The sequence below is a fragment of the Kitasatospora sp. NPDC050463 genome (assembly GCF_040655255.1).
Taxonomy (GTDB): domain Bacteria; phylum Actinomycetota; class Actinomycetes; order Streptomycetales; family Streptomycetaceae; genus Kitasatospora.
The window spans coordinates 1-57,671 of sequence record NZ_JBFAJO010000059.1 but is presented as its reverse complement, the minus strand read 5'-3'; the positions used below and the strand labels follow the sequence as shown (position 1 = coordinate 57,671).

38 protein-coding genes, 4 pseudogenes and 1 CRISPR repeat array (1 of these 43 running past the window's edge) are annotated in these 57,671 nt (G+C 74.0%); of the genes and pseudogenes, 26 read left to right on the top strand and 16 right to left on the bottom strand.

The annotated features are described in order from the left end of the window. A pseudogene (locus AB0J08_RS30185) lies at positions 1-166 on the bottom strand (AMP-binding protein); its annotated part reaches 116 nt to the left of the window's first position; the annotation flags it as partial. 135 nt (positions 167-301) lie between these two features. After that, positions 302-592: pseudogene (locus tag AB0J08_RS30180) on the bottom strand (hypothetical protein); the annotation flags it as partial. Positions 593-732: 140 nt separating this feature from the next. Here AB0J08_RS30180 and AB0J08_RS30175 point away from each other — a divergent pair. The 4 genes from AB0J08_RS30175 (at position 733) to AB0J08_RS30160 (ending at position 5,554) form a co-directional block, all read left to right on the top strand. Then, the gene (locus AB0J08_RS30175) at positions 733-1,428 is read left to right on the top strand and encodes a TetR/AcrR family transcriptional regulator (RefSeq protein ID WP_360641023.1); all 696 of its coding nucleotides are present in this window, start codon (positions 733-735) and stop codon (positions 1,426-1,428) included. 171 nt (positions 1,429-1,599) lie between these two features. After that, positions 1,600-2,739 (top strand): NAD(P)/FAD-dependent oxidoreductase, encoded by a 1,140-nt coding sequence (locus AB0J08_RS30170; RefSeq protein WP_360641022.1) that lies wholly within the window; start codon positions 1,600-1,602, stop codon positions 2,737-2,739. A 570-nt stretch (positions 2,740-3,309) separates the two neighbouring features. Further along, on the top strand, positions 3,310-4,488 hold the full coding sequence (locus AB0J08_RS30165; RefSeq protein WP_360641021.1) for a hypothetical protein: 1,179 nt from the start codon (positions 3,310-3,312) through the stop codon (positions 4,486-4,488). Positions 4,489-4,612: 124 nt separating this feature from the next. Beyond that, positions 4,613-5,554: a helicase-related protein gene (locus tag AB0J08_RS30160; protein ID WP_360641020.1), complete on the top strand. Its 942-nt coding sequence runs from the start codon at positions 4,613-4,615 to the stop codon at positions 5,552-5,554. A gap of 479 nt (positions 5,555-6,033) precedes the next feature. Here the strand turns inward: AB0J08_RS30160 and AB0J08_RS30155 are convergent. Continuing rightward, a pseudogene (locus AB0J08_RS30155) lies at positions 6,034-6,138 on the bottom strand (transposase); the annotation flags it as partial. Between the two features lie 200 nt (positions 6,139-6,338). Between AB0J08_RS30155 and AB0J08_RS30150 the strand changes: the two are divergent. The 13 genes from AB0J08_RS30150 to AB0J08_RS30090 all read left to right on the top strand — a co-directional run bounded on the left by AB0J08_RS30150 (position 6,339) and on the right by AB0J08_RS30090 (position 31,875). After that, positions 6,339-6,974: a hypothetical protein gene (locus AB0J08_RS30150; protein WP_360641019.1), complete on the top strand. Its 636-nt coding sequence runs from the start codon at positions 6,339-6,341 to the stop codon at positions 6,972-6,974. Next, positions 6,971-7,258: a LysM domain-containing protein gene (locus AB0J08_RS30145; RefSeq protein ID WP_360641018.1), complete on the top strand. Its 288-nt coding sequence runs from the start codon at positions 6,971-6,973 to the stop codon at positions 7,256-7,258. The genes AB0J08_RS30150 and AB0J08_RS30145 overlap by 4 nt, the downstream gene beginning before the upstream one ends. A 5-nt stretch (positions 7,259-7,263) precedes the next feature. Further along, positions 7,264-8,466, top strand: coding sequence for a hypothetical protein (locus AB0J08_RS30140; RefSeq protein ID WP_360641017.1), 1,203 nt, complete (start codon positions 7,264-7,266; stop codon positions 8,464-8,466). A 6-nt stretch (positions 8,467-8,472) separates the two neighbouring features. Continuing rightward, positions 8,473-9,180: a phage baseplate assembly protein V gene (locus tag AB0J08_RS30135; protein WP_360641016.1), complete on the top strand. Its 708-nt coding sequence runs from the start codon at positions 8,473-8,475 to the stop codon at positions 9,178-9,180. Then, entirely contained in the window at positions 9,181-9,594 is a 414-nt protein-coding gene (locus AB0J08_RS30130; RefSeq protein ID WP_360641015.1) for a GPW/gp25 family protein, read from the top strand. It begins immediately after the preceding gene. Further along, complete coding sequence (locus tag AB0J08_RS30125) at positions 9,591-12,278, top strand: hypothetical protein (RefSeq protein ID WP_360641014.1); 2,688 nt, start codon at positions 9,591-9,593, stop codon at positions 12,276-12,278. Before AB0J08_RS30130 ends, AB0J08_RS30125 begins: the two co-directional genes overlap by 4 nt. Beyond that, positions 12,278-15,028 carry a hypothetical protein gene (locus AB0J08_RS30120; RefSeq protein WP_360641013.1) on the top strand — a complete coding sequence of 917 codons (2,751 nt, stop codon included), beginning with the start codon at positions 12,278-12,280 and terminating at the stop codon, positions 15,026-15,028. The genes AB0J08_RS30125 and AB0J08_RS30120 overlap by 1 nt, the downstream gene beginning before the upstream one ends. After that, a complete protein-coding gene (locus AB0J08_RS30115) occupies positions 15,025-18,555 on the top strand; it encodes a hypothetical protein (protein ID WP_360641012.1) in 3,531 nt (1,176 codons plus the stop codon). Before AB0J08_RS30120 ends, AB0J08_RS30115 begins: the two co-directional genes overlap by 4 nt. A gap of 13 nt (positions 18,556-18,568) precedes the next feature. Next, entirely contained in the window at positions 18,569-22,873 is a 4,305-nt protein-coding gene (locus AB0J08_RS30110; RefSeq protein WP_360641011.1) for a kelch repeat-containing protein, read from the top strand. Positions 22,874-22,878: 5 nt separating this feature from the next. Next, positions 22,879-23,697 carry an aminoglycoside adenylyltransferase domain-containing protein gene (locus AB0J08_RS30105; RefSeq protein WP_360641010.1) on the top strand — a complete coding sequence of 273 codons (819 nt, stop codon included), beginning with the start codon at positions 22,879-22,881 and terminating at the stop codon, positions 23,695-23,697. Continuing rightward, a complete protein-coding gene (locus tag AB0J08_RS30100) occupies positions 23,691-25,466 on the top strand; it encodes a glycosyltransferase family 2 protein (protein WP_360641009.1) in 1,776 nt (591 codons plus the stop codon). The genes AB0J08_RS30105 and AB0J08_RS30100 overlap by 7 nt, the downstream gene beginning before the upstream one ends. Further along, positions 25,456-26,280 (top strand): glycosyltransferase family 2 protein, encoded by an 825-nt coding sequence (locus tag AB0J08_RS30095; protein WP_360641008.1) that lies wholly within the window; start codon positions 25,456-25,458, stop codon positions 26,278-26,280. Before AB0J08_RS30100 ends, AB0J08_RS30095 begins: the two co-directional genes overlap by 11 nt. Before the next feature lie 261 nt (positions 26,281-26,541). Next, positions 26,542-31,875, top strand: coding sequence for a DUF4157 domain-containing protein (locus tag AB0J08_RS30090; protein WP_360641007.1), 5,334 nt, complete (start codon positions 26,542-26,544; stop codon positions 31,873-31,875). A gap of 57 nt (positions 31,876-31,932) precedes the next feature. Here the strand turns inward: AB0J08_RS30090 and AB0J08_RS30085 are convergent, their stop codons facing one another. The 7 genes from AB0J08_RS30085 to AB0J08_RS30055 form a co-directional block, all read right to left on the bottom strand. Beyond that, entirely contained in the window at positions 31,933-32,214 is a 282-nt protein-coding gene (locus tag AB0J08_RS30085; protein ID WP_360641006.1) for a hypothetical protein, read from the bottom strand. Then, entirely contained in the window at positions 32,211-34,451 is a 2,241-nt protein-coding gene (locus AB0J08_RS30080) for an ATP-binding protein (RefSeq protein ID WP_360641005.1), read from the bottom strand. The genes AB0J08_RS30085 and AB0J08_RS30080 overlap by 4 nt, the downstream gene beginning before the upstream one ends. Further along, positions 34,448-35,893: a DUF4255 domain-containing protein gene (locus tag AB0J08_RS30075; RefSeq protein WP_360641004.1), complete on the bottom strand. Its 1,446-nt coding sequence runs from the start codon at positions 35,891-35,893 to the stop codon at positions 34,448-34,450. Before AB0J08_RS30075 ends, AB0J08_RS30080 begins: the two co-directional genes overlap by 4 nt. Before the next feature lies 1 nt (position 35,894). Then, complete coding sequence (locus AB0J08_RS30070) at positions 35,895-36,434, bottom strand: hypothetical protein (protein ID WP_360641003.1); 540 nt, start codon at positions 36,432-36,434, stop codon at positions 35,895-35,897. A gap of 734 nt (positions 36,435-37,168) precedes the next feature. Continuing rightward, entirely contained in the window at positions 37,169-38,029 is an 861-nt protein-coding gene (locus AB0J08_RS30065; RefSeq protein WP_360641002.1) for a hypothetical protein, read from the bottom strand. Positions 38,030-38,129: 100 nt separating this feature from the next. Beyond that, a complete protein-coding gene (locus tag AB0J08_RS30060) occupies positions 38,130-38,639 on the bottom strand; it encodes a phage tail protein (protein WP_360641001.1) in 510 nt (169 codons plus the stop codon). Positions 38,640-38,676: 37 nt separating this feature from the next. Beyond that, positions 38,677-40,650, bottom strand: coding sequence for a phage tail sheath C-terminal domain-containing protein (locus AB0J08_RS30055; protein WP_360641000.1), 1,974 nt, complete (start codon positions 40,648-40,650; stop codon positions 38,677-38,679). A gap of 400 nt (positions 40,651-41,050) precedes the next feature. Between AB0J08_RS30055 and AB0J08_RS30050 the strand changes: the two genes are divergently transcribed. Then, positions 41,051-41,584: a hypothetical protein gene (locus AB0J08_RS30050; RefSeq protein ID WP_360640999.1), complete on the top strand. Its 534-nt coding sequence runs from the start codon at positions 41,051-41,053 to the stop codon at positions 41,582-41,584. 256 nt (positions 41,585-41,840) lie between these two features. Here AB0J08_RS30050 and AB0J08_RS30045 read toward each other — a convergent pair whose 3' ends face one another. Together AB0J08_RS30045 and AB0J08_RS30040 are read right to left on the bottom strand one after the other, a co-directional pair. Continuing rightward, positions 41,841-42,218 (bottom strand): hypothetical protein, encoded by a 378-nt coding sequence (locus AB0J08_RS30045; protein WP_360640998.1) that lies wholly within the window; start codon positions 42,216-42,218, stop codon positions 41,841-41,843. A gap of 37 nt (positions 42,219-42,255) precedes the next feature. Beyond that, on the bottom strand, positions 42,256-43,866 hold the full coding sequence (locus AB0J08_RS30040) for a restriction endonuclease fold toxin-2 domain-containing protein (protein WP_360640997.1): 1,611 nt from the start codon (positions 43,864-43,866) through the stop codon (positions 42,256-42,258). A 1,131-nt stretch (positions 43,867-44,997) separates the two neighbouring features. Here AB0J08_RS30040 and AB0J08_RS30035 point away from each other — a divergent pair. The 3 genes from AB0J08_RS30035 (at position 44,998) to AB0J08_RS30025 (ending at position 46,645) form a co-directional block, all read left to right on the top strand. Next, positions 44,998-45,228, top strand: coding sequence for a hypothetical protein (locus AB0J08_RS30035; protein WP_360640996.1), 231 nt, complete (start codon positions 44,998-45,000; stop codon positions 45,226-45,228). 169 nt (positions 45,229-45,397) lie between these two features. Next, positions 45,398-45,688, top strand: a complete 291-nt coding sequence (locus AB0J08_RS30030; RefSeq protein ID WP_360640995.1) for a hypothetical protein — start codon at positions 45,398-45,400, stop codon at positions 45,686-45,688. A gap of 140 nt (positions 45,689-45,828) precedes the next feature. Further along, positions 45,829-46,229: direct repeats of the CRISPR family, unit length 26 nt; unit sequence CCCCCGGGGCGACCGAGGATCGCAAC. 152 nt (positions 46,230-46,381) lie between these two features. Then, entirely contained in the window at positions 46,382-46,645 is a 264-nt protein-coding gene (locus AB0J08_RS30025) for a MarR family winged helix-turn-helix transcriptional regulator (protein ID WP_360640994.1), read from the top strand. Between the two features lie 16 nt (positions 46,646-46,661). On the opposite strand, the gene AB0J08_RS30020 is transcribed toward AB0J08_RS30025, so the two are convergent. Further along, positions 46,662-48,542 carry an NAD-binding protein gene (locus AB0J08_RS30020; protein WP_360640993.1) on the bottom strand — a complete coding sequence of 627 codons (1,881 nt, stop codon included), beginning with the start codon at positions 48,540-48,542 and terminating at the stop codon, positions 46,662-46,664. A 169-nt stretch (positions 48,543-48,711) separates the two neighbouring features. Next, positions 48,712-48,987 carry a hypothetical protein gene (locus AB0J08_RS30015; protein ID WP_360640992.1) on the bottom strand — a complete coding sequence of 92 codons (276 nt, stop codon included), beginning with the start codon at positions 48,985-48,987 and terminating at the stop codon, positions 48,712-48,714. A 147-nt stretch (positions 48,988-49,134) separates the two neighbouring features. On the opposite strand from AB0J08_RS30015, the gene AB0J08_RS30010 reads away from it, so the two are divergent. Further along, complete coding sequence (locus AB0J08_RS30010) at positions 49,135-50,520, top strand: amino acid permease (RefSeq protein ID WP_360640991.1); 1,386 nt, start codon at positions 49,135-49,137, stop codon at positions 50,518-50,520. Between the two features lie 784 nt (positions 50,521-51,304). On the opposite strand, the gene AB0J08_RS30005 is transcribed toward AB0J08_RS30010, so the two are convergent. Next, positions 51,305-51,595 carry a hypothetical protein gene (locus tag AB0J08_RS30005; protein ID WP_360640990.1) on the bottom strand — a complete coding sequence of 97 codons (291 nt, stop codon included), beginning with the start codon at positions 51,593-51,595 and terminating at the stop codon, positions 51,305-51,307. A 306-nt stretch (positions 51,596-51,901) separates the two neighbouring features. Next, positions 51,902-54,637, bottom strand: a complete 2,736-nt coding sequence (locus AB0J08_RS30000) for a SpoIIE family protein phosphatase (RefSeq protein ID WP_360640989.1) — start codon at positions 54,635-54,637, stop codon at positions 51,902-51,904. Between the two features lie 257 nt (positions 54,638-54,894). Between AB0J08_RS30000 and AB0J08_RS29995 the strand changes: the two are divergent. The 4 genes and pseudogenes from AB0J08_RS29995 to AB0J08_RS29980 all read left to right on the top strand — a co-directional run. Then, positions 54,895-55,017, top strand: a pseudogene (locus tag AB0J08_RS29995) (family 1 glycosylhydrolase); the annotation flags it as partial. Between the two features lie 322 nt (positions 55,018-55,339). Then, positions 55,340-56,416 (top strand): PP2C family protein-serine/threonine phosphatase, encoded by a 1,077-nt coding sequence (locus tag AB0J08_RS29990; protein ID WP_360640988.1) that lies wholly within the window; start codon positions 55,340-55,342, stop codon positions 56,414-56,416. Between the two features lie 270 nt (positions 56,417-56,686). Then, positions 56,687-57,031, top strand: a complete 345-nt coding sequence (locus AB0J08_RS29985) for a hypothetical protein (RefSeq protein WP_360640987.1) — start codon at positions 56,687-56,689, stop codon at positions 57,029-57,031. 317 nt (positions 57,032-57,348) lie between these two features. After that, complete coding sequence (locus tag AB0J08_RS29980; protein ID WP_360640986.1) at positions 57,349-57,477, top strand: universal stress protein; 129 nt, start codon at positions 57,349-57,351, stop codon at positions 57,475-57,477. The last annotated feature ends 194 nt before the right edge of the window (positions 57,478-57,671 follow it).

Here is a 57,671-nt window from a genome sequence, read left to right as displayed (position 1 = left end):
AGAGCGCGAACTCCACCACCAGCAGCTCGCCGCGGTTCCACGCCAGGCTCGCCACCGCGTCGCCGGGACGCAGCCCCCGCGCCACCAAGGCCGAGGCGAGCCGGTTGGCGTGCTGCTCCAACTCCCGGAAGGTCCAAGCCTGTTCGCCGCAGACCAGAGCGCGTTCGTCGGGCCACCTTTAGAGCTGCCTGAGAACGCGGGCAGCCGACCGGCCCGCCGCAGTAGCGCCACCCCGGCATCCCGCTGGCCGCCACACCGGGATTCACAGGAAGCTCTTCAGCTCTCCCCTCATCCGAGGTTTTCAGGGCGGGGTCGGTGGAGTGAGCGACCGCACGGTGCCAGTGAGGCATCCGTCGAGGAGGGCGGACCGGAGTTGGAGGTGTCGCGGCCTCGGCGAAGGGTGTAGGTGAGGTGGTCGGGGTCGGTGAAGGCGGTGTTCGCCATCGGGCCGCGTCGCAGAAGTGAGCCGCGTCGCAGAAGTGACCAAAGGCGTTCGGCCGGGTCGAGGTCGGGTGCGTACGAGGGCAAGGACGATCGGGCCGCCGAGCTGGATGTGTGCGAGGACGGCGAGGTCGCGGTAGTCGGTCCAGGTGGCGCCGATTGGGGGATCTTGGTCAGCGGGCGTACCGGCCCGGCGCCCCGTGAACACGGGCCTGCGGGGCCTGGCGGGTGTTTGGAGGTGAACGGTACTTCCGCGCAACCCCGTGCGAACATGTTCGTTACGATCGGGGTGTGACTGCGAAGCGAGAACCGATCAGCCGGCGTGATCGACCTGCGAAGCCCGCCCTGACCCGGCACGGGATCGTCGATGCGGCGGTGCGGGTCATGCGCTCCGAGGGGCTGGAGAAGGTGACCATGAGGCGCCTGGCCCAGGAGCTGGATACCGGTCCGGCGTCGCTGTACGTCTACGTGGCCAACACCGCCGAGCTGCACGCGGCGGTCCTGGACGCGCTCCTGGGCGAGGTGGACCTGCCTGTCGGCGGAGCCGGCGCCGCCTGGCGTGAGGAGCTCGTCGCGGTGCTGACCTCCTACACCCGCCTGCTCTTCGAGCACCCGCAGCTGGCCCGCTCCGCGCTGGTCGCCCGCCCCAGCGGCGCCAATTACCTCAACCTGGTCGAATGCCTGCTGCTGCTGCTCTCGCGCAGCGGCGCCCCGCGCGAGCAGGTCGCCTGGGGCGTGGACAACCTCCTGCAGTACGCGACCGCGACCGCGGCGGAGCACGGCACCCAGGAGCGCGACCCGATGAGCCAAGACGACTGGGACGAGCTCGCCCGCGCCGCCCACGGCGTGGACGAGGCTGAGCATCCGATGATCAAGGCGCATCTGCCGGCGCTGCTGTCCGGCACCCAGGACGCCCGGCTGTCCTGGGGCTTCGACCTAGTGATCAACGGAATCCTCCACACCCCCGTCCCGGACGCCACCGGCTGAGCCCCGGAAAGCCCTGAGGGCCTCGGACTCCCGCCCCCGGACCGCGCGAGGGAGCGGACGGGGCGCAGTGCATCCATCGGCGAACTTGTTCGCTACGAACATGTTCGTTAGGTTGGAGGGGTGGCCCCGGCGAGGAGGGCCGCGGTGCCATCCCCACCCCCCGGAGACCCTATGAACACGCACCACCCCATCGCGATCATCGGCGCTGGCCTTGGCGGCCTCACCGCCGCACGCGTCCTGCACGTCAACGGCATCGAGGCGGCCGTCTTCGAACTGGAGGCGTCACGCGAGGCCCGCACCCAGGGCGGCATGCTCGACATCCACGAGGAGAACGGCCAGAAGGCCCTGCAGGCCGCCCACCTCCACGACGGCTTCCTCAAGATCATCCACGAGGGCGGCCAGGCCATGCGCCTGCTCGGTCCCGACGGCACCGTCCACGTCGCGAAAGAGGACGACGGCACCGGTGGCCGGCCCGAGGTCGACCGCGGCGACCTGCGCGACCTGATCCTCGACTCGCTCCCCAACGGCACGGTCCGCTGGGACAGGAAGGTCACCGGCGTGCGCGCCCTGGACGGCGGACGCCACGAGGTGACCTTCGCCGACGGCTCCACCCTCACCACCGACCTGCTGATCGGCGCCGACGGCGCCTGGTCGCACGTGCGACCCCTGGTCTCGGACGCCAAGCCTGTCTACACCGGCATCTCCTTCGTGGAGACCGACCTGCTGGACGCGGGCACCAGGCACCCGCGCAGCGCGGCCGTGGTCGGCGGCGGGTTCTTCATCTGCCTCGGCCACGAGCGGGGCTTCCTCGCGCACCGGGAGACCGATGGCAGCCTCCACGTCTACATCGCTCTCAAGTCGGACGAGGGCTGGCTGGAGACGGTCGACTTCACCGACCTGCCGGCGGCGAAGGCAGCCGTGCTCGCCCACTTCGAGGGATGGGACGAGGCCCTGCGCGTTCTGATCGCCGACGCCGACACCATGACCCCGCGCCGCATCCACGCCCTGCCGGTGGGCCACCGCTGGAACCGCGTGCCGGGCGTGACACTGCTCGGCGACGCCGCCCACGTGATGTCCCCCTTCGCCGGCGAAGGGGCGAACCTCGCGATGTTCGATGGCGCCGAACTCGCCTCGGCCATCGCCGCCCACCCCGGCGACGCCGAGGCAGCCCTGAACGCCTACGAGGAAGCCCTCTTCCCGCGCAGTGAAGCCTCCGCCGCCGACTCCGCCCAGAGCCTGGACGCGATGTTCGGCCCGCAGGGCCTGGAGCAGATGACGGCCTTCTTCACCACCGGCCCGGCAGCCCCATAACCCCGGACGCTCGCCGCGATCCCGCCGGGTGTCAGCGAGCCGTTGCGTTCCGGGTGCCAGGTCGGCACCAGGCCGGGGTGGGCCTCGGCGAGCGAACGGGCGAACGGGCGGCCCACCTTGGTCGCCGAGCCGTGGGAGGCCGGGCTGGTGGAAGCTGTGGGAGTTCTCATGGCCCTACCTTCTGGAAGGCCTCCGACACCGTGGCCGCCGTCCGAGCGACATAGCGATGGCACGCCGAGCGGACTTGACCCGGACAGAGCAGCTCGCCACCACCCGCAAGGCGACCGGATCCGGATTGTGGTCCGGGGGCGAGCTCAGCAGCGTTGCCGGTGGGGGCGGCGGGCGAGGTGGGCGCGGGCGTCGGTGCGGGGGACTGTGCGGCAAAACTGCCCGGTCTGAGCGTGGCAATGGGGGCAGGGGCCCCGCCGAGGTTCCTTAGGCGGGCGACGTGGGCGACGCTGGACGTCCCGCAGATCCCGGCCCCGGCCGGGCCGAAGCTGGGCGACTGGTTCGCTTGGCTGGGCACCGGGCTGCCGCTGCGCGTCGAACGGGCTCACCCCTCGGGGCGGCATGGTGTGCCTGACCGCCGCCGCACTCAAGCAGCTCGGCCTGCCCGCCGCCCTGCCGACGACCGAGAAGGCCCTGACCGCGCTTCACACCAAGCTGGCGAAGGCCGCCGCCACGGTGGGCATGGAGATCAGCGACCACATCGGCCCCTCCTTCCACGCCTTCCGCCGCACTGGATCGGCCGGCGGCCCGAAGACCTCGGTCCGGGTCACCATCGCGCCGTGGCTGGGCCAGGGCGACGGCCGCCAGCAGGCCACCAGCGCCCTCGTCGCCCCGCTGGCCACCGCCCTCGACGGCACCAAGGACGGGCTCACCCTGACCCGCCGCTACCGCGCCTTCACCACCGACCTCGGCGTCGCCCCCGGCGCGACCACCGCCTCCACCGCGATGCTGCTCCTGGACGCGGTGCGCCCGCGCGTGGAGTGGACCAAGGACCAGACAACGGGAGAGTGGTCCTCCCACCTGCGCGAGGGCGCCCTGCCCAGCGGCGACCTGTGCGTGCCGCCGGCGGCCGGGGCCCGCCACCCGCTCACCCGCGAACTCCTCAGCAAGGGCGAGGCGGTGTGCGAGGAGGAGGACTACAAGTGGTGGGCCCGCGAGCTCACCGAGCAGGAGGCCGTCCGCCCGTGGGCGGTCGCGGTCGACGTCTGCGCCTCCTACCTCTCGGTCACCGACTCCCCGCGCCTGCCCGTTGGTCCGCTGGAGTACGTGGAGAATCCGGCGTGGGACGGCGGCAAGACCGCCGGACTGTGGTGGGCGGATTTCACCGGCATCGCGGTGGACGAGCTGCTGCCGCACCCGGCCACCTTCCACGGCCGCCCGCCGACCGGCCCGGGCTGGTACGCCACCCCGACCGTCGCCTACATGGCCACCACCTACGGCTTCGACCCGGCGACCATCACCGCCGCCTACCTGGCCGCCCACACCGCGCCGCTGCTCAAGGAGTGGACCGGCCGGATCCGCTCGGGCTACAAGCGCGCCTACGCCGACCTGGGCCTGGTGGACGGCCAGGCCCCGGAGGAGTTCCTGGCCGCTTACGCCGTGCACAAGGACGTCGGCACCGACCCCATCCGCGCGGACGCGCTGGTCCTGGCCGGGCTGTACAAGGGCATTTACAAGGGCGGCATCGGCAAGTGGGCCGACTCCGCCCGCCACCTCGACGACCAGACGTGGCTGGAATAGATCGTCGCCTCCTGGTCCTACCGCCCCGAGATCCGCCTCCACATCGTCGCCACCGCCCGCATCGCCGCCCATCGCCGCCTGCGCAAGACCCGGCTGCTCACCGGTGTCCGCCGCGTGGGAGTTCGTGAGCATCCTGCTGGACGCTTCGGAGCTGCTCGAGGACGCGGAGCGCCCGGAGCGGATCTGGGCGAAGGTCGTGGCCGGCACCGACCGTCTCAAGGACCGTCGGGCCGCCTTCGCCGAGTTCAAGGCCCACACGGGGGAGGACGGCGAGGAGTGCGGCATCCTCTGCAACTCCTGGCTCCTGTCGGAGGGCATCGACGTGGCCGCCGTGGACGCGATCTGCTTCGCGGACCCCAAGAGCTCGGTCATCGACATCGTCCAGGCCGTCGGCCGCGCGCTGCGCCGGTCCTACCGGCAGGGCAAGGTGTCCTGGGTCATCATCCCGGTCTACCTGCCGACGTCGGAGGTCGGCGACGACACCGCAACCGCGTACCCGGCCGAGGTCCACGACGCCGGCGAGGCCGTGAAGGCCGAGGCCGACGCCGAGATCGAAGCGTCCTCGTTCCGCACGATTTGGCGGGTCCTGCGCGCGCTCGCGGCGCACGACGCCCGGGTGGTCGGCCGGATCACCGAGCTGCGCGCCAGCCGCTCGCAGGGCACCGCGCACACCACTACGGCCAAGCCGGCCGAGGCCGCCGAGGGCGAGCAGCAGCCAGCGCCGGTCGAGTCGCCGATCGAGTGGCTGCGGATCAACGCGAAGCAGCACGCGGCACGGATTCTCCTGACCGACAAACTTCGCGCGTTCAACCCGCGCGCGGTCGAGTGGCAGCGGGTACACGCGGTCGCGGCGGTCTTCCACCTCCAGCGCGCCACCTCGCGATCCCGGCCGCCGCGAAGCTGGACGCCCTGGACGAGCTGTGGCGGCTGGAGCCGGACTGGAACCGCTCCTACCGACGCCTGCTCGCCTACCTCGCCACCGGCGCAACCCTGGACAGCCCGGCGAAGCGGATCCGGCATTCCGGCCCGGCGCCTGGCCGCGCAAGCAGGACAAGGCCCGCACTGACAGGAAGCTGACTGACCATCAGACCGCGCCGCTCCTGGACGCCCTCCACCGACACCCCGAGACCGTCACCGGCTGATGCGGCGGCCGGTGCGGCGGCCGCCGTGGTGGGTGCGAGGCCGGTTGGCAGCAGTGCGAGCGCCGAGGCGCCGGCGAGCAGCCCGCGGCCCAGGCGTTGAGTGAGTATCACCGAGTAGTCGTTCCCCGGTCGTCGAGTCGGCGGCGCGGGCACGCGTCGCCGAAGGGAGAGCGGACACAGCGGTGTCGTACCAGCTCAGCGACCTTCCCCCGGGCCGGATCATAGAGGGTGGATACGAACGGTCGCGCCGAGCCGGCCAACGCCGCCCGGAGCGCCGGTCGGGGCCGGTCCCAGGTGCCGGCACAGGATGCGCCCGGCGAGGACCCGGGGGCGTGGTGGTGGTCGCCGCCGTACCCGGGTGCGTACCGGGCGTCCTCGGAGGTGGCCTCCACCTTCCCCGGGACAACCGTCGTTGGCGCTTGCGGACCAGCTGTGGCTCGAACGAGCCCTCCCGGTCACGCGGCACCTCGATCTCGACCGGGCCGACCCCGGCTCGCACCACTGCTTCGTGACCGCCGCTCGACCGCCGAGCCGCGGGCCCGACGACGCCACGTCAACCGAAACGAGCGATTTGCGCCTTTCGCGTGCACCTCGGCGCGGTTCGTTGCAGCGGGCAGTTCGGGTACGTCAAGCTGACGCCCACTCAGCGACCCAGGCGGCGAACCGGCCGGCGGGCCGACCGCATCGTATCGAGACAGGGGCTGCGTGGTGCCGGCACTCAAGGGGGCCTTCGTCAAGTTCGACGCGGGGCTGCTCGGAGGGCTGCCGAACATCGTGCTGTTCCAGTTCAATCCGGAGACGGTGAGCCGGACCCCGGGTCTGGCCTTCCCACCCGATCCCCCCGACGGTTCCGGCCCCGCCCCCGTGAACCAGCCGGGCGAGCCCGACGAGGCCATCTCGTTCACACTGCGCCTCGACGCCACCGACCAGCTGGCCGGCGGCAACCCGATCGCCCTGGTGAGCGGGGTACTGCCCGCACTGTCGGCGCTCGAACTGCTGATGTACCCGCAGGAGTCGTTGGCGACCTCGCTGTTCGGCGGCGGACCGCAGCCGTACCGCAGCCCACCGGCGCAGCTGCCGACCGTGCTGTTCTTCTGGGGCCCGTACCGGCTCATCCCGGTCACCGTCACCAACCTCTACGTCACCGAGCGCGAGTACGACCGGATGCTCAACCCGATCCGGGTCGAGGTGAACGTCTCCCTGCGGGTGCTCACCCCGGTCCGGCTCCCCGCGGACGCCAAACTCGCCATCGGCGCGTACAAGTACACCCAGTCCGCGCGCGAGGTGATGGCCGCCCTCAACCTGGCCAACGTCGCCGGAGACCTGCTGGGGGCCCTTCAGTGACCGATCCCGGCAGCCGGTACGCCGAGGCCGCCCGGCGTAGCCGCCTCGTCACCACGCAGGACGGCCGGGTGCACGCGGTGCTGCCGACCCGCTTCGTCCCGCCCACCACCGGCTGGTACCACCACACCGTCGTCGAGGGCGACCGGCTCGACCTCCTCGCGGCGCGCTACTACGGGCGTGCCGACCGGTTCTGGCTGATCGCGGACGCCAACCCGGGCGTCGATCCCGAGGACCTGCTGACGCCCGGGGCCCGGATCACCGTCCCGCCGGACCGGGCGGGGTGACGGCCGTGCCGGAAAAGGCCTTCCAACTACGCTGCGGCGGTGCCCCGGCCGCCGACCTCCACCCCGACGTCGAGTTCGTCGAGGTGGACGAGAGCGTCGACGGCAGCCTCTTCACCGTCCGGCTGCGGCTCACCGCCGGGCCCGACGGCGAGTGGAGCCACCTGTCGGACGAGCGGTTCACGCCGTTCGCGCCGTTCGGGGTGGACCTCGGTTTCACCGGCGGCGGTGGTCCCGCAGGAGCCGTCGGCGGCCTGCTCGGCGGCGGTGCCCCCGGACCGGAGCCCATGGCCGAGGGCTACGTGGTCGGCGCCACCGTGCGGCTGACGGGCCGTGACGCCCACCTCGACGTGTTCGGGCAGGACCCGTGGGCCGTCCTCGGCCAGGAGGAAAAGACCGTGGCCTGGCCGGACCTAGCGGACTCCGACATCGCCAAGCAGATCCTTGCGGCGGCCGGCTTCGAGGCCGACATCACCCCGACCGCCCCGCTGCGCGAGGCGGCCGGGACGACCGTGGTCCAGCGTGGCACCGACGCCGCCCTCCTGCGGGCGATCGCCCGCCGCAACGGCTTCGAGGTGCGGTTCGTCGTCGGGAAGGGCTCGGCCCGCTGCCGGTTCGGACCGCCCGCCCTCGGCGGCTCGCCGCAGCCGGACCTCGCGGTCCGGTTCGGCGCGGCCGGCAACCTTCGCTCCTTCGAGGCCACGCTCGACGGACGCCTGCCGCTCGCGGTCCGCGCCGAGCAGGTGGCCCCGGAGACCAGGGGGACGTCCGTCGCCGAGGCGACCCTCCCCACCCAGCGCCTCACCGGCCGGACCACCCTGGCCGACCTGGCCGGAAGCGCCCTGGCCCGGGCGGCCCGGCCGCTGCGCGCTCCCGGCACCCTGCTGCTGACCGCCACACCGACCGCCGACCCGTCCGAGCTGAGCCGACAGGCCCAGGCGGCCCGGGACGAGGCGGCCTGGCTGGTCGACGCGGTCGGCGAGATCAACAGCGACGCGTACGGGCACGTGCTGCGGGCCGGCCGGACCGTGCTCGTCAAGGGCGTCGGGTCCCTGCACAGCGGCCTGTACTACGTGACCCGCGTCGTCCACCGGATGCGGCCGACCGGCGAGTACCTGCAGCATTTCGAGGCCCGCCGCAACGCGGTCGGGCTGGACGGCACCGAGGCGTTCGGCGGCGGGGCCCCGGGCCTGCCACTGCCGGGACTGTGAGGCGCGGTGGAACCCCTGGAACACGTGGTCGCCCGGCTGGTCGAGCGGGTCGAGGGACGGTACTTCGGCAAGTACCGGGGCATCGTCAGCGACGTCGACGACCCGCGGGCGCTGGGCAGGGTCCGGGTGCGGGTGCCGCACCTGACCGGGGACGTCGAACTGGGCTGGGCCCTGCCGTGCCTGCCCTACGGTGGGTTGCCAGGCGAGGGGCTGTTCACCGTCCCCGGCAAGGGCGCGGGGGTCTGGGTGGAGTTCGAGGGCGGCAACCTCGCCTACCCGGTGTGGACCGGCAGCTGGTGGGCCACCGGCGAGGTGCCGCAGGACGCGGGACCGGCGCAGAAGGTGCTGCGCAGCGCCAAGGGGCACGTCGTCGTGCTCGACGACGAGGAGGAGACCCTCACCGTCACCGACGCCAACGGCAACAGCGTCACCATGGACTCCGCCGGAGTCGCTATCGAGGACGTCGGCGGCAACACGGTCACCATGGACGCGGGCGGCATCACCATCGGCGGCTCCACCGTGGCCATCGGGGAGCAGGCCACCGACCACCTGGTCGGGCACGCGGCCCTGAACACCGCGCTGCAGGCGCTGGTACAGGCTCTCGCCACGCACACCCACACCGTCAACGGGCCCACCGGACTGACCAGTCCGCCGGTCGTCCCGATCGTCCTGGGCCTGGACGCGGCCAAGTCCCGACACGAGGTGGAGCTCTAGATGGCCGCCTCCCCGGAGCGCCACCTCGCTGTCCCGTTCGATCTCGCCCCCGGCGGCGGCCTGCGCACCTGCGGCCCCGAGCAGCACCTGCGCGACCTCGTCCTGCAGGTCCTGCTCACCGAGCCGGGCGAGCGCATCAACCGGCCTGACTTCGGCTGCGGCGTGAGGTGCCTGGTCTTCGCCGGCGGCGACGAGATCCAGCGCGCCACCACCCGGTTCCTCATCACCCAGAACCTCGACCGCTGGCTCGGCGACCGGCTGCGGGTGGAGCAGGTCGACGTCCGGGCCGATCTGGGGGCCGAGGAGGTGCTGCGCGTCACGATCGTGTACGTCGTGAAGCAGACCGGCACCCGGCAGGCGCTCTCCGTGGCCGCCGGCGCCGGCGGCCTCGTCGCGACGGAGGCCGGGCTGTGAGCGGCCGGCCCGCGAGGCTGGGCGGCGCGATGGTCCCGGCGCCCCCGTTGGCGGGAGCCCGTCCGCTCCTGCGCGCAGGCATGGTGGGGATCGCCCGGGTAGACGTCGTGGACGCCGACCCGGCCGCCGGTACGCCGCCGCTGCTGGTCGTCCGCCTCCAGCCCGCCGACGCCACCGACCGGGCGCCCTGGCTGCTCGACCGCACCGGGTACGCCCTGTCCGGTGGTGCCCGGTTGCACCCGCGCATCGCCGACGTCACCCCCACACCCGGCCGGCGGGACGAGGTGACCCTGCGGCTCGACGCCGAGGGCGACCGCGACGGCTACACCCTGGCCCTGGTGGGGGCGAACGCCGACCCGTTCCACGGCACCGCCGGCCTGCGGTTCCGGCTGGACTGCGCCGGTACCGACTGTGCCGCGGCACCCGCGACGGTCGCTCCGCCTGCGCCCGCCACCGTGCGGATCGACTACCTGGCACGGGACTTCGAGGGGTTTCGCCGTGCCCTCCAGGACTTCGTACCGACCCGGGCCCCCGGCTGGACGGAGACCAACGAGGCCGATGCCGGCGTCATGCTGCTGGAGCTGTTCGCGGCCACCGCCGACGGCTTCAGCTACGTCCTCGACAGAGTGGCCAACGAGGCCTTCCTGGACACCGCGACCGAGCGGCGCTCGGTGGCCGGACACCTCGCCCTGATCGGGTGCTCGCTGGACGAGGGCGCCTCGGCCGAGACCGTGCTCCGGTTCCGGGTCAGCCGCTCCCACCTGCTGGTGTCGGGCTTCGCCGTCCGGCAGCAGGACATCACCGGCGCGGGGCCGGGCGGCGAGGGCCAGGACGGCGCGGTGTTCGAGACCGTGGCGGACGCCGTGCTGCTGCCCGCGCACAACGAGCTCACCCTCTACGACTGGGACAGCCCCGACGGCTACCTTCCCGCCGGGGCCACCTCGGCGCACCTGGTCGGCGACCTCCCCGCCCTGGCAGCCGGCGACCTCCTCGCCCTGCGCGACACGGTGACCGGCCGGGCCGAGGTGATCCGGCTCGACCGGGCACCCGACAGGCTCCCACCGTCCGCCTTCGGCGCCAACGGGACGCCGGCGCTCACCCGGGTCACCTGGAGCCGCGACACCGCGCTCCGGCGCGACCACCCCGTCCGACGGACCGCCGTCCGGGGGAACCTCGTTCCGGCGAGCCACGGCCTCACCCGGCGCGAGCGGATCGTGCTCACGGCGCCGGGCCGGGGCGGCGGCGAGACCACCGCCGCCGCCGCCGGGACGAGCGCGTGGGCGACCGCCCGGCCCGCGGTGGCGGTCCCGACCACCGTCATCCTGGTGACGGTCTGGGGGTTGGCGGACGGTCAGGACGTCGTCGTGGTGGTGGTGTCGCCGCTGGGCGACCGCACCGTGCACACCGTCGACCAGGACGGACCCGGCGCCGTGGACGGCTTCCCCGTGCCGATCGTCCCGGACGCCCCGGTGGGGCTGTGGCGGGCCCTGATCGGCCGCACCGTCGACGAGGCGCTGACGGCTCCGCAGGCCGTCGCCCGGTGGGAGGTCCGGCCCGCAGACGCACCTGCGGCGCCGGACGCCCCGCCCCCGCGGCTGCGCGTGCCCGTCCCCGGCGCCCCGCTGGGCATCGACGCCGCCGGCCGGCCACAGCTGCAGGTGGTGATCGACGGCACCGAGTGGCAGTGGGCCCCGACCCTGCTCGACAGCGGCCCGCGCGACCGCGTGTTCACCCTGGAGTTCGGCGACGGCGGCGCCGCGACGATGCTGTTCGGCCAGGGCGGGACGGAGCAGGCCGGCCGGGGAGCCTTCGGACTGCGCCCGCCCGACGGCGCCGTCGTCGACCTGCGCTTCCGGGTGGGCCTCGGGACCGGTGGCAACGTCCCCGCGGGAACGCTCACGGTGCCCGCGGACCAGGAGGCGGAGCAGGCCGGTAGCCGGACCGGGCCCGGCGGCTGGCTGCTCTCCGTCGACAACCCCGTTCCCGCCATCGGCGGCCGCGACCGCCAGGACCTGGACGACGCGCGCCGGGCCGGCCCGGCCGCCGCGGGCCGCCGCGAGGTCGCCGTCACGGCGCGCGACTACGCCGACGCGGTTGCCGAGTTCGACCGCTCCGCGGGCGGCGGGCTGATCTCCCGGGCCGGTGCCGAGTTCCGGTGGACCGGCAGCTGGGTCGCCGTCGACCTCATCCTGGACCTCGCTGGGGGCACCGAGCTCGACGACCGGCTGGCCGCCGAGCTGCTCACCTTCCTCGACCGGCGGCGCCTGGCTGGCTACGATCTCCGGCTGGTGCCCGCCCGCGACCTGCCGCTCCAACTGGCCCTCACCGTCTGCGTCGAGCCCGGGTTCCTGGCCGGCGCGGTCGGGCAGGACGTCGCGGCGGCCCTGCGCCCCGGCGTCCGGGCCGACGGCTCACGCGGCCTGTTCGACCCGGAGCACCTGAGCTTCGGCGACCCGGTGCTGCTGAGCCGGCTCCACCTCGCGCTGTCGGCCGTGCCCGGCGTCCGGTCCGTCACGGTCGACGTGCTCGCCCCGCTCGACTCCGCCACACCGGAGGCGGACACCGCCCGGGTGAAGGCGACCGGTCAGCTCACCGTCAGCCGGGACCGGATCGCCCGGCTCGACGACGACCCCGCCCGCCCGGAGCGCGGCCGGCTCACGCTCGCCACCCGGGGAGGCAGCTGATGGCGCGAACCGACGGCCCACCCGTCGCCGGCACCGCGGGCGTCCCATCCCGCCGGCCGGAGAACCTGCCCGGTCGAAGCCGGGTGAACTACCGCCTCGGCACGTTCGAGACCTTCCGCCGAGCCATGCTCGATGACCTGTCGCTCCAACTGCCCGGCTGGCACGAGTCAGAGTCCGCCCCCGACCACGCCACCGCGCTCGTCGACGCCTGGGCCTACCTGGCCGACAGCGCCTCCCTCTACGCCGAACTGGCCGCCAACGAGGCCTTCGTCGGCACGGCCACCCAGCTCGACTCGCTGCAGCGCCTGGCCCGCCTGGTCGGCTACCGGCCGGGCCCGGGCTCCGCCGCGCGGGTGCTGCTCGCCCTCACCGTCGACCCGGCGCGGGCGGGGGAGGCGGTCACCGTCCGCCGGGGCACCCGGGTGGGAGGGCGGGCCGCGCCGGACCGGCTGCCGGTGGTGTTCGAAACCGATCAGGCGGTGACCGCCCGTGCCGAGCACAACAGCATCCCCCTGGCGTCCGCCGGTCCGGCCGACCAGTTCGCCCCGCTCGGCGCGCTCGCGGCGGTCGCGGTGCTGACCACGCCCGGCGCGCCGGGCCGGTCCGCAGGTCAGGCGGCCGACTTCAACCGGATCGCCAACGACCTCGGGCTGGTCTTCCCGCTCCTGGCCGGGGCCCTGCTGCAGACGGGACGCCACCCGGCACCCGGCCGGCCGCCGACGCCCCCGCCCGACCCGGCGGAGCAGGCCCTGCCCGACGCAACGAGCGGCCTGCGCCGCACGGTGCACGTGGCCGGCACCGGGCTGCGTCTCCGGGCCGGCGGGTACGTGCTGGTCTTCGACCGCTTCGACGGGAACGGAGTGCCGGCCGGGGAGGGACTGCTCCGCGAGATCGCCGAGGTCCGGGAGGACCGGCGGGCGGGGCTCACCGCACTGACCTGGGTCGAGGACGGGACCGTCTACGCCACGGCACCGGGCACGGCACCGGCCGTCTACGCGCTGCGGGAGGCCGCGCTCCCCTTCGGCGCCGGCGCCCCACGCTTCGCCGACATGCCGAAGCCGCCCCCGCAGGGCTTCACGGACTGGGACGCCGACCCGGGCCGCTGGCTGCCCGACGAGGCCTTCGTCCTGCACCTCGACACCGTCGTCGCCACCGCTGCGGCCGGGAGCGACGCCGACCCCCGCTTCGCGGTCCTGCTCGACGTCAGCGGCGCCCGGCGCCCCTACCGCACCTTCCGGCTGACTGGCGCCGACACCGTCATGCACCTCGGATTCGCCCTCCAGGGCCGGGTGACACGGCTCCGGCTCGCCTCCGCCATCCCCGCGACGCGGTTCCTGCGGCGTGCGACCACCGTCCTGCTCTGCTCGCAGCGGCTGCCGCTCGACGACCGTCGCCCGCTGCCCGAGCCGCTCGGCGGCGACCGGCTGCTCCTGGCCGGCCGGTACCCGGACCTCACCCCGGGACAGTCGGCCGTCGTCACCTCGACCGTCGCGGGCGAGCGCGGTGAGAGCACCCTCACCGAGGCCGTCTCCGTCGAGGAGGTGAGGGTGCTGGACGCCTCGGACCTGACCCTGGTCACGCTCCGCGCCCCGCTGACCCGCCTCCACCAGCGCTCCCGCACCGCACTGCTGGGGAACGTGGTGGTGGCGAGCCACGGGGAGACCGCGCCCGCAGAGACGCTGGGCAGCGGGGACGGCACCGCCTGGCAGACCTTCCGGCTGCGCCGCGGCCCACTGACGTACCTGCCGGACAGCGAGGGCATGCTGCGCAGCACCCTGCAGGTGAGCGTCAACGGGGTGCGGTGGACCGAGCGGGCCACCTCGGCCAACGACGCAACCGCAGAGGGAGCCGCCTTCACCGTCGAACACCCGCCGGGCGACTCCCCGGGCGCCGTCGTCCGCTTCGGCGACGGCAACTCCCGCCCGCCCACCGGCCGGGACAACGTGGTCGCCACCTACCGGTGCGGGCTCGGCTCCGACGGCGCCGTCCCGCCCGGGGGCGTGACCCGGCTCGTCGACGCCGTTCCCGGCCTGCGCGCGGTCACCAACCCGCTGCCCGCCGAAGGCGCCGCCGATCCCGAAACCGCCGACGGCATCCGCCGCAACGCCCCCGCCTCGCTGCGGACCCTGGACCGGGCGGTGTCGGTCTCCGACCACACCGAGCTCGCCCTGGCCTTCCCCGGCATCGCCCGGGCCCGGGCCAGCATCGCCCCGGCCGGCGGTGGCGGCGAGGGCCTCGGCGTCGGCACCGAGATCCGCCTGACGGTGGCCCGGGCCGACCGGCAGCCGCTGACCGGCGACCACCTCACCCGCCTGCGCCGCTACCTCGACGCCCGCCGGGACGTGAACCAGCCGCTCCGGATCGTTGACTTCACACCGGTCGCCGCGGACGTCACCGTGGTGGTCGACCTGGACGACCGCTACGGACGCCGGACCACCCTGGCTGCCGTCCGGGCCGCGCTCGCCCAGCGCACCGGCCCGGACGGCAGCCCCGGACACCTCGCCACCCTCGGCTACGGCGAGGCGCTGCGGGTCAGCGGGGTCTACGCCGCCGCGCAAGCGGTCCCCGGGGTGACCCGGGCCGTGGTCACTCGCCTCTGCGCCGCCGGCACGGTCGGTGAACCCGCCCTGCTCGACGTGCTGCCCGTCCCCGCGACCGGCCTCGTCCTGGTCGCGGACGATCCCGCCGACGGCGCCGGGTTGCGCGGCAAGCTCACCGTCCTGCTCGGCACCGGGGGGTACGCGGAATGAGGCACACCCGGGAGTTCTGGCTGGAGCGCCTCTACGCGCGGGTGCCCGCCTTCCACCGCGAGCAGGACCTGGCGATCGCCCGGCTCCGGTTCCCAGGCCTCGACGACGGGCAGACCCTCGAACGGGCCCCGCTGCGCAGCCTGTTGCGAACGATCGCAGCCCAAGTCGCGGCGGTGCGCCAGGATCTCGACGACCTCTGGGACGACTTCTTCCTGGAGACCGCCGAGGACTGGGTGGTCCCCTACCTGGGCGCGCTGGTGGGGACGACACTGCTGCCCAACCCGGTCGGGCGGAGCAACCGTCAGGACGTCCGCAACACCCTGGCCTGGCGCCGGGCGAAGGGCACGCCGACGATGCTCGCGGGGCTGGCCCGCGGCACCACCGACTGGGGCGCCGAGGTCGTCGAGGGCTTCCGCACGCTGGCGTGGACACAGCACGCCGCGCACGTCCGCCTCGACCGTCCGCTCACCGTCGACCTGCGCGACCCGGTGGCGCTCGCGCGGCTCGGCACCGCGTACGACCCGTTCGGGCACCTGCCCGACTTCCGCACCCCCGGGCGTTCGGGAGCGACCGGGCAGGGCGGGCGGTACGACCTCGGCACGGTCGTGACGTTCCTCCGCCCGCTGCAGACCTTCCCGCAGCGCGGGGTGACCCCGGCCGCCACGGTGCCGGGGAAACCCGCTCCCGCGGGCGCCCGGGCCCACACCTTCGACCCACTGCACGAGGAACTGCCGCTGTACGGCACGGACGGGCTGCCGGTCGACCCGGTGGCGTTCGCCGCGGACCCGGCCACCGCATTCGGGCCGGAGCGCGCCTTCGTGGTGCGGCGCGCCGGAGTACCGCTCGCGCTGGCCCGCGGCGGCGGGCACGGCGAACCGGACGCCGGCGGCCGGGGAGCCGGCGCAGCAACGGACGCCGAGCCAGAGGAGGACTTCGCCTTCGGCGCCCCCGACCCGGCGACCAGTCTGCACCCGACGGAAGGGATGCGCGTCCTGGACCCGACGGTGTTCCGGCGGCCCGCCGAGCACTTCACGGTGTCGGCGCTCTGGTACCCCGACGCGGCCCCTGGCCCGATCGCACCGGTCCGGCTGGGCGCGATCGCGACCTCGCTACTGCCCGACACCGCCCGGGCCTTCCGCACCGACCGGCCGCTCGGCGGAGCTGGCCGGCTGGTGCTGCGCATCGAAACCGGCCTCCCCGACCCGCTGCCCGGCTGGGCCGGCCTCGCAACGGCCGACGCTGGCCGGTTCCCGGCCTGCGAGCTCGCCGTGCGCGACGACCGGCCGCCGCGCGCCGCCCGGCACGGCGGGGTGCCCTCGGCCGCCGGCCGGTACGCGGGCGCGGTGACCGTCCACCTGCCGGAGGTGTTCGTCTGGCCCGGCCGGCCGGTCGACCTGCTGGTCGCCGCCGACGGCTCGACGTACCGGGTCGAACCGCCGGCCGACCCGGCGGCGGGCGGGCCGCCCGTCAGGGGAAGGCTCGCCCGTGCCTCGGACGGCCAGGCCTGGCCGTCCGCCGGGGTCACCCGACCGGTGACCTGGCCCTACCGGGCCGACGGCGGCGTGCACCGGGTGCGCGGGCTCGTGGTGGCCGACCGCACCCGGTTCACCGGACTGCCCGGCCTCGTCGTGGAGGTCCACGAGCTCGCGGCCGTACCGCAGCTGGCCGGCGCCCTGGTGACCGCCGACACCCCGATGACGGACGAGCACCGGGCCCGGCTGGCCGTCCCGCCCGGGCTGACCGACTGGCCGGCCTTCACGTTCCTGCCGAGCCGCGACGCGGTCGCCGACCGGATCCCGGTGGAGCGGACCGTGCTGATCGCGCTGGAGATCCGCCGGGCGGCGGTGCCCGGCCCGGGCGAGCCACCCGCGGTCTGGCCGATGTCCGAACTGGTTGTCACCGACCGGGCCGGCGGCGCGCTGCTCACCTACCTGCCCGAGGCCGACCTGGTGGCGGACGACGGCAGCGGGGGCCCGGTCGCGCGGTTCGCGCTCGGCGCCGACGGCTCCAGTTGGACGATGCCCGGCGGGATGCGGCCGGGAGCCCCCGGGATGCTGCCGCCGGGCTCGGTGCCCGCCCGGGCCGCCCAGGGGCAGGTCCTGCCGCTGGAAGGCGCCGTGCCGCTGCGCCGCCGTCGCGTCGTACACGGTCCCGCCCGGTCCGGTGAGCTCGGGGTCGACCCGGCCCGCGGCGTGTTCTGCCTGGCGCCGGACGACCCGCTGGTCGCAGTCGAGCCGGCCGAGCGCGACCTCACCGTCGACTACGTCGAGGCCTTCAGCGGCCCGGTTGGTGCCCGCGGCGTCCGAACCGCGCCGACCGCGGTGGGGGGCGGCGAGGCCGGGGCCGCGTCCACCCGGATCGTCTCCGCCAGCGGTGACGCCGCGGTCCGGCTGCCGTTCGGCCGGATCCACCGCACCCCGGCCGAGGCGGTCGCCGCGGCCGACGCGCTGTGGGCGGCGACCGGGGCCGCCGTCGACGAGGTCATCGAGATCGTCGACAGCGCGAGCTACGCCGGTTCGGTCGCGCTCGACTTCGGGCGGCTCGGCGCGGCGGCGGCGCGGCTGCGTCGGCACGTCACCATCCGTGCCGGCGGCCCGACCGGGGCGGCCCGGCCGTGCCTGGTGCCGGACGCGCCGGACACCGACGCCGCGCTGGTGACGGTGCGCGGCATGACCGGCCTCGGCACCGTCCAGGCGCTCTCGGTCGACCACGCGCTGCACCTGTCGGGGCTGCTGATCGGCGGCCGGATCCGGGTGACCGATGGCTTCCTGACGGCACTGCGGCTCGACACCTGCACGCTGCACCCGCCGTCCGACGGCCCGGCCGACGGACCGGCCGGCGCGACGGCCCTCCGCTGGGACGACGCCGACCCCGACCACCAGGCCGAACTCGCCTTCACAGCCTCCATCCTGGCCGGGATCCGCACCGGCCCCGGGGTGGCGTTGGTGACCGGGACGGACTCGGTGCTCCACCGGTCTGCCGGGCAGCGGCCCGGCCTTGCCCTGGGCGGCCCGGACGTACCCGGCCGGACCCGCGCGGCGGAGGCCGCAGACCCTGCAAGTGACAGCCCGGCGCGCCGGGTCAGGCTGCACCGGGTCACCGTGCTGGGCCGGCTGCGCACCGAGGAGTTGGAGGCGGACGAGGCGCTGCTCGTCGGCGCGGCCGTCGCGGACACCCGGCAGAGCGGGTGCCTGCGGTTCAGCCGCGTCGAACCGGGATCGGTGCTGCCGAGCCGACACCGTTGCGTCCCCGGGGACGACGACCTCGCCCGCGGGGACACCGCGGCGGCGTCCTTCGGCTCGTTGCGGCCGCGCTCGGCACTGTTCGCCGCGCTCGGCGACGCCTCCTCCCCCCTCGTCCTCACCGCCTCCGGGACCGGGGACGAAGTGGGCGCGTTCGCCGCCGGCCACAGCGGCCTGCGGCGCGCCAACCTCGCGGCCAAGCTGGCCGAGTTCCTGCCGGCCGGACTGCGGCCGGTGATCGTCGTCGAGGACGGGGCCTGCGCCCGTCCTCCCGGGACCGTCTAGAAGGAGCCGCAGCATGAAGGCCGATTTCTCCCGACTGCGCGTCGACGACGTGTCGGGGGACGAGTGGTTGCAGCAGCAGGGCCGGGTCTGGCTCGACTCCGACTGGAACGAGGCCGCACTCGCCCGTCTGCGCCGCCTCGAACACCACGTGCGCGACCTGGTCGGCCTCCGGGGACGCCCTGCGGCGGGGCGCGGGTTCCTGCTGGGCGACGGCGGGAACGGCGTCCTGACCATCGGTGGCGGCGCCGGGGTGGCTGGCCGCTTCTACCTCGACGGGCTCCAGGCCGCCAACCCCGCTCCCACCACCTACACGACCCAGCCGGACTACCCGAACGCCCCGCCGCTGCCGCTGCCCACCGGGCCGGCCACGGGCTGGGAGCTCGTCGGTGACCTGGCCGCGCCGCGGGCCGGGCACGGCTCGGCGCTGGTGCACACCGACCCGGACGACACGGAGGGCCACGGCATCGTCCTGGTCTGCGGCGGCACGGTCGCCGGAGCGGCCACCGCGACCGCGGAGCTGTTCCAGCCGGACACGGCGGTCTGGACGGGGACCGGGGCGATGACCACCGCCCGGACCGGACACTCGGTCACCGACCTGTTCGACGGGAGGGTCCTGGTCGTCGGCGGGATCGGGCCCGCCGGTGTCACGCTCGCGTCCGCGGAGATCTACGACGTCTTCGAGGGCACCTGGACGGCGGTGGCCGCGCCCGAGAAGGCCCGCTCCGGCCATACCGCCACCTTGCTGAGCGGAGGCCGCGTGCTGGTCGCCGGCGGCCTCGGACCTGCCGTGGGTCCGCTCGGCGGTGCCCCCGGCACCGTCGGCGACCCCGTCGCCGAGGCCGAGATTTACGATCCGGACAGCAACACCTGGACCACGGCGGCTGCCATGACCGTGCCGCGCGGACGCCACGCCGCTGTCCGGATCGACCGTAACCTGGGCCCCGACCGGGTCCTCGTCTGCGGCGGATTCCGTGGGGGCGGCGCAGTCGCGTCGGCCGAGGTCTACCACGCCGCGGCCGACGAATGGCGGGCCATGCCCGACCTCGCCGCGGCGCGCACCGGACACACCGCGACCGCGCTGAGGGACGGCCGCGTCCTCGTGGTCGGCGGGGCTGCGGCCGAAGAGCCGCTGGACTCCTGCGAGCTGTTCGACCCGGACGCCGGCGCCTGGCGGTCGGCGGCTCCGATGGCCGCCAAGCGCACCGGGCACGCCGCCGTGGAGCTGGCGGGCGGACAGATCCTGGTGACCGGCGGGCACCGCGGCGACCGCCCGCTGGCCTCGACGGAGCGCTACGATCCCGGCGCCAACCGCTGGACGGTGGGCAGCCCGCTCGCCGAGGCGTGCGCCTGGCACCAGGCCACAGTGCTCGACCACGGCTCCGTCCTGGTGAGCGGTGGGACTAGTGAACCGACCCTGGCTATCGGCGCCGGCGGGGAGATCCCGACCACCGAGCTCCTCGACCCGGTCGAGACCACCGCGGCCGTCGCGTACCTGGAGGTCTGGCGACGCCTCGTCGGTTTCCTCCAGGAGGACCGCCGCGAGACGGCGCTCGGCGGGGCCGACACCACCGTGCAGCTGCGGACGGTCGCCCAGGTCAAGGTCGTGCGGGTGCCCCCCTCCCACTTTCCCGACGGCCTCGGCTGCGAGCACGCCGCGGGCTACCTGCCGGACGACGGCGCCGGCCGGCTCTCCACCGTCGTCACTGCGGCCACGCCTACGGGCGGCCCCTGCGACACGGCCGTGGACAGCGGGTACTCCGGCCGGGAGAACCGTCTCTACCGGGTCGAGATCCACGACTCCGGCGAGATGCTCGGCACGCTGGCCCCAGGGGCCGTGCCGCTGGCCGCCGACGCCTCCGGCGGCCAGCGGGAACTGAAGGTCGGTGAGCTCACCGCGATCCAGCGGGCCGCCCTCCTGGTCGGCAGCTGGGAGCTGGTCGACAAGTTCCCCTTCCACGAGGAACGCGAGGTGGTGTCGATCGCCGAGGTGGACGCCACCGGCCGGGTGCGGCTCAGGACACCGGTTCGCCGCGACAGCTTCTACCAGGTGGCGGATGGAGCGGCCCTGGTCCCGCGGCGGGACGTCGCACGGCTCGCCGAGCCCGCCGCCGCTAGGGCGCTCTCGGTGCGCCTGGTGCCCGGGGAGGGGCCGAGCCCCGCAGAGTCCGCGGCCGGCCGCCTCGCCCGCCGCGGCTGGTTCCTCCGCGACGGCCAGACCACCGAGCCGGTGGCCGTGACGAGCTACGATCCGGTGACCGGCGTGGCCAATCTGGCCGAGCCGCTCCACTCCGCGCACTCGGTGAACGCGGAACTGGTGCCCCGGGCCCGCTACAAGTGGTCGGCGGAGAACGCTGGGTTCGCCACCGCGGTCACCGCCGTGCTGCACTCCGACCTCACCGCGGCGACCACCACCGTGAAGGTCGGCAGCCTCGGTCGCGACCGCGCCGGGCAGCTGCGCGTCGGGGACCTCGTCGAGATCGCCGGCGACTCCGACGAACTCGGCCCGGGGCGCGGCCTGCTCTGCCGGATCGCCGCCGACCCGGACCCGGACGCCCTCACCGTCACCCTCGACGCTGCCGACCCGTTGCTCGTCCCGGAGCGCAGCGCCGAGATCCGGGCGGACCACGTCGTGCTGCGCCGGTGGGACGGCCTCGGGTTCGTCGGACTGGAGGAGGTCGACCTCGGGGAGGGAGTGAAGATCGGCTTCAGCGGTTACGACTTCCGGGCGTCCACCTACTGGTGGTTCACGACGCGGGCCCGCGACGCCTCGATTGAGACCCTGAACGGCGTCCCGCCGCACGGCGTCCGACGCCACCGCACGCCGCTCGCCATCCTGCACTGGCGCAGTGACGACCAGGGCGGAGTCGTCCTGGACCGGGTGGTCGACTGCGCGCCGGTGTTCGACCCGCTCACCGGCCTCCAGGCCCGTCACATCGCCTACGACCCCCGGCGCACCGGCCTCGGCGACACCGTCCAGGAGGCCATCGACGCGCTCGCCCCGCAGCACCACGCCCGGGTGGCGCAGAACGGTATCAGCTGGCGCAACGACCGGACGCTGCCGCTCACGCAGCTCAACGACGGCCTCACCGTGGACTTCACCGAGCCGATGGCGGAGGCGACGCTCACCGACCGCACGGTCGAGCTCTGGCTGCACGTGCCGGACGACGACGACCCGCTGGTCCACGCCCTGCGGGTGCCCTGCGTGGTGACGCCCGGCCCGCGGCAGCCGCCCCCCGCCGGGAGTCCCCGCCCGGCCGGCGCCGACCGGGTCACCTTCCGCCCCAGGACCCCACTCGACCCCGTCCGCGTCGGGCAGTGGCTGGGCCGGCTCCGGGCGATCCAGGGCAGTGCGGCGCTGCGCGCGGACGTCGTCCTGCACAGCGCGAAGATCCTCGACGAGGCGCGGAAGCGGCCGCTGGACGGCACGGTCTTCGGGCGGCTCGTCCAGCAGGGGTACGATGCCGTGACCGCTCTGCGCCTGCCCTCCGGGAACGGCCGCCCGGGCGGTGACTTCGAGAGCTGGTTCTTCGTAGCCGCGCCCCCGGCCCCGGTCCGGGTCACCCGGCTCGACCCGCCGAACCGGGAGCCCGTGGACCGCTTCCCGGACGCGGTCCACGTGATGTTCAGCAAGGACGTGCTCCTGGCCGACGTCCGGGCCGCCGGCAACGTCGTCGTGCAGGGGCCGAACGGTGCCGCGCTCGCCGTCCGGGTCGACCCGTTCCCGTTCGACGCCGCCGCCGAGACGTGTTCGGGCATCACGATCACCCCGACGGACCCCAAGTGGGGAGGTCAGGGCAAGCACGTCCTGACCCTGTCGAACCGGATCCACGACGTCGACGGGCTCACGCTCGACGGGAGACGCGACGGCACCTCTGCCGACTTCACCGCGACCTACTTCTTCCTCCCGCAGACCCCCGTGGAGCCGGTGCCGGTCCGCGTCGCCTCGATCCAGCCGGCCAACGGGGTGACGCTGAAGCGGTTCCCGGCGGTGATCCGGCTCGACTTCACCAAGCTGGTGCGGTTGGACACCCTGAACCGGCAGACCGTCGAGATCCTGCAGACCAATCCCGACGACCCGCTCGGTCTCGGCGATGTGGAGGGCAGCATTGTCCCGTTCGGGGAGGCCAAGCCGGGCCTGGTCAAGGGCTTCACCTTCGCGCCCGCGGACCGCAACTCTCTCCTGTCGCCCGGGCTCTTCATGATCGGCCTGCGCCACGACCAGGGCTCGGTCGTCCTCGACGAGGACGGGCTGGTCCTGGTCGGACAGAGCGAGGCACAGCCGTTCAGCTCCGAGTTCACCGTGCGGCCCGAGCAATGAGGGCGGTGCGCGGCCGGCCGCCGCTCATCGGGCTGCTCGACCCGGCCGCCGACCGGTACCTGAGGGCCTGCGTCGAGCTCCTGCGGCGCGCTCCGGGCACCGAGCTGATCGGAGCCTACCTGTACGGCTCCGGGGCGATCGGCGAGTTCCACCCCGGGCGCAGCGACCTCGACGTGGTGGCCGTGGTCGCTGACCCGCTCCCGCGCGGGGCGGCGCTCGCGCTCGGGCAGCGGATCGCGGAGGAGCCGCGTCCGTTCGCCGTCAAGGGGATGGACCTGGTGGTCGTGACGGGGGCCACCGCGGTCGGGCGCTTCCCCGTACCCCGGTTCGAGCTGAAGCTGCTCACCTTCCACGGCCGGGCCCGGACGGCGGAGGACGAGCCGGCCGGTGACCGGCGGCTGGTGATGCACTTCGCCTGCTGCCGCGACCACGGGATCACCCTGGCGGGCCCGCCCCCCGTCCAGGTCTTCGCCCCGGTCGACCGCCGGACCTACCTGGGAGCACTGCGGGCCGAGCTCTCGCTGCGCTGGATGCCCTCGCACTACCGGGTCCTCAACGCCTGCCGGGACTGGCGGTACGCCGCCGAGAGCGTCATCTGCTCGAAGGTCACGGGCGGCCGGTGGGCGCGCGAGCGGATCCGCGACCCCTGGCTCGTGGACGCCGCCCTGTTGTGGCAGATCAACGGCGCGGGGCCCGTCCTGGATCTGATCGAGGTGGAGGACTTCTTGATCGAGATGGCGGGCCGCCTCGGCGCGGCCTCGGCGCCTCCCGCGGTGGTCCCGTCCGGCGCCGGGCCGTCGAGCGGAAGCGGACTGGCATGGTGACGGACGAGCGCCTGCGGCCCGACCAGGTGGCCCGGCGGCTGGCGGCGGCCCCGGAGCTCCCGCTGGCCGGGCCGGGTGCTCCGCGGGTCTCCTGCGTCCTGGTCGGCGGCGACCCGGCGGCGACCGCCCGGGCGATCCGCCTGTTCACGGAACAGGACTACCCGGAGCGCGAGTTGGTCCTGGTCCTGTCCGGCGGATCGCCCGGCGGGCGCGTCGCGGAGCAGGGCAGCGGGGCGCCCGTCCGGACGGTCGCGGTGCCCCGGGGAACGGGGGCGTCCGCCGCCCGGGACGCCGGCTGCGCGGCTGCGCGCGGGCCGCTCATCGCGCTGTGGGAGTCCGACGCCTGGTATCCGGCCTGGCGGCTGCGCTACCAGGCCGCCGCGCTGACCAGCACCGGGTGGGAGCTGTCGGCGGCCGCCTCGGCCGTCGTGTGGGACCCGGTCGCGGGCGAGAGCTGGGCCGGGGATGCCACGCCGTGGTCCTCCCCGCCGGTCCTGCTCGGTGCGACCGTCTGCCTCACCCGGCAGGCCTGGGTGGCCCGTTCGCTCGCAGCGCGCGGCGGGGAGACGGCCCAGGCCGGCGGCCACTTCGTCCTCGGCCTCCCCAGGGCGGCGTTCCACGTGCCGCGCGGCGTGCACCTCGCGGTCCTGGTCCAGCCGGGGGGCCATCAGCCCGAGGCGGGCCATGCGGCCTATCCGCCGGGCAGCGCCGAGCTCCTGCTGGGCGCTGCCGCGGCCCTCGACTGGGGGACGGCTCCGAACCCGGCCGTCCGCCGGCCCGGGCCCCCCGCAGAGCCCGCGCCCCCTGGGAACCCCGCGTCGCCCGCGCCCGGGGGGCCCGGAGCCGGGAGAGCCGCGCCCGGGGGGCCCGTGCCCGATGAGCCCGCGCCACCGCGGGCCCGGTCGGTCGCGACGGTGGCCCTCACCGGAACGGCCCGGCCGCTGGTCTCCTGCATCATGCCGACGTTCAACCGGCGCTGCTTCGTCGAGCAGGCCCTGCGCATGGTGGCCCGGCAGGACTACCGGCAGCTCGAACTCGTCGTGGTGGACGACGGATCGGAGCCGGTCGAGGACCTGCTCGCCGGGCTCCCGTGGGCGCGCTACGTACGCCTCGGAGAACGGGCGACGATCGGGCGCAAACGGGACATCGCGTGCGACATGGCCCGGGGCGACGTCATCGTCCAGTGGGACGACGACGACTGGTACGGCCCGCAGCGGGTGAGCCGGCAGGTCGAGGACATCGTGCGCGGGACCGCCGACGTCTCCGGGATCGGGATCAACCTGATGCTGGAGGTGCGGACCATGCAGGTCTGGTCGACCAGGGAGCAGGCCGCGGCCGCACCGCGCTACGCGCCGGTCGAGTCGTTGGCGGGCGGGACCCTCGCCTTCACCCGGGACGGCTGGCGGGAGGTCGGCGGTTACCCCGACGCGTCCGTCGGCGAGGACCTCGGTCTGCTGCGGCGCTTCGCCGACGCCGGGGCGCGCATCCAGGCCGTCAGCAACCGGGACGCGTATGTCTACATCCGGCACGGACGCAACTCCTGGCGGTTCGACTTCACCCAGGACGACGGGCCGGCCGGCTGGCGCCGGTACGGCGGCTTCGGCCCGCTGACCTCGGAGGACCTTGCCTTCTACGCCTCGCTCAGTTCGACCGGGACCTTGGAGGCGGCCGACTCCGGGGTGGCCGCGGACCCCCACCCCACGGACTCCGATGCCGACTCCGACTCCGGCTCCGAGGCGCCCACCGGGAACGCCGCCGATGCCGACTGAACCGCCCCTGGTGACCTGCGTCATGCCCACCCGGGACCGGCGCCGCTTCGTCACGCAGGCCCTCGTCTGCTTCCTCGCCCAGGACTACCCGGCCCTGGAACTCGTCGTGGTCGACGACGGGCGGGACGCAGTGGCCGACCTGATGCCCGACGACCCCCGCGTGCGCTACCTCCGGTTGCCGCACACCCGGTCGATCGGAGCCAAGCGCAACATCGCGGTGCAGGGCGCGCGCGGCGAGATCGTCGTCGGTTGGGACGACGACGACTGGCACGGCCCGGACCGGATCTCCGCCCAGACCGCCCCGCTGCTGGCCGGTACGGCGGACCTCACCGGCCTCGGCACCCCGGTCTTCCTGGACACCCGGACAGGGTGGTTCTGGGAGTGCGACGACCCGCAGTGGTGCCTCTTCGCGGGGCAGGTGATCGGCGGAACGCTGGCCTTCCCGCGCAGCTGGTGGCTGACCAGCGGAGGGTTTCCCGACACGTCGCTCGGCGAGGACGTGCACTTCGCGGCGGCGGCACTGCGCCGGCACGCCAGGCTCGTCGCCATGCCGGCGGACGGCCGGTTCCTGTGCGTGCGTCACCCGGGTAACACCTGGGGCTTCGACGCGGGTGGGCTCCGCGACGGGGACGGGCGCGGCCCGTGGCGCCGGGTCTCACCGCCGGACTGGCTACCGGAGCCGGACCGCGTGTTCTACGAACGGCTGAAGCCCGCCGACGTCGTCGCCGCGGCCGCGGATGGTCCGCCCCCGGCGGCCCCGCCCGCAGCAGCCCCGACGGCCCCGGCGGGCCGGCGCAAGGGCCCCCGCCGGTGACCGGCGAGCGGGCACCCCGTACCTTCGACGCCGCGCCGCCTTCGCACCGGCCGGGCGGAGGCCGTCACGGACCTCCTGCGCGTCGCCCCGCGCGGGGCGGACGGGGAGGCGGCCGAGCGGCACGCCGACGCCGTCGCGGAGGCTCTGCTCCCGCTCGTCGAGACCGCCCTGCTGGCCGGCCCGCAGCCGACGGCGCCCGCCGCGCCCGGCCGTCGGGCCGGCGACCGGGAACGGGACCCGGCCCCGCCCACCGGGCGACCCGTGGAACCCGAGGCCGCCGCCGGCATCGGCACTCCCGGGGAACCGCTCCCGCCCGCGCTGCGGGAAGCGGCTCAGGCCGCGCTCGGGGCGGACCTGGGCCCGGTCCGGCTTCACCGGGGGGCGGTGGCCGAGGGCGCCGCATCGGCGCTCGGCGCCCGGGCCTACGCCTTCGGGGCGCACGTCGTCCTCGGCACCGGTTGGGACGGCCCCGCAACGGCCTCCGGCCGCCGGCTGCTCGCCCACGAGCTCGCCCACGTCGCCGTCCAGGCCCACCAGGGCCAGGCCTGCGTGCAACGCGAGACGGTGACGCGGGCGCCGGCGGAGGACGACTTCGAGCCGGCCGACACCGGACCCGACCCGGCGGCGCTGGTCGGGGCGCTCCCCGGGCTCTTCGGCAAGCTGAAGACCGTCACGCTCGACGAGAGGGCCCGGGCCGACGGAGTGTCGCGGAGCGTGCTGCAACCGGCGGAGTGCTTCGTGTACGCGGAGAACTACATCGTGGTCATCCGCTCGGACGGCACCGTGCGCGACGTGGACGAGCAGGACACCTCGAAGCCGCTGATGTTCGACGCTCCGGTCCTGCTCCTGCGCGAGCTGCGGACCGGCCGGATCTGGTTTGTCGGTCAGCGCGGCGAGAACATCGCCATCCAGTCGTTCCGCCGCTACGTCGCGGCGCCAAAGCCGGACCGTCCGGCCGGACAGAGCGTGCTCCTCGCCTTCCTGCCCGGTGTGCTGATCCCACCGGAGCTGGCCCGGTCGCTGCGCCGGCGGGCGCGGGGCGGGTCCGGCACCGAGGCGGAGGCCCCGGAGTGGGCGCGGGACGCGACGGCCAGGCTGCGCAAGCGCCGGGCCGGCCGCCCCGCCACCGGGGGCGAGGGCACCGGTACGGGGGCGAGCGGGGAGGGCACCGGTGGCGGCGGCACCGCCGACCGCTCCACCGCAGCGGGTGCAGGAACGCCGCCGGCCGAGCCCGGGGTCTTGCGCGGTCCGGCGACGTACGAGGCCGGCGTGAGCCGGACCGGAGTGCCGGAACTCAGGATCACGATCGATCGGGCGTCCACCACGACCCCGTTCCGTCAGAACGAGTCGGACGCCTCCCTCGACCGGCGGGTGAAGGCCGCCGAGCAGGCGCTGCAGGAATCCCGCGACCCGAGCCGGCACGGGCGGGTCGCCGGCGGGGCCGACGCCACCGGCTTCACCCCGCCACCCCCGGGCGCGACCGGCGTGGTGGTGCCGGTGCAGGACGCCCAGGACCAGGCCCGCGCCTCGGCCGGTGCCCGAACCCCCGGTGAGCGGGCGCCAGGCGGGCGTACCGGTGCGAACGCCCCGGGCTACCCAGCGAAGCTGACCATGGCGGGCACGGCTCCCCAGGAGCCGGCCGTCAGCAGCCCGGGGGCGACGAACCGTTTCGCCATGAACCTCGACTACGCGGCCCTGTCGTTCGGAGTGCAGGACGAGGCCCTCAACCGCATGCAGACCGTCCAGTTCTACTGGGAGGTCATCGAGGTCACCGGCAGGGCCGACGCCGCGGACAGGACCACCCGGGCCGGGAAGGGCCGGGCGCAGTCGGAGTTCGACACCCTCGGAGCCAACCTGACCCGGGACCAGGCGGCGATCGCGGAGGACCAGGCGAACGACCTCGCCATGATGCGCGAACAGCAGTGGTCCTGGCCGGCCCGGGCCTCCTACCTCGCGGTCATCGGGCTGTCCAACACCGTGCGCGTGGTCGGGTCGATCGCCGGGAGCTTCCTCGACACGGTGACCAAGTCGCTGGACGAACGGTCCATCAGCTTCGACCACGAGGGCGACTTCCTGGTGCGGTGCGTCGCCACCCCGCAGTGGTCGGACGCGGCGGTCGCCGACCCGGAGCACCACGTGCGGCGCGCGTCGAGCTTCGCGGTCAAGCCGGTCCGGATCGTCCCGCTCGGCAGCCGGGCGGCCGAGGGCGCCGACCATGAGGCGAGCTCGCTCGCCGCGGCCCGGGCGGAGCTGGAGAAGGCGCTCGCCTCCGGCGACCCCCGGCGCATCGCGAGGGCCCGGGCCGAGCTCGCCCGGCTGGTCACCGCCGGCCGGATGAGCAGCTTCGAGACCTACACCCGGACGGTCTCCGCGCTCCGCGGCCGGCTCGACGCCGCCCGGCGCCTGCGGGACCACCGCGCGCGGCACACCCCGGTGTCGGAGCTGGCGGACGACGAGGTGGTGCTCGACATCGAGCTCATCCAGACCGGACGGCTGGTCGACGAGTTCATCGCCGAGACGGAGCGGCAACTCACCCACGTCGCCGGCGAAGGCGGCTCGCACGAGCGGTGGGTGCGGGAGCAGTACGCCTGGTTCTCGGCCGTCGGCGGGGTCACCGACTTCCGGCCCCGGCTGGCCCTCGCCAGCGAGGAGAACGGCCAGGTCACGGAAGTCCGGACGATGCTCGGCGAACTGAGGGAGTCGCGCGAGGGCGACCGGCGGTGGGCGCTGGTCGACATCACCTCCGCCGGCAGCCGGGACGTCCACATCGGGCGCAGCGCGCTGCCCGGCTTCGCCGGCCGGGCGGCCGCGATCCGGGACGCCTTCCGGGTGTTCGCCGAGAACTCCGGCTACGGCCGCGGCACAATCGCCATCCGGCTGCCACAGGAGCTCACCGCGGCCCTCGGCGCCCCCGTCCCGATCGAGGCCGCGATGCGGTCCGCGCCGGGTGCCCACGATCGGGTCATGCAGCGGTTGCGTGACCTCGCGATCGTCGCGGAGATCGCCGGGATCTTCGCCACCGGCGGTCTGGCCCTCGCTGTCGGCGTCGTCGGCGGCCTCGCGGGTGCCGTCACCGCCATCGACTCGCTGGCCCGGCGCTACCGGACGGACCACACCTGGGAGCTCTCGACGGTCTTCGACGTCCTGGGGGTGGTCGGCGGCATCGCCTCCACCCTCTCCATGGGCACGGTGATCGCCCGGAACGTCGCCGAGACCGGTGCGGCGGCCGGCAGGCTGCCGAGCTGGATCAACCGGGTGGAGCGGACCGAACGGGGCCTCCATGTCCACGGGGTCCTCACCGGCGGCCTCCAGATCACCGTCCTCATCCCGCTCCAGCTCGCGCTGGAGTGGAACGAGATCGACCACGCGGAGGGCCTCTCCGACAGCGAGCGCGATGCGCGTCGGGCGCGGGCCCTACTGGGCGCGCTCAGGTCCGGGGCGATCACCGTGGTGACCACGGGCGGCGGGGTCGGGCACGGAGAGGGCAAGCGGCCGGGCACCGGTGGTGCCGAGGAGCCGCTGCCCCCCGGCGCCGGAGCACCGGAGGCACAGCACCTGGCCGATGGCAGCGGACCGCCGCGCCCGCCGGTGCGCGAGGGCGCCGCCCCGGGCGCCCGTCCCGAGGCGGGCCCCGTGGCCGGGGCGGAGGGCGGTGCCGTCGCCGGGACGGGCGGGCCGGCGGAGACGGCCGTCGCCGACCAGGTGGCGCGGTCCCACGAGCTGGCGGCGGGCCGGCTTGCCGCCGACCGGCGGGCCGCCGCGGCCGCCGAGCCCCGGACAGCAGGCCCGGAGCACACGCAGGAAGGCGCCGGCGAGCCACGCACGGCGGCCGGCACCACACGGGGACCGCGCCCACCGGAGCACGGCCGGGGCGACGTCAACACCGCAGAACGCGATGCCGCCCGCCACATCCTCGGCGTGCGGCTCGGGCACGAGCGTCCGCCCGGGCCGGCCGACCCGGCGGCCCCGCGGCCCCGACCCGGAGCGTTCGGCAGCCGAACCACCTCCGGCGAGCAGGCGGTCGCCACCTACGACCAGGCGGTCGCGGCCGCCAGGGGTGCCGAGGTGGGGCTCTTCTTCAACCCGAACACCGGTGAGTTCGCGGTGCAGACCGGGACGGAGTTCTCGGTGCGGGCCCCGGCCGGAGACGGCTGGCAGGCGCTCGTCCACCTGCACCCCAACCCGGGGAACGTCATCGTCCGCCGGTTGCCGGCCCCGGCGGACGTCGCGCTGGCGGTCCGCGCGGCCTTCAGAAGCGGCAGCCACACCGAGTTCGTCCAGTCCACCCGGCCCGACGGCTCGACCGGCATCACCCGGGTCACCGTGACGACGGACCCGGTGCGGATCGTGGTGGAGGCCCCGGCTGCGCCCGGCGAGCCCGCGCAGCGGATCGAGGTGGACTCGCCGGAGGCGTACAGCCGCGAGTACGGCGAGCGGACCACGTACGTCGATCCGACCAGCCCTGAGTACCAGTGGATCGTGCAGGACCTCGACGACTACTACCGGCTGCGTGAGGAGGACGCCCGAAGCGAGGCCGGCCTCGGACCGGCCGGGTCCGCGGAAGCCGACCCCGGGGACCGTACCGCCGCGGGAACGGCCAAGCGCCGGAACGCCGCCGCGGCGGCGAAGGCCGAGGCCACCGCGGAGATCGCCCGGCTGCGGGCGAGGCTCTACCGCTGGCGGAGCACGGCCGGGGACGACCCGGCGGCCGCCGCCCTCATCGACCACCACCTCGCAGCGCTGCGCGGACTCGCCGAGGACGTGCGCCGCGGGCAGCCGGTGGAAGGGGCGCTGGCAGGGATCCGCGAGGACCTTCCAGAGCAGCGCAGCGCCCTGCGCTCGGTCGACGCCGCCCGGGTCAGGGCGCTCGCGGCCCGCGCCAGGTGGACGGCCGGCCGCTCGCGCGACCCGGAGGCGGTGGCGGAGCTCACCGCGATCGCCGGGGAGGCGGACCGGCTGGCGGACCGGCTGGCCGCCAACCCGGACCAGGACGTCCGGACCGCCTACGACATGCTCGACCGGCGGGCCGGCCGGGCCACCAGGCGGGACTTCGAGGTCTACATCGCCCTCGACCAGCCCGGCGAGCGGGCCCGCATGATGGCGTGGTTCGAGGAGAACCTCGCGCCGCTGAACGGCACCCCGGTGGGCGAGCTGTTGGTGCGCGACATCATGCGACACCTGGAGACCGCCGATGCACTGACGCTCGCGCAGTCCCCGCGAGCCGCGGGTGTCGACGTCGCGAACACGGCCGCCATGCGACGCCGGGTCCGTGAGGGGATCGAGGCCCGTGCCTACAGCGACCAGTACACCGCCCTGTTCCAGGCGGCCGTGCGGGACGCCGAGGCCCAGGACTTCACCGACGGATGGCCGCGCACCACCGACGGGCGGGTCTGGGAGGTGGACCACGTGGCCGAGCTCTGGCTGGGCGGCGCGGACGACGCCTCGAACTACCTGGCGCTGCCGCCCGCCGTCCACGACCAGAAGTCCACGATCATCGGGCGGTTCCGCAGGGAGTTCCGCACCCGCAGTGTCACCGGGGAGAGCCTCGACCTCCGCGAGACCGACGAGCCCGAACCGCCCTCCCGCACGGACTGAGCCCGACGCAGCGGTCCCGGCCGGCCCGGTGGCGCCCCGCGGCGGGTCGCGCCGCCGTCAGCCGAGGGCGAGGCGCAGCGTGTGGAGCCAGGCCCGGGCGATCCGGCCGGCGACCTCCTCGTCACCGTCGCGGGCGAGGTCGACGGTCACCTCGCCCGCGGAGAGCGTGTCGAGCCGCGAACCGCCGCCGTGCGCGCCCAGCCGGACCAGCTCCGCCGGGGCGAGCATCTCGAAGAGCGCGAGGGCGCGGCGGGTGATCCCCTCGATCCGGTGCCGGTGTTCGGGCGGCACGTCGACGTCGAGGACGAGGCGGTCGATGCGCAGGTCCAGACCGCTCACCGGGCGCCGGCCCGGCAGCCCTCGGCGGCGACACGGGCGACCTCGGGCCAGTACGGGCCGAAGTCGCCGGGCCCGGCGACCCGGCCCAGCTTCTCCAGCTCGCGCCGCAGCCCGGCCAGCAGGCCGACCGTGCCGATCGGGCGGGAGGCGGCCGCTGACCGGTACGCCGCGTGCAGGACGGCCCCGCGGATGCTGCCGCCGGCGATCGGGAAGGAGGCCAACAGCTCCCAGTCGACGACCGGTTCGAGCGGCGCGCCGGGCGGGATCTGCACCTGCCAGATCCGCTGCCGCTCGGCGGCCCCCGGGAACGGGAACTTCACCGAGAACGCGAGCCGCCGCAGGAACGCCTCGTCCAGGTGGCGTTCCAGGTTGGTGGCGAGCACGACCACGCCGTCGTGCGCCTCGATCCGGCTCAGCAGGTAGCTGATCTCGATGTTCGCGTAGCGGTCGTGGGCGTCCTTCACCTCGCTGCGCTTGCCGAACAGCGCGTCCGCCTCGTCGAAGAACAGCAGGCCGTCGGTCTCGGCGGCGGTGGCGAACACCCGGCTGAGGTTCTTCTCCGTCTCGCCGATGTACTTGCTGACGGCGGCGGAGAGGTCGACGGCGAGCAGGTCGAGGCCGAGCTGCGCGGCGATGATCTCGGCAGCCAGGGTCTTGCCCGTCCCGGGCGGGCCGCTGAAGAGGGCCGCGATCCCCCGGCCGCGCGGATTGCGGTCCCCGAAACCCCAGTCCGACAGCACCCGGCTCCGGCTGCGGACGGCATCGGCCAGCTCCCCGAGCTGTCCCTGCTGGTCCGCCGGCAGGACGAGGTCGTCCCAGGTGAGTGTGGACCGGACCCGACGGACGGCGGAGCCGGGCGTCGAACCCGAGCCGTCCCGGGCGGCCCCCTCGACGTCCGCCAGAGCGGCTGGGCGGGCGAGCAGACGGGCGGACGCCGCGGCACTCGCGACCACCCGGGCGATGTCGGCGGAACCCACCCGGAACCGCGAGGCGAGCGACGAGGCATCGGTGGTGTCCACGGTGATCCCGGCGGCGGCGAGTTCGGCGTGCCAGCGCCGGGCCAGGTCACCCGGGCGGGCCCGGGCCACGGCGACGTTGACCCACGGTGTCACGGTTCCGCCGGGCGGCGCGAGCGGGTGGGGAGCCGCAACCAGGGTGAGCCGCCCGGTGAAGTCCAGGACGGCCGCCAGCTCGCGGACCGTCGCGTCAAGGTCGGCGGTGGACGGCTCGGCCGCCGCTGGCTGGCCCGCCGCGACCGCCGGTCCCGGATCGGGGAGCAGGACGAGCAGCACTGCCGGCTCCGTCCGTGCGACGAGGACGGCCTCGCGGACGGCGTCGGCCGGCGGACGGAGCACCCAGTCGATGGCGCCGAGATCGAGTACGACCAAGCCGATGCCCAGCCGCGCCGCGATCCGGCGTGCGGCGTCGCGGAGTTCGGAGTCGGGCGCGCCGTGCAGGCAGGCGACCAGGCGGTCGTCGGCCGGGCCGGGCCCCCAAGCGCCGGTGCGGACCAGGCCGGCGGCGGCGCGGGCCAGGGCTCCCAGGGCGGGGTCCAGCGCACCGGGCTCCTCGGCATCGCCGGGTACGGGGCCGGGCACCGCCGTCCGTAGCCACGGATGCTGTTCCGCCGGGCGTCCGAGCAGCAGGTCCAGCACGTGGTCGGTGAGCGCGAGCGACTGCCCGGGGCCGCCGTGCGGATCGGGGAGCAGACGGAGCACCCCCGCGCCGACCAGCGGGCCTGCGGGCCGCAGCGCGGCGCGGCCGGCGGCCCGCTCGGCGACGCCGCCGCCCAGCAGGTCGAGGGCGAGCAGGGTGCCGGGGCGGCCGCGCGTGCCGTCCCCCTGGAGCAACCCGCACAACCGGCCGTAGCGCGGGTCGAGTTCGACGCCGAGGCAGAGGACGACCAGCGTCACCTCCCAGGGGGTGAGCGCGGCGGCCCTGGCCAGTCGGGCGAGGGGAAGCCGGACCTGCGCCGGTGTCGCCGCCACGCGCTCGTCGGCCAGGGCGCGCAGCTCGGCGAGCGCGCCCACCTGCCCGCTCGCATCGGAGTGGCCGTCGGCCCGCTCCTCGCCGGGGAGTGGCGCCCGGCGTCGCCGGGCGACCTCCTGCAGGGCGTGGTCGAGCAGCGTGAACTCGGCCCGCAGGTGCTCCCAGTGGTCGGCGAAGCCGCGGTCCGGTCCCGCGCCGTCCGGCCCGAGGTGCGGCCCCGTGCCACCGTCCTCCCGCGGGCCGGTCACGCGGAGACCTCGATCGCGTCGGAGCGGAACCCGTCGACCAGCAGGTCGATGGTGTGGCCGCCGGGCGGGAGCGGCCGGGCGAACCGGTGCGTGAAGGACATCGGTTCGGGCTGGACGCCCAGCTGGTGGTCCACGCCGTCGACCCGCAGCCGGACGTCGAGCCCGTTCAGCCGGGCGCCGCGCAGTGTCAGGGTTCGCTGTGCGGCGTCGTACCCGGATCCGTCCGCAGCTCCGGTCACCGGCCTGAGCAGCGGGACCACGAGGACCGTCCGCGGGTTGGTCAGGGCCCCGTCGGCGAGTCGGACCCGCAGGTCGTAGCGCCCGTTCGGCACCGCGCCGGGCTCGGGCCCGGCCGGCTGCCCGGCGGGCAGGTCGGCGGCCGCCGTCGTGTCGTCGGTGCGAGCCGGGTCGACCGGTACGCTCCAGCGCACCGTGTCGGCCGCGTCGGTGGCGACCAGTTCGACGGCGCCGGCCAGACCGCTCCCGGTGACGACGACGGAGGTCGCCGAGGCCCCGAACGCCGTACGGACGGGGGTGACAGCGGCGGCCCAGGGGTCGATGCGGAAGGCCGGAGACTCGCTGCTCGGCCGGTTGCCGAGGAGCACCCGGACCTCGGCCCGTGGTCCGGTGGGCAGGGTGCGGGGAAGTTCCACGGTGAGCGCCTCGGCGGACGCCGGTCCGACCAGGCGGGCGGCCTGCCCGGCGACCGTGACGGCCGGGGTGAGGCCGGGTGCAGCGAGGCGCTCGCCCTGGAGCCGGACGCGGCCGGGGACGACGGCACCACCGCTGAGGGCGGCCGCCGCGCCGCGCGCGGGCACGAGGGCGGCCACCCGGGGCGCGCCGTGCGTGCCGACCACGGCCCGGGCACGGGCGACCGGAGCCACCGCGACGGCCGGCTCCGCGCCGCGCAGCTGCACGAGCGAGACCTGGTAGGCGGCCGAGAGCCGGTACGGCTTGCCGATCGTGCTCCAGATCCGCGAGAGGTCCTCGACGGACAGCGGGTGCGGGCGGACCCGCAGCTCCTCGAAGGAGTCACGCAGGACGGAGGGCAGGTCGGTGTCGGCGTCGAACCCGCTGTGGTGCACGTGGTTGAGGACGGGCGTGTCGTGGAGGGCGAGCATCGCCTCGCCGAGTGCGCCGTGGGCTTCGTCGGATGCATCGTCCGCGCCGGGGGTGGGGCCGAACGGCGTGATCAGGTAGGAGAGTTCGAGCGAGAGGACGGGCTGTTCCCGCGGCGGGGCCCCGGTGCGGTCCCCCGGGAAGGAGGTGTTGCGCAGGTAGGGGCTCTCACTCACCTGGTACAGGTAGACGTTGACACCGCTGCCGTTGACCGGCGGGTCCTCCCCGGGCGGCAGCAGGGTCACCGAACGGCCGTTGGACAGAGCGGACCTGAGGAATCCGCGCAGGGCTCTGGTGGCGGCGAAGATGGCCTGGGCGCTCATGTCAGCGGCCCAGCCGGGTGCGGTCGAACGGTGACAGCGCGAGACCGGTCCGCGGGGTCGGGCCCCGGTGGCGGTCCGGGCCCGCCTGGACTGGTGCCGGTGCCGCCGGCCGCTGGACGACCGTGACCTCCACCCGGCCGATGCTGACGGTGACCGGCGGACGCGGCGGGCCGGGCCGGGCCTGCGTGGCGCCGGGGTCACCCGGGCGGTCCCCGCCGGGGGCCAGTACGGCGTTGGCGGACCGCTGCCCGGGCTGCTCCCCGCGGTCGGTCGTGCCGGTCGGCGGCTCCTCGCCCCGGCGCCGTACTTCGGGCGCCTTGAAGTGTCCGGTGGCGCCCGGCTCGCGGGGCTCCGCGGCCGCCCTCCCGACGGGCCCCGCGCCGTGCGTCGCGACGGTGCGGCGGATCGGCCGGGCGGTGGTGGTCGGCCGTTCTCCGGTGTCCGCGGACAGTGCGTACGCACTCCTCGACGCGGCCGGAGCGGGTGGTTCGGGCGGTGCCGGCGCGGCGGTGTCCCCGCCCGGTACGAGCGGCGGACGCACCGGCGCGACGGCTGGGCCGGACCGGAGTGGGCGGTCCGGAGCGGGTGGCACGGCGGAGGTCAGGCGAGCGGGCCGGTCCGGGCCGTCGGGCGCGGGCTCCACCGGCCCCGCCGGGCGGGCGCGGTGGGGCGGGAGGGCGTCCGGGCCACCGGAGGGGGCCGGTGGCAGGACCGGACAGCCGGGCACGGCCCCTGCCGGACGAGGAGCCTGTCGCCCGGCGCGAGGCCCCCGTCCGCCGGGGTCGGCGAAGCGGTCGACGCCGTCGGAACCCTCGAAGCCCTCGAGCGGCTCGATCGCCAGGTCGCGCGACCGGCCGTCGGCGCCGTCGGGGAGTGCCGCGCGCCCGCCGGTCTCCCGAGGCGACGGTGCCGCCTCCGCGGCGCCACCGAGGGCCCGGCCGTGGTCGGCCGGACCGGATTGGTGCACCTCTCCGGGATCGGGCCGGTCGCGGCGGGCGGCCCCACCGTCCGCTCCGCGCCGCCGGGCCCGGTCCGAGCGGCGCGGCCCTGCGGGATGGCCCGCATCCGGGTCCGGCTCGGCTCCGAACGGGGTCCGCCCGCGGCCCGTGGTCCCGTCTCCCACGGCCCCGTCGGCCTCGGCCAAGTCGTCCCCGTACGGCGGCAGGGCCCCGGGCGGACCGCTCCGGGCGATGCGGACCGCCGCGCTCTGACGCATCGTCGGAGCGGATCGCCAGGGGCGCGAGCCCGCCGCCGCCGACCGCTCCAGGTAGCCGCTCACCCGCGCCCCTGGGACCGCAGGTCCTGCGCGACGAGGCCGGCGAGGGCCCGCCGGCGCGGGCTCGGCATGCTCATGATGGCGTGTTCGCTCCAGTGGTAGGCGGTCGCGAGCAGGTGCAGCTCGTACAGGACCGTGCCGGTGGGGGCGAGGAACTCCCCGAGTACGTAGCCCGCGAGGTCGAGATCGGCCTCGAAGTCGACCCCGCACTCGGGGCAGCTGAGGTCCATCGCCAGTTCGACCTTGGCGCTCGCCTCGTCCACGGCGGCGGCCAGCGCTCCGCGGGTAGGGACGGGCAGCCGCTCCCACCCGTCCGCCCCGCCGGGCCCGCCGCCGACGCCGACCAGGCAGCGCTGGAGCAGCAGGTCGACCGGCGGGGTGGCATCGCCGCCCGCGGCGGCGACCGCCACGGCCTCCTGGTCCCGCCCGTTCGGCGGGCGCAGGGCGACCTCCAGCACGCCGCCTCGGCCGTCCGGGAGGTCGCTGAGCAGGGGAGCGCCCGGGGTCTGGCGGGGCTGGACGGGGATGTCGGCGGCGGTGAAGGAGACGTCCATGGGCTGCTCGCAGGCGGTGCAGGAGAGCACCACGTCGAAGCGGTGGCCGTAGGTCGAGGTTCGCACGGCGAGCAGGAGGAGGTCCCGGTCGGCGATCGGCAGGTCGCGCAACCGCTCGGGCGGTGGGGGCGCCCACGGGCCGAGCCGGACGACAGCGCGCGCGAGCAGTTCGCTGACGACGGAGGCACCGGAACGGGTCGGCGGCTGGGCCGCGAGCCACTCCTCGTCGTCGCCGTTGAGCGGTCGTACCCAGGCGGTGGTGACGAGCTCCCTGCCGGCCAGGGGGAGGCCGGCAGGCAGGGCCACCGGCTGGTGGGTGTGGTGGGCCGGGAGTCCCGTCCGGTCGGCCGGGCCGGGGACTGTCGCTGGCACACCGGCGGAGACGGGGAGCACGGGCGCGACCGGGTCAGCCGATCCGGGCCGGCCCGCGGTCGGCGGCCTCCGTCACCGCGACGTCGCGCTCGAACCACTCGAACTCCAGCTTGACGGTGGTGATCGCGACCGCGTTGGCCGAGGCGTCGAGGTCCGGCACGGCCTGGTAGTCGGCGACCCAGGCCCGGTAGAGGTTGTAGGAGAGGGCCTTGACGCCGGCCTCGTTGAACACGTCGACGGTGACGTTCTTGCGGAAGTCGCCGAGGTCCATCCGGCTGTGGCTGGCGAAGTCGTTGACCAGGTTGGCCCAGTCCTCGAAGGCCGTGTCGTAGGTGATGCCCGCTTCCAGGGTCACCGCCTCGTACTTCGTCTTGCCGGGGAGCTTGCGGGCGACGATGTTCTCGCCGGCCTCGCGCCACTCGGTCATCTCGGTGGAGCGTTTGAGGCCGGTCATCTTCGACAGACCGGCCACGTAGAGCCCGTCCCATTTGATCTTGAACCGGAAGTTGCGGTACGGGTCGAACCGGTTGGTGCTCGCACTCATGCGCATGGGATCCGGCCTCTCCTGTCTCGGCCGACGGTCACACCGCCGACTGGTCGACCTTCTGGCTGAGGGTGAACACGACGAACTCGGCGGGCTTCAGCGGGGCGAACCCGACGTGGAGGTTGACCACCCCGTTGTCGATGTCCTGCTGCGTGGTGGTCGTGGCGTCGCAGGCGACGAAGAACGCCTCGGCCGGCGTGGCTCCCTGGAAGGCGCCGGCCCGGAACTGCGTGAGCATGAACGCCCGGACGTTGAGCCGCAGTTGGGACCAGAGCGGCTCGTCGTTCGGCTCGAACACCGCCCACTGGATGCCCCGGTGGATACTGGCCCGTAGGAAGATGGCGGTCCGCCGGACCGGGATGTAGCGCCAGGCGGCGTCCGTGGCCGACGTGCGGGCGCCCCAGGCCACGATGCCGTACCCGGGGAAGCGGCGCAGCGCGTTGAGACCCACCGGATTGAGGACGTCCTGGTCGGCGTCCTGGAGGTCGTCGCAGAGTCCGAGTGCCCCGGTCAGGCCCGCCTCGGTGCCGGCCGGCGCCTTGAACACGCCGCGACTGTTGTCGATCCGGGCGTACAGCCCGGCGACGGCGCCCGAGGGCGGCACCGCGATGGTGGGGTTGCGGCCCTTGCCGATCGGGTCGGACACCCGGAGCCAGGGGTAGTACGCGGCGCCGAAGTCGCTCGGCGTGGACAGCGCGCGGACGAAGTCGCGGGCCTCGGTCCGGTCCCCGACGTCGGGCCGGGCCCCGGGCACCCGCGCGTCCACCGGGGTGATCACGCCCACGTCGGCGACGAAGAACGCGTCCTGGAGCGGGCGGTTGCGGCAGTACGCCATGCCCGCGCTGACAGTGAGGTCGTTGCCCGAGCCCGGGACGGCGATGATGTTTACGTCGGTCACGCCGTCGAAGGCGTGCAGACCCGACCCGCGGTCGGCCCGCCCGACGAAGTGGCTGTCGCCCGGCGCGGGCACCCGGCCGTCCGAGCCCGCCCCGGCCGACACGGCGCCGCCGGGGAAGGCGATGCCCGCGGGGAAGGCCGGTTGGGTGAAGGCGGCGGTCGTGTCGGCCGGGCGGGAGCCGGGACCGGCCACCGCGGGATCGGCGGCGCGGACCACCAGGTGCCGGGAGGCCGCGTTCACCTTGCGCTCGACGAAGTTGCCGAGAGCCGGATCCATGCTGAGGTTGTCGTGGCTCTCCACGACCCGGTCGTCCCGGAGCACTTGGAGGGAGAAGGTCGGGGGGTCGTCCGTGGCCGAGCCGACGGTGCGCACGCTGAGCGGTTGGCCGAGCGAGACGTGCGCCGACGCGGTGAAGAGGGCGGCGCCGTCCTCGTCGGTGAAGGTAAGGAGGTTCGACGTCGCGGTGGCGGCCGGCCGGGCGTCCGCGAAGGAGACCCCGTCCGGGACGACAGACTTCACGTACACGTACTGCGAGGCGCCGTTGACCGTGGTGTCGACGAAGCGTTCGCTGGCCGGGTCCATGCCGAGCCCGTCGAAGGACTCGACCGGAAGGCCTGCGTCGTACACGGTGAGCCGGAAGAGGTTCTGCGGGTCCGTGGTGCTCTCGGTGACGGCCAGCGCCACCGTGTTCGCCCAAGCCCCTGGCGAGCGGGCGACCACGGCGAGGGTCGGGCTGGTCCGCTCCTCGCGGTCGAGCAGCCCGACGCCGGCCAGCCGGGCGTTGCCCGTGTCGGAGCCGTAGCCCTCGGCGGGTTCGCCGTCGGTCACGACGCGGACGATGTAGGCGCGCCGGCCCCCGTTGTCGAAGAAAGCCTGAACGGCGTAGGCGAGGTAGCTATCGGTGCGGAAGCCGCCGAACAGGCGGGTGAACGCGGCGAAGCTGGTAACGAGCGGCGGCCGCGGCGGTTCACCGAAGGGCATCGCGAACCCCGGGACGGGCCCCTTGTCCGCGACCCCGACGAAGCCGGCCGTCGACGTGCTGACGCCCTCGATCGGCTTGACCGCCGAGGGGGCTTCGAGCACGTACACGCCCGGATGCAGCAACTCGGGCATCGGCCCTCCTCGGGCGCGCGGACTGCGGGCCTGGCACTGGATGCAGGCCTGGGTGACGCAGTGCTGACGCTCCGTGAGGAGACTGTCAAAGCCGCCCCGCGGAGTCAACGCTCGCCCTCGGCGCGGCGCCACCGACCTCACATACTGCGCCGGCCCTGCCGACCTGCGCGAACGGCCGGCTGTCCGGGGGCGTGGGTGCCCGGTGCGCGGGGTTCCGGGCCCCGACGCCGGGTCACCCACCGGAGCCGCGACACCAAACCGAACACCACCGAGCCAGGACGGCGGGGCAGGACGACGGACGGGCGGCCAGGGTTCGGCGGCGGTCGGCACGGCGGCAGCAACCCTGCGCAACCGCCGGGCGAAGGAGCCGCGCGGACTGGTCACCTCGGTCACCGACAGCGTGGCCGGTGAGTTCACTGCCAAGTACGGCCCTGACGGCCAGCTCGTCGAGCAGACATACCCCGGCGGCATAGTCCGCAAGGACACCGTCAACGCGGTCGGCGAGGCCACTGGCCGCACCTCCGACAACAAGGTGATCTGGGCGCAGAGCGCCGATATCTCCACCCAGGGCCAGGTGGCCAAGGACACCAGCTCCACCGCCACCCGCACCTACCAGTACGACCGGCTCGGCCGGCTGGTGAAGGCCGAGCAGAGCACGGTCACCACCGGCTGCGTCACCCGCCAGTACACCTTCGACGCCCACTCCAACCGCCTGTCCAAGCAGACCTCTCCGCGCGGGGCGACAAGCCGAAGGCCGCCACCCCGCCTGCGGGGTGGCGGCCTTCGTGCTGCTCAGAAGCCGGGGTGCTGGGGACCGTCGGGGACGATGAACCGGGCGCCCAGGTTGTCGTTGGGGGTTGAGGTAGACCAGCACGGTGAACCACACCGCCGCGGCCTTTGGGTTGCTCCGACGCGCAGCTGTGCCTGGAGGTGAGCTCTTGGCGGTGGTCCGGTCTGGGGGAGGGGCATGGCTGCTGGCCGGTCGCCGGTCGCCGGTCGCCGGTCGCCGGGCGCGGGCGCGGGTGACGGTGTCGGGGCGGGGTTCGGCGGCGCGTTCGCGGAGTGCGGAGCTGGCGGACGGGGCCGGTGCAGTCGCCGGGGTGGAGGTGAGCGCCGCCGGCGGGTGGTTGCCGACGGATGCGGCGGTCGCCGCGCTGGCGTAGCCCGGTGTGGTGGGTGAACCGCGGACGTCAGGTCTGGAAGGGGCGGAGGAGTTGGTGGATGCCGGCGGAGAGGTCGGCGTGGCCGATGTCGCCGGTGAAGTCGTCGGTCCAGAGCACCGGCTGGGTGGGGGCGAGCTGGAGGAGCAGGGTGAAGACGACGCGGAAGGGGAAGTCGAGGGGGTCCTGGTCGGCGAAGGAGAAGAAGGCGCGGTCGGCGAAGTAGGTGAGCTCGCGACTGTCGTCGCGGAAGGGGAGGGAGAGCTCGTAGGTGGTGAAGCGGGGGTCGGGCCCGCTGAGGCGGGCGTGGGGCCAGTGCTGCTGCAGGGCCCGGTCGAGCTGGTCGGGGGTGAAGTCCCAGGAGCCGCCCTGTTCCTGGTCCGGCATGACGAGGTACTTGCCGCTCACGGGATTCTTCCTTCCGGGTGGTCCGGCCGAGTTGGGGTTACTTCTCGATGCGGGTGCGGCCGGGAACGCTCTCGGCTGCCATGATCGCATCGAAGTAGGCGGCGGCCTTCTCGTCGTTGGTGATCACTTCGAGGTGGTTGATCGGTTCGTTGCGGGGGTCCTGGAAGGCGGAGGCGTACCGGCTGGCTTCCCACGTCTGGGCGGCGAGGACGTTCTCGTAGGCGATCGGGAAGACGTTGTCGACGTTCTCCAGCCGCAGGGGCGACTTGCAGCCAGGCTTCTGCCCGATGTACTTGCTGTCCACGGCCGCGCCGTCCTGGGGGCGGATGCCGTCGGCGTTCATGGTGAACTGGCTGCCGTCGGGCTTGTCGAGTGTGGTGTAGAGGCTGTACTCGGTACTGCCGGCGACCCGGATCTGGTACCTCCGCCGTTCCGCTTCCTCGGCCTTTGAGGCGTTCAGGGGGTCGTTCGCGGTCCACGACCGCCTCGGGTCGGTTGCGGCCTCGGCCTCGGCCATCCAAGCCGTCACCTGTGCCTGCTGGGCCGGAGTCAGGTCCTTGTAGGCGCTGTTCGGCTCGGGCGGCAGCGGTGGCAGTCCCGGTGTGACGGTGTTGACCACGGGCGGCTTGGCCGCGGCCATCGCATCGGTGGCGCCTGCCAGGACGACCGCGGTACCGGCCATGGCGGCTGCGGTCGCGGCGGCGCCGACCGGGATGAGGGCGGCCTCGGCGGCCTCGACAATCGCCGCGGCCTCGGCCAGGACCGCGAGTTCGGCACTGCCTTCGATCGCGGCCGTCATGGCGACGGCCGCCGTGCCCGCCTCGGCAACCAGAGCGGCCTCCCCGCCGGCGGCCGCGGCATCCGAGATGCCGAGCGTGAAGACCGTCAGGGCGATCCCGGCACCCGCGACGACCCCGGCGGCGATCGCGAGGTCCTCCAGGGTGTCGCGCAGGTCCTCGACCGCCTGCGCGTAGGCCTCGCAAGCCGTGCCGAGCTTGTAGGCGGCGTTGGTGATGCTGTTCAGCAGCGGTCCCGACGTCGCGCAGCCGTCGTGCACCTTCGCCCAGTTCGCGGCGAAGGAGTCGACGGCGCCGGACGTGCTGGAGGCGGTGACCTTCTGGACCCGCTTGTCGCCCTCCGTGCCGAGCCTGCTGATCAGCTCGGCCAGGCGCTTCCAGCCCTTGGCGGCCTGGCGCAGTCTGGTGGGGTCTGCCTGCGGCCAGAACTTGGCGAGGATGTCGTGCACGACGCCGCTGCCGGAGTGGCCCGCGGCTGACTGGATCCTCGCCCTGACCGGCTCCTGGTCGCATTGCGGGTTGGTGGAGGAAGCGGGCAGTTTCTGCGGGGACATCAGCTTGGCCGCGATGTCGGCGTCGGTCCTGACGTAGTTGACCGCCATCGTGTAGAGGCCGTTCGCGGTACCGCCGAGCTGGGCCACGACCTGGGCCATCGCATCGACCAGCTTCTGGGCGGCCGGATCGTACTTCGCCGCGAACTTCTTACCCGCGTCGTCGTCCCCGGCCATGCCGGCCACCGCGTCCAGCGAGCCGACCAGTCCCTGGTAGATCTGCCCCGCCCAGGCCTGCAGATCGGAGAAACCACCCGAAGCCACCAGCATGTCCGACGGCTTGACATGAAAACCGCTCACCGGCCACCCCCGAAACGCCTTGGGTACTCACCGTAGCAACGCCCCAGATCCCCTTGAAGCCCCTTCCTGCCGTCCCGTCAGGGTCTGTGCGCGACGAGGATTGGGTCCACCCGCTGCCCGGGCCCGCCCCCAACCTCCGCCCCCGTATCTCGGCAAGCCCGCCTGAGCCCTGGCCACCGCTCCCACCAGCCCGGCACCCCGCGCGCTCGACCGCCTCGTGGCCCACCTGCCCCGCACCGGCACCGTCCTGACGATTCCCGGGCCGAGGCCGGGCAAGCGGCCGCGGCTGGAGGTGAGCGCTAGGGGCGCGGGCAGTTGACCGGTCGGCGGGCGCGGGCGCGGGTGACGGTGTCGGGGCGAGGTTCCGCCGCCCGGCCGCGCACCGCGGAACCGTGGCTGCCTGACGCGACCTGCTTCGTCAGCCCGACGGAACCGGAGGCGGCGGTCCGGCCTAGGAGACGGACACGGACAGTTGACCGGTCGGCGGGCGCGGATGACGGTGTCGGGACGGCGGTCCGGGCGCGCGCGTGTAGCGGAGTCGTGGCTGCCGACGGGGCTGGCTCGCTCAGTGTGGTGGGGCGGGAGGCTGGGAAGGTCAGCCGGCGTGGAGGGCTGGGGTCCTGCGGGAGGGAAGGCAGGCAGGTTGCCCGGCGAGATGAGCGGAGAGTGGTCGCACCCTGTAGGGGTGCGCCACCCTCGTGGGCGCCGCGCTGCAACGCGGTGGTGCCCGATCCCTGTTTCGTGGTGCAGCCACTACGCCAGGGGAGCCCGGCTCGGTGGCCGGAATTAGCGCTGCAACGAGGGTGACACTTTAAGGTGCGGGTCGGCAATGCCACCGGGCCGAAAGTGAATGAACTCCCGGCGTTTACCCGGCCTGATCTGGGCTTACGCAGAGGAGTGAACTTTGATCGTGGTCTCTCGGACACCTTTTCGGGGCAATTCCCTGGCGGCATCTGAATCAATCGCCGAGCTACGTGCGATACGGATTGTGATCGCTGTGTCACTGGTGAGAGGATCACACCGGTTCGACGCCCAAGGGGTCTGCAAGCCCCTGTCGGACCTTACTTGGTGCAGCCCGCGTCAGTCGCGTCCGTCCGCGGACGCGACTGATACCGATCAAAGGGAGCCGTGATGCGCTCGACCAGTCGTCTTTCCTCGCCTGTCCCGGACTGCTCGTCCCGTACCCTGACCGGGCCCGAGGCCGTCCTCATCGTCGTCATCGTGCTCCTCGCCGGCGCCCTGGCCGCCATCGGGCTGCCGATGTACGGAGTCCTGGAGTTCACCGGCGCTCTCGTCTACCTGGCCTGCCGGACCGTCAAGGGACTGCGCGGCCCTCATCCGGCCTCCATCGACACCATCTGATCGGCCGTGGGACGGCGTGAGAGCGCCGTTGCCGCGGACACGAAGGAACTCGAGACCCTGGCGCTGTGGCTGCGTGCCCAGCGCCAGGGCCTCGGTCTCACGTACACGGCAATGGCCGCCAAGACCGAGTTCTCCTCCTCCATGCTCTCCCGAGCCGCCAGCGGGCACGGTGCCCTCGCTACGGATCGTCGAGGCCTATGCCCGGGCCTGCGGAGCCGACCTGCGCACCGCCCGAGCCCACTGGAAAGCCGCCCGCTGGGCCGAGCAGAAGTGTCTCCACAAGGAGAACGCGGATGCGACCACCGGCTACATGGGCAGCGACATCACGGCCAGCCTTCACACCATGCTCGCCACCCTTCCCCAGCTCATCGACACCTTCGGCCCCCACGACGGCTTCAACGACGTACAAACCCTTGGAGTTGCCCACGTCCAGCCTCACCGCGAAGACTTGGTGTTGTGACATCGCCCTCCTTCGGAACCTGAAGTACACGCATGCCACGCGAACCGCACCGAAGCCTGATGTCCGAATTGGGCCGATCTGTCGGCTGGTGGCACTCAAGCAGGCGATACATGACTGCGGCCCTGGCCTGGTCACGTACCGTGGCGGTCGCCCCCGGGGCGACCGAGGATCGCAACTACATCGACCCCGACGACGGCGAGATCAAGGTCCCGGGTGGCGGTCGCCCCCCGGGGCGACCGAGGATCGCAACATGCTCACCAACACCCACGACACCTCCGAGGTCCGTCGTGGCGGTCGCCCCCGGGGCGACCGAGGATCGCAACCCCACCGTCCACTTCACGCTCACCACCGGCCCCGACGGTGGCGGTCGCCCCCCGGGGCGACCGAGGATCGCAACTCATGCCCGAGGAGTCTCCCGTGTCCGACCTCATCGTGGCGGTCGCCCCCGGGGGCGACCGAGGATCGCAACACCATCTTGGACAACGGGCACGTCATCCGGAAGCACGTGGCGGTCGCCCCCGGGGCGACCGAGGATCGCAGCACCGGGCGGTCTCTCGTCCCGGGAGGAACTGGGGAGGTAGTCGGCTTAAGTCTCCACCCCCGCTCGATCCGGACGGCCGTGCGGCGTGGCGGCCCGATGAGCATGTCCTGGCTGGCCGGGTACCTCGCGGTGATCAGTCCACCGCATTGCGGATGATCGAGAGGCTGGTCGCCGTCGGCGTGGTGGCCAGGGAAGGCAGCAGTGAGGACCGTCGGGAGGTGCGGACCGCGTTGACCGGGGCCGGGGCCCGGACAGTCGCCGACGCGGCCGACCGATGGCGCGAGGAGATTGCCCACATCGTCGCCTCGATGCCCGCACACCAGCGGGCCGGAGTGATCGACGCCCTGCACAGATTCGCGGAGGCCGTCGGCGGGCCGTCGGTGCAGGTCCGCCAGGTGGACGTGCTCGGTTGGTGACGTCCCGGCCGGCGGCTCAGGGCGTCGTGGTGTCCGGACGTAGGAGCAGCCCGAGCCCCTCGCGGGTCGCCGCGACCACGACCAGGTCACCGTCGACGAGCATCCGTGTCTCCACCGGTGTCCAGAGGAGTTCGGGCGTGGCGAGGTAGGGGTTGGCGAGGTCGGGAGTGCGTTCGGGCGGGTCGACGAGGTCGACGGCGAGGACGCGCCAGTGGCCGGGGCGCTGAGCCTCGGCCACCGTGCGGCCGGACAGGTACGGGTTTCCTGATACCTGGACGGCGGCGACCAGCACGACCTGGCGGCCGACGGCGAGGGCGCCGATCACTTGGCGGCCCATCATCGCCGAGGCGAACGAGGGCGCGGCGAGGAAGGAGACGCTCCGACTCCGAGTGGCGGCGCGAGGGTAGGAGTCCCGAAGCGCCTGGTAGATGTCGCCGGCGAAGTCGTCGTCGAACAGCCGCAGCACCACACGCAGTTCGGGGTTGCACTCTCGTCCGTACAGGGCTGCTTCGAGATTGGTGCCGTCGTCGCTGGTGAGCGTCATCAGGGCAGACGCCCGGTGCACCTTGGCGGCTTCCAGGACGCCCTCTTGGGTCGCGTCCCCGAGGACCACGGGCACGCCGTAGGAGCGGGCCCGGGCGATACCCAGGGCGGTCGGCTCGGCCTCGACGCAGACCACGGGCACCTCCAACTCCCACAGCCGCTCCAGCACTCGGCTGCCTACCCGTCCGAGCCCCACCAGCACGATGTGCCCGGACAGTCCGCGTGGCGGCCGGCGCAGCGCGGAAACGGTACGGAACGCCCCGAGCGCCTCCAGCGCGAGGGCGATCAGCAGGGGCATCAGCAGCATGCCACTGACGGAGGTCAGGATCTGCAGCACCTTTCGGCCCGGCCCCGCCTCGTCGGCCGGATCGGCGATCCCGAGCACGTCCAGTGTGGTCAGCCACGCGGCTCGGGTGGGGGACTGCCCGGTGAGCGCCCACGTCAGCGCCGCGAACACGATCACCAGCGCGGCCAGCCCGGTCAGCGCCCACCGCAGGCGCGGCGAGAACAGCGTGGAGAACGGCAGAGCCGACAGGCCGGGAAGCCGACGCGTCCGAGCCGGCGGCTGTGTCCGTCCGAGCAATTCAAGTACCACCCGCTCGGACTCCTGCGCCACCGACTCGGGGTCCGGCAGGAGGGCGCCCTCGGGCTCCGGGTGGGCACCACCGGGCGTGACGGCGAGGGTCGCAACTTCCTGCCCGCGCGCGGGCGCGGCGGGCGACACGACGGACAGGCGCAGTAGCCGCCCGTCGACGTGCACCACATGGCCGCGTCCGGCCACGGCGGCCGCCACGAGCGCGGGGGCGGCGGTCGCGGACGCCGACAGCACGGTGGTGGACGCCTGCAGGGCCGCCGGCGACAGCCCCGGGTGGTGGGTGGCGGCCGCACGGTCCAGCAACTGCTCGATCCGGCCGCCGAGGCGGCGGTTGTAGACGCGCAGCACGAGCCGCAGCCCTGGGTTGATCCGCCGGGCGCGCAGGCCCGCCTGGATGTTGGCCTGGTCGTCGTCCGACGTCAGCGCGAGCGCTGCGGCCTCACCGACGCCGACGGCCCGCAGCGTCGCTTCATCGGGTTGCTCGGCCTCGACGGCCGTGACGCTCACCCCTTCGTCGGCGGCCAGGGCGGCGATGTGCGGACCGTGTCCGCGACGCAGGGACGGCAGAACGACGGTCACCCGCTGGCCGTAGAGCGTCGCGAGTTCGACCGCGAGCCGGTGCGCGAGGGCGTCGTCGCCGAAGACGACCATGTGTCCGGTCGGAGCGTCGCCTGCCGGGCCGGCCTGCGTGGGCACCGTTGCGGGCCGGCCCGTGGCCGGCTCGGTCTCGGCGGACTGCTGGAGGGAATGGGTGGACATCGCGCCAGTCTGCCCGGCCGTATTCACGGGCCGGCTACCGGTCGGAAATCGTTGACGAACCGTCATTCACATGGCTCGCGGGCGCGGCGGTCGGTCAGGACGCGCGGCACCGCTCGTGGGATGCCCGGCCCGGCCGGTTTGCGGCTGCCCCGGGAGCTGCGAGCTGAGGTCATCCGCTCTGTTGCGGTGTCGGTGCCGTGAGGGCGGGAGTGGGGTCCGAATCGCGTCGGGCGATCGCTACGGCGCGTGGCCGGTGGTCGGCGAACACACCGGCGTCACTGGAGCGCAGGCCGATGAGGTCGAACAACAGGGGGCGACAGCCCTGCCGGATGAGCCGGAGCTGGCGCTCGCGCGCGGCATCGACCGCCGGCAGGTCGAGATCGCCGCTGGTGTGCAGCGTCGTCCAGCCGTGCCGTTCACCGTGAGTCACGTTCGCTGCGCCCACGTGGGGCCTCGGTGGAGGGCGAAGTCCTTAACGCGTTCTTGACGCCTTCCTGTCGCGTTCTTGACGTATCGTTTCCGCTCGGTGAGCCGGGAAGCCTGGTCGGCACAGTGATCGACGACGTCCTTCGGTGAAAGGCCCGCTCCCGTGATGTCTCCCGCTACCGCCACACCCGCCCCGTCGGCTCCGTCCGGCCGCGGGCCCCGGCGCTCGGTTCTCTTCTTCGCCTTCGCCTTCGCCGTGATCGCGGATCCGGTCTCCTCGGTCGCCTACGCGATCGAGGCAGCCCTGCACGCCCTGCACGGCGACCTCGCGCTGCTGCTGCCGACCATGGGCCTGGTGGTCGGCCTGGTCGTGGTCGTCACCGCCAACTACTGGCAGCTGGTGCGCCGCTTCCCCAAGGGAGGCGGCGCCGCAGCGGCGGCCGGGCGCGCCTTCGGGCCCCGGTGGACGTTCCTGCCGATCGGCGCCCTCGTCGTCGACTTCGTCCTCACCATCGGCATCTCCATCTCCGCCGCCACGAGCGCGGTGATCGCGCTCGCCCCCGGTCTGGCCCCGGTCCGCATACCGCTGGCACTGGTGCTCCTGGTCGTCGTGGCCGCACTCACCTGGTTCGGGCACGGCGGCAGGCTCCTGTTCGCCGGGATGACCGTCGTCTTCGTCGTGGTCGCCGTCGCCGTCGTCGTCCTCGGCTTCACCTCCCCGCACGCCGTCGGCACCGCCCCGGCCCACACCGACCCGGGCCGCTCGGCCGCACTCGCCGTCGTGCTCGCCTTCCCCGTCGCCATGGCCCTGGCCACCGGGGTGGAGGCGCCGTCCACCGCGATCGCCCAGCTCGGCCAGCTCGACGACGACCACCGCCGCCGCTTCGGCCGCGGCACCCTCGCCCTGCTGCTGGTCATCGTCGGCGGCCTCACCCTCGCGCTCACCGCCCTCGCCGTGGAGCTCCACATCGGCCTGCCCGGCGCCGACTCCACCCAGATCGCCGACATCGCCCACGCCGCCGCCGGCCCCGGCTGGCTCTACGGCGCCTTCCAGCTCACCAGCTCCCTGCTCCTGCTCGCCGCCGCCAGCTCCTCCTTCCAGGCGGGCCCCGGCCTTCTCAAGGCCCTGGCCGGAACGGCGAAGGACCCCGGCGTCCTGCCCGCCGTACTCGGCCGGACCAACAAGCACCACACCCCGTACTGGTCCGTCGTGGTCTACCTGGCCGCAGCCGCCGTGATCATCGTCGCTGCGGCCGGCCGGGAGCAGGAACTGGTGCTGTTCTACGCCGTTTCGGTCTTCGTCAGTTTCCTGGTCGGACTGCTCGCCATGACCCGCTTCGCGCGCGGTGAACGCAAGCCCCTCGTCGCCGCCGTCAACGCCCTCGCCGCGGCGGCCGTCGCCTTCACCCTCGTGGTGAACCTGATGCGCGGCTGGCCGGTGCTGTCCCTGGTCGCCACCCTGCTGATCGGCGGTGGCCTGTACATCTGCTGGGTCCGCGCCGGCAGCCCGAACGGCATCGAGGACGTGGAGCGCCAGGCCGAGACGGTCTGAGGCGCCGGCGGTCTCCAACTGCATCCAGGAGACCGCCGGCACCGTCGATGGTGCGGGCAGTGCGGCCGAACTACCACTCACGGTAGTAGGCCTCTGTCGGCTGCCGGACGTGTGCCCGTTGGCGACGGCCGAGAGGGCCTCTCGATGGCGCGGTCCGCAGCATCCGCGCCCCGGAGACTGAGCAGAAGACAGGGTGTTCGATAAGTCCGCAGCCCATCACCAGTGGTTCAATCGCCAGCCGATTGCGTGTGGACGGGCTGCCTTGCGTTCAGCATCGGGGTGCCGCAGTCGCCTCCGCTGCCAAGGCGGTCTGTCCTTGCCGGCTTTGCTGGCCGACGAGTCGTTGCCACCGGCGTGGGAGCCAAGCTGGTCGACCATCCCGCGGTCTCGCTCGACCTCCCGTTCCTCGCGAGGTGGCCTCGATCGGTTCGCGCGGGTGGGATCCCTCGGCGATCGGTGTGCCTGATGCCAGCTCGCGGACCTTGTGGGATCCCCGGCCGACGAAGATCGCACCCAGACGGCGATGCCGACCGCGATGCCGACCTGCCGGAAGGTGTCGCTGATACCGCCCGCCATGCCGCTCCTCTCCTTGGATACCACGCTCACCGCGACATCTGGGGTATTCGAGGCTTCCGTCGCGGTCAGGTTCCCCTCGGGGACTCGTGACCGCGACCCTGGCCAATTCCGTGACCACGAAGCCTGAGAAGTGGGGGAATTCGCTGACCGTTCACAGGGGAAGAGGTCCGGGGCCACCCGTATCGGCTCCGGACCGCCGCCTGTCATTTCATTGCGTCATCCCGAAGATGAGCAGACGGTCCAGGAGCAGCGACGAGAGGGCGGGGCGGCTGAGGGTTTCGGGTTGCATGTATGCGCGGGCCACGACCCGGATCGTGCTCATGTCGACGGGCCTGTCGGTGCCGTATCGCGCGCAGAAGTCGGTGGTGGCGGAAGGGAGCGCGGTCACGTGCGGCCCCGAAGGTCCGTTGCTGCCGGCGCGACTGAACGCCCAGGCGTACAGCTTGTCCGCGTCCGGCTGGTCGGGAACGAAGTCACGCGCGCTCCCATGGCTGCGCACTGCTCTCGGGAGCGATGGCAGGGTATTCGACGGGCGGGGTGGTCTTCGCCAGTGGTTCAGCCGGTGGCCCGACCAGGCGTTCTCGGACGGTCTCGGCGGCCGTCCCAGGGACCGACCGCCTGCCGTCACCCAAGTGCTGCGGAACCCGGAACGTGGCGTCCGTGTTCGACGCGCGGCCCGGCGCCATCCGGGCCCGGGCCCACCGGGCTTGTCGGCCGCACCGGGGGAGCCGCCGGCCGGATACGCCCTGGTGGCGTCGATCAGGTCGCCGAAGACGTTCTCCGCGGGGCGAGCCGTCGGCGCCGGTCAGGACGATGGCCGCGGGACGGCCGCGGGCTCTTCCCGACGCTGATCGGCCAGGGCCCGGACGGATGCGGGGAAGGGCTGCTCCGCCCAGATGATCTTGCCGAGGGGGGTGTACCGGGTGCCCCAGCGCTCGGTGAGCTGGGCAACCAGGAACAGGCCGCGGCCGCCCTCGTCCGTGGTCGCCGCGTACGTCAGGTGCGGCGAGGTGTTGCTGCCGTCCGACACCTCGATGATCAGGCTGCGGTCGCGTAGCAGCCGTACCCGTACCGGCTCCGAGCCGTACCGGATGGCGTTGGTGACCAGCTCGCTGAGGGCCAGTTCGGTGGCGAAGGCCAGCTCGCTCAGGCCCCACTCGTCCAGCGTCGCGGCGCTCCACGCACGGATGTCGGCGACGGCGGCCGGGTCGGACGGCACGTCGCGCTCGACGACCTGCTCCGGGGCGAGCACCTTGGTCTTCGCGATCAGCAGTGCCACGTCATCCTGCGGATGGGCCGGCAGCAGGGCGTCGAGCACGGCCTGGCAGCTCTCCTCGGGCTGCCGGTGGCGCTGCAGGAGCGCCGCGCGTAGCAGCTCCATGCCTACGTCGAAGCCCCGGGTACGCTCCTCGATCAGCCCGTCGGTGTAGAGCACGATCTGGGTGCCCTCGGCCAGCTGCACCTGGGCCGTCTCGTACGGCATCCCGCTCGCTCCCAGCGGCGGTCCGGTCGGCAGTTCGGGGAACTCGACGCTGCCGTCGGGCCCGACCAGTGCGGGCGGCGGGTGGCCGGCGGTCGCGATGGTGCAGAGGCGGGAGGTCGGGTCGTAGATCGCGTACAGGCAGGTGGCTCCGGTGACGCCAGTGCCGGTGCCGCTGTCGGTCTCCTCCTGGTCGATACGGTTGACCAGCTCGTCGAGGTAGCCGAGCAGCTCGTTCGGTGCGACGTCGAGGGCGGAGAAGTTGTGCACGGCGGTGCGCAGCCGGCCCATGGTGGCGGCGGCGTGCAGCCCGTGGCCGACCACGTCGCCCACCACCAGGGCGACTCGGCTGCCGGGCAGCGGGATCACGTCGAACCAGTCGCCGCTTACTCCGGACTGCGCGGGCAGGTAGCGGTGTGCGACCTCGAGCGCGCTGTGGTCCGGCAGGGCACGCGGCAGCAGGCTGCGCTGCAGGGTCACGGCCATGGCGTGCTCGCGGGTGTACCGGCGGGCGTTGTCGATGTTGACGGCGGCCCGAGCGACCAGCTCCTCGGCCAGCGACCGGTCCTCGTCGTCGAAGGGTTCGGGCTTCTGCGACCGCCAGAAGTTGACGACGCCCAGGATGATGCCGCGGGCCTTCAGCGGGGTGGTGATCAGCGTGTGCACGCCGTAGTCCAGGATGCGCCCGGTCCGCTCCGGGTCCTGGGCCTGCCAGCCGCGCGCGACCTCCAGATCGGGGACGACCTGCGAGCGGCCGCTGTCGAAGCCGCGGGCCATCGGGGAGGACGGGATGAAGGCGGTCAGCCGGCCGCGCGGGTAGAACGGGTGGTCGTCGCGGATGCCGTGGACGGCGGTCCGGCGCAGGTTGACGGCGCCACCGGTGGGCTCGTCGCCCTGCAGCACGGGGTCGGCGAGGTCCACGGTGACGAAGTCCGCGAAGCCGGGCACCGCGACACGAGCCAACTCCTCGGCAGTGTGCTCGACGTCGAGGGTCGTGCCGATGCCGACGCCGGCCTCGTAGAGCAGGGCCAGCCTGCGGCCGGCCACCTCAGCCTTGCCGGACAGCGCGAGAAGCTCCGTGGAGTCGCGGATCGTCGCGACCGTTCCCATGGCGCGGCTGCGGGGGTCGGTCGGCCGCTGGTTCACTGCGATGAGCCGGTCGTCGACTCGGTGCAGCTCGTCCGTGACCACCCTGCCCGACAGCAGCAGCTTTGCCGCGTCGGGGTCGAGTCCCTCGAGATCGCCCAGGTGCCGCCCCTCGGCCTCGGCCGGCAGGCCCAGCAGCTCGCGAGCCTCGTCGTTCGCCAGGAGCAGCCGCCCGTCCTGCCCGACGATGACCACGCCCTCGCGCACCGCGTGCAGGACGGCGTTGTGGTGCTCGTAGATGCGGGCCAGTTCGCCCGGATCCATACCGTGCGTCTGGCGCTTCAACCGCCGGGCGATCAGAGCGGTGCCGGTCGTGGCCACCGCGACGGCGGCGGCGCCGGTGCCGAGGATGAGCGGCAGCTGCCGGTTGTGGGCGGCGGTGACGTTCTTGACCTTGAGCCCCGCCGACACCAGGCCCGCGACCGATCCGTCCGGAGCGGTGACCGGCGCGACCGCTTGGACCTCGTGGCCGAGCGGACCGTGCACGCTCTCGGTGTAGATCTGGCCGGCCAGGGAGGGGCCGATGGTGCCGACGAACTGCTTGCCGATCCGGTCCGGCAGCGGGTGCGTGTACCGGATGCCCTGGTCGTTCATGACGACGATGAAGTCGACGCCGGCCTGCGCGCGCGTCGCCTCCGTGATCGGCTGGAGAATTGCCGTCGGATTGGGCGACTTCAGTGCGGCGAGTAGGCCCGGTGAATGCGCGAAGGTTTCCGCGACGGCCACAGACCGGTTCTTCGCCTCGGAATCGCTGCTCCTCCGCGACTCGAGGACCTGCGCGAGGATCGCCCCGAGGACGAGCAGTACCACGACCACGAGTTCCAGGGCGAATACCTGTGTGGCAACGCTCCGGCGATTTCTCGTGCTCAGTGCCTTCCTGAATACTTTCCGTGATCGATCCGCTTGTTCGACCATGCTCCCATTTCTAACACCACGCAGGCCTTGTTCCGTCGGGTCGTCTCGCTGTCCGGATGAAAATCGGTACACGGATGAAGAGGGCGGCGAGGTGGAGCGGCGGCGGATGTCCCGGCAGTGCGGGGTTCCGAAACGGAGCTGAACCATCGCCGCAGCCTGACCGGTTCGCCGAGTTCGTCGCGTACCACCTGCGAGGACCGCGAGTCCGGCGAGGCGCACAACCACCTCGGCAACGGAGGCGTCTTCTGACGGGCCCGGGGCACCACCAGCGCTTCGGCCTGCTGCACGTCGACTTCGAGACACAGGTTCGCAGGCCCAAGGCCTTGTACGCCTGGCACCGCGACCTGATCGCTGTCCAACGTTCCAACCATGCAGCGTAGTCGAGCGGGGGCCGTCGCCAGTGGTTTGCTCGGTGGCCCGACCAGGAGCGAGGCCGGGTCAAGGGCAGGTGCGTGAGCTTCATCGGGCGCCCGATGCCACCGGCTCCCCGACGCCACCGACTCTGCTCGCCGATGACGGACGGGGGCCGGGAGACTGAACCGGATTCGGAGGGGTGGGTGGCTTGCGCTCCGCCGTACGGGCGGACGGCCACGAACTCCGCGCGTGCCGGATGCATCGCCCATGTGCGCGGCGCAGAGTTGAGGACATGGACATCGAACGGCGCTCGGCCGGCGAGCAGCCCGGGGGCGCACCCCGGCCCTGGTGCTGGTAACGATCGCCCTCGTCGTGGTGCTCACCGTGGCGATTCTCCAGTCGCCCGCCTCGACCCGTCTCGGCCCGCTGCTCGTGATCGCCCCCGCGTTGACCCCCTCCTTTGCCGGGCCCCGGGGCACCGCAGCCGTCGGAGCGCTCACCGTCGCCGCCGGCCTCCTCATCGCCCTCCTTCGCGGCGGCCTGACCAACGGCGACCACCTGGCACAGCTCGCCGCGCTTGCCACGCTGTCGATGATGATCGTGCTCTTCACGGTGGTCCGTGAACGCCGCAACCGGCAGCTCGCCCGCGCCCAGTCGGTGGCCGAAGCCGCCCAGCGCGCTCTGCTGCGCCCGATTCCCGAACGGATCGGCTCCCTGCAGATCGCCACCATGTACCTGGCTGCGGAGTACGAGGCACAGATCGGTGCCGACCTGTACACCGCGACCCGCAGTGGCGACGGGGCGCGGATGATCATTGGAGACGTCCGCGGGAAGGGCCTGGCCGCCGTCGGAGAATCCGCCCTGTTGCTCAGTGCCTTTCGCCTCATCGCCGCACAGCACGCCACGCTGCCCGATCTCGCCTCCACGCTGGACCGCAACGTCAGCCGGTACCTGCTCGACTTCGCCCAGACGGACAGCGAGACAGCCGAGCACTTCGTCACGGCCCTGTTCCTCGACATCCCCGACGACGCCCCGGTGGCGCGCCTGACCAACTGCGGACACCCGCCACCGCTGCTCCTGCGCCACGATCGCGTTGTCTGCCTCGACGGCGCGGCCGCACCGCCGCTTGGTCTCGGCACCCTGGTGGCGGACGACTACCCGGATGACACGGTCCCCTTCGAGGTCGGGGACACCCTCCTGCTGTACACCGACGGCGTGATCGAGGCCCGTGACCGGTCCGGCGTGTTCTACCCTCTTGCCGAACGCGTCGCCCGCTGGAACGGCTGCACACCGGAGGCACTGGTCAGCCACATCCGCCGCGATCTGCTGGCCCACGCCGGCGGGCGCCTCGGGGACGACGCGGCCGCCGTTGCCATCCGGCGCACGGCAGGGCAGCCCGGCCAAGGTCTGCTCGGGCTGCTGTAGGGAGCCACGCGGGGCGCCTCGTCCCGCCACGTCCCACCGTCGAGGCCGGCGGAGGCCGGTTCAGAGCCCTGGCCTGTACGGCAGTGTCACCCCCACGGTCGCGGCCCAGATGTCGTCCTTCGAGGCCGTGGGCGCGACCGCGCTGCCCCACGCCAGCGCCAGCCGTGTCGGTGACGTCCGGCGCGTTCAGCGCGTCCGGGGGCCCCTGCACGGGCGTGGACCGGGTCGCTCCGTGGTCCAGCGAGAACGACAGTCATCCCCGGCCAGGTCGTGCAGCCGATCGCCGCCGAGCGCGACGCCTTCGCGGACCGGGTGGACACCCTCACGTACGTCGCCAAGCGTCACAAGGAGGGATACCTGGACGCGGTCCGGGACGTGCAGCGACTCAAGGCCCGTGTCGCCGAGCTGGAAGCGGAGGTGACGCAGCTGCGTGCCCCCGGTGTCGTGGTCGCCCGCCCGGGGGCGGGGATCGACGAGGAATCGGCGGCCGGCGAGCCGGCCCAGTCTCTTCGGGACCGGCTCCGCGCCAGGTACCCTGCGACCGCAGAGGCGCTGGACTGCCGGGATGCCGGGGCCGATCCGACCCGGAACGCCGAGGACTGCCCGCATTGTTAGAACGACCTGTCGTACCCGTGGAGCTGCCCCGGGCGCGTCCGGCCCTCCTCGCTCCAGTAGACGTCCTGCAGGTCGAGCAGCAGCGCAAACTCGTCCGCGATCACCACCGATGACCGATCCTCCCGTTCCCGAGCCGGTCGGCCCGATCGTGGTCGGTACGGACGGTTCGGCCCCAGCCCGGCAGGCTGTGACCTTCGCCCTCCGTTAGGCCCAGTTGCGCGGTACCGGCCTGCGGGCCGTCTGCGCGTAGGAGTACACCCCCACCCGGCACTCCGGCTCAGGTCCTCCTCGAAGCGAGCAAGGACGCCTGCCTGCTCGTGGTCGGCTCCCGCGGATCGGGTGCCTGGGGACGCCTCACCCTCGGCTCGACCAGTACCGAGATCGTCCACCACGCCCGCCTCCCGGTCGTTGTCGTCCCTGCGGAACACGACATCGCACCTTCCTGAACGCCGACTCCGACCACGGCGCCGCAGGCGGCCCCCGGCGAGGCCGCATCGAGCGTGGCGGCCGGTCCGTGGCGCCGACGGTGCTGCCGCCGGCGGGACTGAGGTGTCCCCTGGAGTGTGGACACAGGGGTTTCATGCCGCGAGGGAGAGTTTAGCCGGGGCGTGGTGCCGCTGTTCGAACTCGATGGGTGGGA

Excerpts from the sequence above, each read along its gene's own strand:
- AB0J08_RS30170 (WP_360641022.1), top strand. The coding sequence starts at position 1,600 with ATGAACACGCACCACCCCATCGCGATCATCGGCGCTGGCCTTGGCGGC.
- AB0J08_RS30165 (WP_360641021.1), top strand. The coding sequence starts at position 3,310 with ATGGTGTGCCTGACCGCCGCCGCACTCAAGCAGCTCGGCCTGCCCGCC.
- AB0J08_RS30130 (WP_360641015.1), top strand. The coding sequence starts at position 9,181 with ATGGCCGCCTCCCCGGAGCGCCACCTCGCTGTCCCGTTCGATCTCGCC.
- AB0J08_RS30120 (WP_360641013.1), top strand. The coding sequence starts at position 12,278 with ATGGCGCGAACCGACGGCCCACCCGTCGCCGGCACCGCGGGCGTCCCA.
- AB0J08_RS30115 (WP_360641012.1), top strand. The coding sequence starts at position 15,025 with ATGAGGCACACCCGGGAGTTCTGGCTGGAGCGCCTCTACGCGCGGGTG.
- AB0J08_RS30110 (WP_360641011.1), top strand. The coding sequence starts at position 18,569 with ATGAAGGCCGATTTCTCCCGACTGCGCGTCGACGACGTGTCGGGGGAC.
- AB0J08_RS30100 (WP_360641009.1), top strand. The coding sequence starts at position 23,691 with ATGGTGACGGACGAGCGCCTGCGGCCCGACCAGGTGGCCCGGCGGCTG.
- AB0J08_RS30095 (WP_360641008.1), top strand. The coding sequence starts at position 25,456 with ATGCCGACTGAACCGCCCCTGGTGACCTGCGTCATGCCCACCCGGGAC.
- AB0J08_RS30075 (WP_360641004.1), bottom strand. The coding sequence starts at position 35,893 with ATGAGCGCCCAGGCCATCTTCGCCGCCACCAGAGCCCTGCGCGGATTC.
- AB0J08_RS30060 (WP_360641001.1), bottom strand. The coding sequence starts at position 38,639 with ATGAGTGCGAGCACCAACCGGTTCGACCCGTACCGCAACTTCCGGTTC.
- AB0J08_RS30055 (WP_360641000.1), bottom strand. The coding sequence starts at position 40,650 with ATGCCCGAGTTGCTGCATCCGGGCGTGTACGTGCTCGAAGCCCCCTCG.
- AB0J08_RS30035 (WP_360640996.1), top strand. The coding sequence starts at position 44,998 with ATGCGCTCGACCAGTCGTCTTTCCTCGCCTGTCCCGGACTGCTCGTCC.
- AB0J08_RS30025 (WP_360640994.1), top strand. The coding sequence starts at position 46,382 with ATGATCGAGAGGCTGGTCGCCGTCGGCGTGGTGGCCAGGGAAGGCAGC.
- AB0J08_RS30020 (WP_360640993.1), bottom strand. The coding sequence starts at position 48,542 with ATGTCCACCCATTCCCTCCAGCAGTCCGCCGAGACCGAGCCGGCCACG.
- AB0J08_RS30010 (WP_360640991.1), top strand. The coding sequence starts at position 49,135 with ATGTCTCCCGCTACCGCCACACCCGCCCCGTCGGCTCCGTCCGGCCGC.
- AB0J08_RS30000 (WP_360640989.1), bottom strand. The coding sequence starts at position 54,637 with ATGGTCGAACAAGCGGATCGATCACGGAAAGTATTCAGGAAGGCACTG.